The organism is Flavobacterium fluviale (assembly GCF_003312915.1).
Lineage (GTDB): Bacteria > Bacteroidota > Bacteroidia > Flavobacteriales > Flavobacteriaceae > Flavobacterium > Flavobacterium fluviale.
On sequence record NZ_CP030261.1, the window covers coordinates 1 to 57,671 of the forward strand.

The 57,671-nt window shown below is 34.2% G+C and carries 51 protein-coding genes, 6 tRNA genes and 3 rRNA genes (1 of these 60 running past the window's edge); 36 read left to right on the top strand and 24 right to left on the bottom strand.

The genetic code is table 11. The features are described 5' to 3' along the window. The 9 genes from dnaA (at nucleotide 1) to scpA (ending at nucleotide 9,909) form a co-directional block, all read left to right on the top strand. Nucleotides 1-1,428: a chromosomal replication initiator protein DnaA gene (gene dnaA / locus HYN86_RS00005; protein ID WP_057116951.1), complete on the top strand. Its 1,428-nt coding sequence runs from the start codon at nucleotides 1-3 to the stop codon at nucleotides 1,426-1,428. Between the two features lie 8 nt (nucleotides 1,429-1,436). Beyond that, nucleotides 1,437-1,904, top strand: coding sequence for a low molecular weight protein-tyrosine-phosphatase (locus HYN86_RS00010; protein ID WP_113676234.1), 468 nt, complete (start codon nucleotides 1,437-1,439; stop codon nucleotides 1,902-1,904). Nucleotides 1,905-1,963: 59 nt separating this feature from the next. Further along, on the top strand, nucleotides 1,964-2,677 hold the full coding sequence (locus HYN86_RS00015; RefSeq protein ID WP_113676235.1) for an SAM-dependent methyltransferase: 714 nt from the start codon (nucleotides 1,964-1,966) through the stop codon (nucleotides 2,675-2,677). Nucleotides 2,678-2,721: 44 nt separating this feature from the next. Next, nucleotides 2,722-3,849: a methionine aminotransferase gene (locus HYN86_RS00020; RefSeq protein WP_113676236.1), complete on the top strand. Its 1,128-nt coding sequence runs from the start codon at nucleotides 2,722-2,724 to the stop codon at nucleotides 3,847-3,849. 76 nt (nucleotides 3,850-3,925) lie between these two features. Further along, nucleotides 3,926-4,807 (top strand): SDR family oxidoreductase, encoded by an 882-nt coding sequence (locus HYN86_RS00025; protein WP_162789229.1) that lies wholly within the window; start codon nucleotides 3,926-3,928, stop codon nucleotides 4,805-4,807. Nucleotides 4,808-5,072: 265 nt separating this feature from the next. Beyond that, complete coding sequence (gene udk / locus HYN86_RS00030) at nucleotides 5,073-5,681, top strand: uridine kinase (protein WP_057116957.1); 609 nt, start codon at nucleotides 5,073-5,075, stop codon at nucleotides 5,679-5,681. 156 nt (nucleotides 5,682-5,837) lie between these two features. Further along, the gene (locus HYN86_RS00035) at nucleotides 5,838-6,170 is read left to right on the top strand and encodes an FtsB family cell division protein (RefSeq protein ID WP_113676237.1); all 333 of its coding nucleotides are present in this window, start codon (nucleotides 5,838-5,840) and stop codon (nucleotides 6,168-6,170) included. A 14-nt stretch (nucleotides 6,171-6,184) separates the two neighbouring features. Continuing rightward, nucleotides 6,185-7,549 (top strand): methylmalonyl-CoA mutase subunit beta, encoded by a 1,365-nt coding sequence (locus tag HYN86_RS00040; RefSeq protein ID WP_113676238.1) that lies wholly within the window; start codon nucleotides 6,185-6,187, stop codon nucleotides 7,547-7,549. Nucleotides 7,550-7,770: 221 nt separating this feature from the next. Further along, complete coding sequence (gene scpA, locus HYN86_RS00045) at nucleotides 7,771-9,909, top strand: methylmalonyl-CoA mutase (protein WP_113676239.1); 2,139 nt, start codon at nucleotides 7,771-7,773, stop codon at nucleotides 9,907-9,909. A 154-nt stretch (nucleotides 9,910-10,063) separates the two neighbouring features. On the opposite strand, the gene HYN86_RS00050 is transcribed toward scpA, so the two are convergent. From HYN86_RS00050 to dapF, 4 genes are all read right to left on the bottom strand, one after another. Next, the gene (locus tag HYN86_RS00050) at nucleotides 10,064-10,702 is read right to left on the bottom strand and encodes a peptidoglycan-binding protein LysM (RefSeq protein WP_113676240.1); all 639 of its coding nucleotides are present in this window, start codon (nucleotides 10,700-10,702) and stop codon (nucleotides 10,064-10,066) included. A gap of 483 nt (nucleotides 10,703-11,185) precedes the next feature. Further along, nucleotides 11,186-12,226, bottom strand: a complete 1,041-nt coding sequence (gene mltG, locus HYN86_RS00055) for an endolytic transglycosylase MltG (protein WP_113676241.1) — start codon at nucleotides 12,224-12,226, stop codon at nucleotides 11,186-11,188. Between the two features lie 10 nt (nucleotides 12,227-12,236). Next, nucleotides 12,237-12,770, bottom strand: a complete 534-nt coding sequence (locus HYN86_RS00060) for a GNAT family N-acetyltransferase (protein ID WP_113676242.1) — start codon at nucleotides 12,768-12,770, stop codon at nucleotides 12,237-12,239. 75 nt (nucleotides 12,771-12,845) lie between these two features. Further along, a complete protein-coding gene (gene dapF / locus HYN86_RS00065; protein ID WP_113676243.1) occupies nucleotides 12,846-13,628 on the bottom strand; it encodes a diaminopimelate epimerase in 783 nt (260 codons plus the stop codon). Between the two features lie 159 nt (nucleotides 13,629-13,787). On the opposite strand from dapF, the gene HYN86_RS00070 reads away from it, so the two are divergent. Both HYN86_RS00070 and HYN86_RS00075 read left to right on the top strand, forming a co-directional pair. Then, entirely contained in the window at nucleotides 13,788-15,188 is a 1,401-nt protein-coding gene (locus tag HYN86_RS00070) for a trypsin-like peptidase domain-containing protein (RefSeq protein WP_113676244.1), read from the top strand. A 208-nt stretch (nucleotides 15,189-15,396) separates the two neighbouring features. After that, complete coding sequence (locus tag HYN86_RS00075; RefSeq protein ID WP_113676245.1) at nucleotides 15,397-16,845, top strand: glyceraldehyde-3-phosphate dehydrogenase; 1,449 nt, start codon at nucleotides 15,397-15,399, stop codon at nucleotides 16,843-16,845. A 58-nt stretch (nucleotides 16,846-16,903) separates the two neighbouring features. Here HYN86_RS00075 and HYN86_RS00080 read toward each other — a convergent pair whose 3' ends face one another. Continuing rightward, complete coding sequence (locus HYN86_RS00080; protein WP_053474073.1) at nucleotides 16,904-17,362, bottom strand: Lrp/AsnC family transcriptional regulator; 459 nt, start codon at nucleotides 17,360-17,362, stop codon at nucleotides 16,904-16,906. A 200-nt stretch (nucleotides 17,363-17,562) separates the two neighbouring features. Between HYN86_RS00080 and ald the strand changes: the two genes are divergently transcribed. Next, on the top strand, nucleotides 17,563-18,681 hold the full coding sequence (gene ald, locus HYN86_RS00085) for an alanine dehydrogenase (protein ID WP_057116967.1): 1,119 nt from the start codon (nucleotides 17,563-17,565) through the stop codon (nucleotides 18,679-18,681). A gap of 131 nt (nucleotides 18,682-18,812) precedes the next feature. Here ald and pafA read toward each other — a convergent pair whose 3' ends face one another. From pafA to HYN86_RS00115, 7 genes are all read right to left on the bottom strand, one after another. Further along, on the bottom strand, nucleotides 18,813-20,432 hold the full coding sequence (gene pafA, locus HYN86_RS00090) for an alkaline phosphatase PafA (protein ID WP_113676246.1): 1,620 nt from the start codon (nucleotides 20,430-20,432) through the stop codon (nucleotides 18,813-18,815). Between the two features lie 181 nt (nucleotides 20,433-20,613). Then, nucleotides 20,614-20,723 (bottom strand): 5S ribosomal RNA (gene rrf, locus HYN86_RS00095). Between the two features lie 174 nt (nucleotides 20,724-20,897). After that, nucleotides 20,898-23,781: ribosomal RNA gene (locus HYN86_RS00100) — 23S ribosomal RNA — on the bottom strand. Between the two features lie 158 nt (nucleotides 23,782-23,939). Then, nucleotides 23,940-24,013 (bottom strand) — tRNA-Ala (locus HYN86_RS00105). A gap of 17 nt (nucleotides 24,014-24,030) precedes the next feature. Continuing rightward, nucleotides 24,031-24,153 (bottom strand): hypothetical protein, encoded by a 123-nt coding sequence (locus tag HYN86_RS21200; RefSeq protein WP_262512120.1) that lies wholly within the window; start codon nucleotides 24,151-24,153, stop codon nucleotides 24,031-24,033. A 25-nt stretch (nucleotides 24,154-24,178) separates the two neighbouring features. Continuing rightward, nucleotides 24,179-24,252, bottom strand: a tRNA-Ile gene (locus tag HYN86_RS00110). 124 nt (nucleotides 24,253-24,376) lie between these two features. Next, nucleotides 24,377-25,890: ribosomal RNA gene (locus HYN86_RS00115) — 16S ribosomal RNA — on the bottom strand. Together the 16S, 23S and 5S rRNA genes with 2 tRNA genes alongside form the textbook arrangement of a ribosomal RNA operon. 1,152 nt (nucleotides 25,891-27,042) lie before the next feature. On the opposite strand from HYN86_RS00115, the gene thrS reads away from it, so the two are divergent. The 11 genes from thrS (at nucleotide 27,043) to HYN86_RS00170 (ending at nucleotide 37,059) form a co-directional block, all read left to right on the top strand. Further along, on the top strand, nucleotides 27,043-28,989 hold the full coding sequence (gene thrS, locus HYN86_RS00120) for a threonine--tRNA ligase (RefSeq protein WP_113676247.1): 1,947 nt from the start codon (nucleotides 27,043-27,045) through the stop codon (nucleotides 28,987-28,989). A 22-nt stretch (nucleotides 28,990-29,011) separates the two neighbouring features. Then, nucleotides 29,012-29,563, top strand: a complete 552-nt coding sequence (infC, locus tag HYN86_RS00125; protein ID WP_113676248.1) for a translation initiation factor IF-3 — start codon at nucleotides 29,012-29,014, stop codon at nucleotides 29,561-29,563. A gap of 98 nt (nucleotides 29,564-29,661) precedes the next feature. Beyond that, nucleotides 29,662-29,859, top strand: coding sequence for a 50S ribosomal protein L35 (rpmI, locus tag HYN86_RS00130; RefSeq protein ID WP_007810722.1), 198 nt, complete (start codon nucleotides 29,662-29,664; stop codon nucleotides 29,857-29,859). A gap of 102 nt (nucleotides 29,860-29,961) precedes the next feature. Continuing rightward, on the top strand, nucleotides 29,962-30,306 hold the full coding sequence (gene rplT, locus HYN86_RS00135; RefSeq protein ID WP_008464948.1) for a 50S ribosomal protein L20: 345 nt from the start codon (nucleotides 29,962-29,964) through the stop codon (nucleotides 30,304-30,306). Between the two features lie 152 nt (nucleotides 30,307-30,458). Continuing rightward, nucleotides 30,459-31,031: a Crp/Fnr family transcriptional regulator gene (locus tag HYN86_RS00140; protein WP_113676249.1), complete on the top strand. Its 573-nt coding sequence runs from the start codon at nucleotides 30,459-30,461 to the stop codon at nucleotides 31,029-31,031. A gap of 79 nt (nucleotides 31,032-31,110) precedes the next feature. Continuing rightward, nucleotides 31,111-31,545, top strand: coding sequence for a carboxymuconolactone decarboxylase family protein (locus tag HYN86_RS00145; protein WP_113676250.1), 435 nt, complete (start codon nucleotides 31,111-31,113; stop codon nucleotides 31,543-31,545). A 167-nt stretch (nucleotides 31,546-31,712) separates the two neighbouring features. Further along, a complete protein-coding gene (locus HYN86_RS00150; RefSeq protein WP_230406403.1) occupies nucleotides 31,713-33,437 on the top strand; it encodes a tetratricopeptide repeat-containing sensor histidine kinase in 1,725 nt (574 codons plus the stop codon). 1 nt (nucleotide 33,438) lies between these two features. After that, nucleotides 33,439-35,205: an ATP-binding protein gene (locus tag HYN86_RS00155; RefSeq protein WP_113676251.1), complete on the top strand. Its 1,767-nt coding sequence runs from the start codon at nucleotides 33,439-33,441 to the stop codon at nucleotides 35,203-35,205. Nucleotides 35,206-35,213: 8 nt separating this feature from the next. Then, on the top strand, nucleotides 35,214-35,882 hold the full coding sequence (locus HYN86_RS00160; protein ID WP_113676252.1) for a response regulator: 669 nt from the start codon (nucleotides 35,214-35,216) through the stop codon (nucleotides 35,880-35,882). A gap of 136 nt (nucleotides 35,883-36,018) precedes the next feature. Next, entirely contained in the window at nucleotides 36,019-36,186 is a 168-nt protein-coding gene (locus HYN86_RS00165) for a hypothetical protein (RefSeq protein ID WP_162789231.1), read from the top strand. A gap of 69 nt (nucleotides 36,187-36,255) precedes the next feature. Next, complete coding sequence (locus HYN86_RS00170; RefSeq protein WP_113676254.1) at nucleotides 36,256-37,059, top strand: endonuclease/exonuclease/phosphatase family protein; 804 nt, start codon at nucleotides 36,256-36,258, stop codon at nucleotides 37,057-37,059. On the opposite strand, the gene HYN86_RS00175 is transcribed toward HYN86_RS00170, so the two are convergent. The 10 genes from HYN86_RS00175 to tgt form a co-directional block, all read right to left on the bottom strand. After that, nucleotides 37,056-38,315 (bottom strand): asparagine synthetase B, encoded by a 1,260-nt coding sequence (locus HYN86_RS00175; RefSeq protein ID WP_113676255.1) that lies wholly within the window; start codon nucleotides 38,313-38,315, stop codon nucleotides 37,056-37,058. The genes HYN86_RS00170 and HYN86_RS00175 overlap by 4 nt on opposite strands. Before the next feature lie 353 nt (nucleotides 38,316-38,668). After that, nucleotides 38,669-39,334, bottom strand: coding sequence for a response regulator transcription factor (locus HYN86_RS00180; RefSeq protein WP_113676256.1), 666 nt, complete (start codon nucleotides 39,332-39,334; stop codon nucleotides 38,669-38,671). A gap of 117 nt (nucleotides 39,335-39,451) precedes the next feature. Next, nucleotides 39,452-40,243 (bottom strand): sensor histidine kinase, encoded by a 792-nt coding sequence (locus tag HYN86_RS00185; RefSeq protein ID WP_113676257.1) that lies wholly within the window; start codon nucleotides 40,241-40,243, stop codon nucleotides 39,452-39,454. 18 nt (nucleotides 40,244-40,261) lie between these two features. Beyond that, nucleotides 40,262-40,756, bottom strand: a complete 495-nt coding sequence (locus HYN86_RS00190) for a hypothetical protein (protein ID WP_230406404.1) — start codon at nucleotides 40,754-40,756, stop codon at nucleotides 40,262-40,264. Nucleotides 40,757-40,899: 143 nt separating this feature from the next. Next, complete coding sequence (locus HYN86_RS00195) at nucleotides 40,900-41,280, bottom strand: hypothetical protein (RefSeq protein ID WP_113676259.1); 381 nt, start codon at nucleotides 41,278-41,280, stop codon at nucleotides 40,900-40,902. Nucleotides 41,281-41,416: 136 nt separating this feature from the next. After that, complete coding sequence (gene dnaB / locus HYN86_RS00200; RefSeq protein ID WP_057117818.1) at nucleotides 41,417-42,961, bottom strand: replicative DNA helicase; 1,545 nt, start codon at nucleotides 42,959-42,961, stop codon at nucleotides 41,417-41,419. 140 nt (nucleotides 42,962-43,101) lie between these two features. After that, complete coding sequence (locus HYN86_RS00205; protein ID WP_095952092.1) at nucleotides 43,102-44,055, bottom strand: acetyl-CoA carboxylase carboxyltransferase subunit alpha; 954 nt, start codon at nucleotides 44,053-44,055, stop codon at nucleotides 43,102-43,104. A 112-nt stretch (nucleotides 44,056-44,167) separates the two neighbouring features. Further along, a complete protein-coding gene (locus HYN86_RS00210; RefSeq protein WP_113676260.1) occupies nucleotides 44,168-45,058 on the bottom strand; it encodes a DMT family transporter in 891 nt (296 codons plus the stop codon). Beyond that, a complete protein-coding gene (locus HYN86_RS00215; RefSeq protein ID WP_113676261.1) occupies nucleotides 45,045-46,133 on the bottom strand; it encodes an LptF/LptG family permease in 1,089 nt (362 codons plus the stop codon). Before HYN86_RS00215 ends, HYN86_RS00210 begins: the two co-directional genes overlap by 14 nt. 84 nt (nucleotides 46,134-46,217) lie before the next feature. Continuing rightward, entirely contained in the window at nucleotides 46,218-47,348 is a 1,131-nt protein-coding gene (tgt, locus tag HYN86_RS00220) for a tRNA guanosine(34) transglycosylase Tgt (RefSeq protein WP_095931686.1), read from the bottom strand. Between the two features lie 415 nt (nucleotides 47,349-47,763). Between tgt and HYN86_RS00225 the strand changes: the two genes are divergently transcribed. The 3 genes from HYN86_RS00225 to HYN86_RS00235 all read left to right on the top strand — a co-directional run bounded on the left by HYN86_RS00225 (nucleotide 47,764) and on the right by HYN86_RS00235 (nucleotide 50,251). Further along, nucleotides 47,764-48,081 (top strand): hypothetical protein, encoded by a 318-nt coding sequence (locus HYN86_RS00225; RefSeq protein ID WP_113676262.1) that lies wholly within the window; start codon nucleotides 47,764-47,766, stop codon nucleotides 48,079-48,081. A gap of 291 nt (nucleotides 48,082-48,372) precedes the next feature. Then, nucleotides 48,373-49,224, top strand: a complete 852-nt coding sequence (locus HYN86_RS00230) for a transketolase (RefSeq protein WP_113676263.1) — start codon at nucleotides 48,373-48,375, stop codon at nucleotides 49,222-49,224. 73 nt (nucleotides 49,225-49,297) lie between these two features. Beyond that, the gene (locus tag HYN86_RS00235) at nucleotides 49,298-50,251 is read left to right on the top strand and encodes a transketolase family protein (protein WP_113676264.1); all 954 of its coding nucleotides are present in this window, start codon (nucleotides 49,298-49,300) and stop codon (nucleotides 50,249-50,251) included. 165 nt (nucleotides 50,252-50,416) lie between these two features. On the opposite strand, the gene HYN86_RS00240 is transcribed toward HYN86_RS00235, so the two are convergent. After that, nucleotides 50,417-51,517: an FKBP-type peptidyl-prolyl cis-trans isomerase gene (locus tag HYN86_RS00240; protein ID WP_113676265.1), complete on the bottom strand. Its 1,101-nt coding sequence runs from the start codon at nucleotides 51,515-51,517 to the stop codon at nucleotides 50,417-50,419. 79 nt (nucleotides 51,518-51,596) lie between these two features. Between HYN86_RS00240 and HYN86_RS00245 the strand changes: the two genes are divergently transcribed. Both HYN86_RS00245 and HYN86_RS00250 read left to right on the top strand, forming a co-directional pair. Next, a complete protein-coding gene (locus HYN86_RS00245) occupies nucleotides 51,597-51,989 on the top strand; it encodes an RNA-binding S4 domain-containing protein (RefSeq protein WP_057117844.1) in 393 nt (130 codons plus the stop codon). Nucleotides 51,990-52,119: 130 nt separating this feature from the next. Further along, nucleotides 52,120-52,620 carry a phosphoribosyltransferase domain-containing protein gene (locus HYN86_RS00250; protein ID WP_113676266.1) on the top strand — a complete coding sequence of 167 codons (501 nt, stop codon included), beginning with the start codon at nucleotides 52,120-52,122 and terminating at the stop codon, nucleotides 52,618-52,620. On the opposite strand, the gene HYN86_RS00255 is transcribed toward HYN86_RS00250, so the two are convergent. Beyond that, nucleotides 52,612-53,130 (bottom strand): shikimate kinase, encoded by a 519-nt coding sequence (locus HYN86_RS00255; protein ID WP_113676267.1) that lies wholly within the window; start codon nucleotides 53,128-53,130, stop codon nucleotides 52,612-52,614. The genes HYN86_RS00250 and HYN86_RS00255 overlap by 9 nt on opposite strands. Nucleotides 53,131-53,256: 126 nt before the next feature. On the opposite strand from HYN86_RS00255, the gene HYN86_RS00260 reads away from it, so the two are divergent. The 8 genes from HYN86_RS00260 to HYN86_RS00295 form a co-directional block, all read left to right on the top strand. Beyond that, a tRNA-Lys gene (locus tag HYN86_RS00260) sits at nucleotides 53,257-53,329 on the top strand. 40 nt (nucleotides 53,330-53,369) lie between these two features. Further along, nucleotides 53,370-53,442 (top strand) — tRNA-Lys (locus tag HYN86_RS00265). Nucleotides 53,443-53,485: 43 nt separating this feature from the next. Next, nucleotides 53,486-53,568, top strand: a tRNA-Leu gene (locus HYN86_RS00270). Nucleotides 53,569-53,697: 129 nt separating this feature from the next. Beyond that, nucleotides 53,698-53,770 (top strand) — tRNA-Lys (locus HYN86_RS00275). Between the two features lie 123 nt (nucleotides 53,771-53,893). Beyond that, nucleotides 53,894-54,610, top strand: a complete 717-nt coding sequence (locus HYN86_RS00280) for a hypothetical protein (protein WP_113676268.1) — start codon at nucleotides 53,894-53,896, stop codon at nucleotides 54,608-54,610. A gap of 131 nt (nucleotides 54,611-54,741) precedes the next feature. Next, entirely contained in the window at nucleotides 54,742-55,242 is a 501-nt protein-coding gene (locus tag HYN86_RS00285) for a tetratricopeptide repeat protein (protein ID WP_230406405.1), read from the top strand. A gap of 206 nt (nucleotides 55,243-55,448) precedes the next feature. Further along, complete coding sequence (locus HYN86_RS00290) at nucleotides 55,449-56,348, top strand: MerR family transcriptional regulator (protein ID WP_113676269.1); 900 nt, start codon at nucleotides 55,449-55,451, stop codon at nucleotides 56,346-56,348. Between the two features lie 39 nt (nucleotides 56,349-56,387). Next, on the top strand, nucleotides 56,388-57,671 hold the 5' portion of the coding sequence (locus HYN86_RS00295) for a phytoene desaturase family protein (RefSeq protein ID WP_113676270.1). It continues 183 nt past the right edge of the window; 1,284 of the gene's 1,467 nt are visible here — the first part of the coding sequence; its start codon is at nucleotides 56,388-56,390; the stop codon falls past the right edge of the window.

The window sequence follows — 57,671 nt, forward strand, 5'->3', positions numbered from 1 at the left end:
ATGACTAAAACTGCTCAATCGGTATGGGAAAACTGTTTGTCCTTCATAAAGGATAATATTCAAGATCAAGCATACAAAACTTGGTTTGAACCAATCAAATCAGTTGAGCTAACCGATAACGCATTATACATTCAAGTTCCAAGTAAATTTTTCTACGAGTGGCTCGAAGAGCACTATGTAAAATTATTGAAAGTTGCGCTTACCAAAGAACTGGGAAAAAACGCAAAGTTACTCTATAAAATTAAAATGGAGAACACTTATGGCAACAAACAGCCGTTTACCGAACAGCTGCCAAGTTCCAACAGAGTTCCTATGAAACCTCAAGAGGTTGACGCTCCGTTTAAAAACTTAAATCCCGAACTAAAGAATCCGTTTGTAATTCCTGGAATTAGAAATTTAAAAATTGAGTCTCAATTAAATCCGAACTACAGTTTTGATAATTTCTTAGAAGGAGATTCGAACCGTTTGGCTCGTTCTGCTGGTATGGCTGTTGCCAACAAACCTGGAGGAACTTCATTTAATCCGTTATTGATCTTTGGAGGAGTTGGTTTAGGAAAAACACACTTAGCACATGCTATAGGTGTAGAAGTAAAAGATAAATACCCTGAAAAAACAGTTTTATATATTTCAGCTGAGATTTTTACGCAGCAGTATATTGATTCGGTAAAAAAGAATAATCGTAATGATTTCATTCACTTTTATCAACTAATCGATGTTTTAATTATTGATGATGTTCAGTTCCTATCTGGAAAATCAGGAACACAAGATGTATTCTTCCATATTTTCAACTATTTGCATCAAAATGGAAAACAAGTAATCTTAACTTCAGATAAAGCTCCTGTTGATATGCAGGATATTGAACAAAGATTATTGTCTCGTTTCAAATGGGGATTGTCTGCAGAATTGCATCAGCCTGATTACGAAACTCGTATCTCGATCTTAAAAAACATCTTATATCGTGATGGTGTTGAAATGCCAGAAGATATTTTAGAATATGTGGCTCGAAACATTAAAACAAATGTTAGAGAATTAGAAGGCGCCATTATTTCGTTAATCGCTCAATCTTCTTTCAACAAAAAAGAAGTTACAATCGAATTAGCGAAAAGCGTTGTAGAGAAATTTGTTAAAAACGTAAAAAGAGAAATCTCAATCGATTATATCCAAAAAATCGTTTCAGATTATTTCCAGTTAGATATTGAAACACTTCAGTCGAAAACTCGAAAGAGGCATGTTGTGCAAGCAAGACAATTAGCAATGTTTTTTGCTAAAAAATTCACCAAAGCTTCTTTAGCCAATATCGGTTCACAAATTGGAGATCGTGATCACGCAACTGTTCTTCACGCTTGTAAAACAGTTGACAACTTAGTTTCTACAGACAAACAATTTAAAAAGTTTGTTGAAGACATCAATAAAAAACTAACGCTTTAAGACGCATCATGCCTGTAAAAATCCTAATGGTTTGTTTAGGGAACATCTGTAGATCTCCCTTGGCAGAAGGAATTTTAGCTTCTAAATTACCTAAAGATAAATTCTTTGTTGATTCAGCCGGAACAGGTTCTTGGCATGTAGGCCACTGTCCTGACAAACGATCGATCGAAGTTGCGAGAAAAAACGGTATCAATATCAGCGGACAAAAAGGCCGACAGTTTAAAACCAGTGATTTTGATGAATTTGATTACATCTTTGTAATGGACAATTCAAATTTTAATGATGTAAATCATCTTGCTGAAAATCCTGAACACAAAAACAAAGTTCATTTGATTCTAAATGAATTATTTCCTGACGAAAATGTAGACGTTCCAGATCCATACTTCGGTGCTACAAACGGATTTGAAAATGTTTATCAAATGCTGGACGAAGTAACAGACTTGATCGCCGAAAAACTAATCAAAAAACACGCTTAATTTAATTCAATTGTTTCAAAAATGAGATAATTGAATTTTTTAATTTTAAACATATACACATGAAACTTCTAGGAAAACTATATCTAATTCCAACTACAATGGGCGAAAGCGATCCGATGGATGTTTTACCTCAAACAGTTAAAAGAAGTATCGAACTTATAGACCACTATATTGTTGAAAACGATAAAACCGCTAGAAAATCAATCAAAGCCGTTTATCCTGAAAAAAAGCAATCCGAATTGGTGCTTTTTACTCTTAATAAACGTACTGAACCAAGCGAACATTTAGACTTTATCAAACCTTTACTTGAAGGGAAAAACATGGGTTTAATGAGTGAAGCAGGATGCCCAGGTGTCGCTGATCCGGGCGCTGTAATAGTAAAATTGGCACACGAAAAAGGAATTCAGGTTGTACCTTTAGTTGGTCCTTCTTCTATTTTATTAGCCATGATGGCTTCTGGAATGAATGGCCAGAGTTTTACCTTCAATGGATATTTACCAATTGACAAAGACGAGAAAAAATCGGCTTTGAGACATTTTGAAAAATTATCTTTTGATAAAAACCAATCACAGATTTTTATTGAAACTCCTTATAGAAACAATAAATTGGTTGAAGATATTCTGCAGATTGTAAGTCCGTCAACACATTTATGTATCGCCACAGATATTACACTGCCAACAGAGTTCATTAAAACAATGAAAATTGCTGACTGGAAGAAACTGAAAGTTGATTTACATAATAGACCAACGATTTTTATTATTCATAAAATGTAAACTTTAAAGGTATCCACTCAAGTTTCTCTAATCAAACTTAAAGTATGAGTAAACTCCCAAACGTGACCACAAGCATTTTCACGGTAATGTCAAAAATGGCAGCCGAATACAATGCGATAAATCTTTCGCAGGGATTTCCAAATTTTCCTGTAGATGAAAGATTAACAGATATAGTTGCAAGATTAGCGAATGAAAACGTTCACCAATATACTCCAATGGCAGGTTATCCTCCGTTGATGAATAAAATTGCCAAACTAATTCAAGATTCTTATAACAGAACAATTAATCCTGATTTAGAACTTTTAGTTACAGCTGGCGCTACACAGGGAATTTTTACTTCAATTTTAGCTTTAGTAAAAGAAAATGACGAAGTCATAATTCTTGATCCGAGTTACGATTCATACGAATCTCCTGTTTTACTCTGCAAAGCTAAACCCGTTCGTGTGGCTTTAAACGACGATTATACACCAAATTGGGAAACAATCGAAAAGGCGTGTTCAGCAAAAAGCCGAATGATTATCATCAATAATCCGCATAATCCGACTGGAAAAATATTAACTGAAGCTGATTTTCTTGAGTTAGAAAAAATCCTTTCCAAATATCCAGACCTTTTAGTTTTATCCGACGAAGTTTACGAATATATTACTTTTGAAGAAAAACATATTTCGGCACATACAAAAAATTTCCTTTCAGATCGATGTATTATGGTTTCCTCATTTGGGAAATCATTTCATATTACAGGCTGGAAAATTGGTTACACCATTGCACCAGAACATTTAATGAAAGAAATTAAGAAAGTCCATCAGTTTTTAGTTTTCAGCGTTAATAGTATTTCTCAATTTGCCATCAACGAATATTTAGACGTTGTCGATGTCAATCTTCTTGGGAAATTCTATCAGGAAAAAAGAGATTACTTTCAGAAACTGCTTCAAAACAGCCGATTTGAATTAAAGCCCTGCGAGGGAACTTATTTTCAAGTCGCTTCATATGCATATATTTCAAACGAAGATGATGTGACTTTCTGCAAAAACCTAATCATTAATTACGGTGTTGCAGCAATTCCGATTTCGACTTTCTACTCTGATCATAAAGATCAAAAATTAATTCGGTTTTGTTTCGCCAAAGACGACTTTACACTTGAATCTGCTGCGAAAAAATTATGCGGAATATAAAATTTTTCAAAATTTTATAACATTATTATGCATGCATCCTATTTTATTTAACTAATATTGCAAAAAAAGAAAAAGTATGAGCTATACAGACAAAATGTTACGTGATGATGCTTTACAAGGTAAAGTCATTGTCGTTACAGGCGGCGGAAGTGGTTTAGGTAAAGCTATGACCAAATATTTTCTCGAATTAGGAGCTCAAGTAGCGATAACTTCTAGAGATCTAGAAAAGTTAAAAACTACAGCTGCCGAACTGGAAAGCCAAACTGGCGGCAAATGTCTTCCTTTGCAATGCGATGTTCGTCATTATGAAGAAGTAGAAAACATGCTTCAAGAAGTTTTAAAGTCTTTTGGAAAAGTGGATGTTCTTTTAAATAATGCCGCAGGAAATTTTATTTCGCCAACAGAAAGATTGTCAGCCAATGCATTTGATACAGTTATAGATATTGTACTGAAAGGCTCTAAAAACTGTACACTTGCGTTTGGAAAACACTGGATCGACACGAAACAAACTTCGGCAACGATTTTAAATATAGTAACTACTTATGCTTGGACAGGATCTGCTTATGTTGTTCCTAGCGCTACGGCAAAAGCAGGAGTTTTGGCAATGACAAGAAGTCTTGCTGTAGAATGGGCAAAATACGGAATCCGTTCTAATGCAATTGCACCAGGGCCTTTCCCAACAAAAGGAGCCTGGGACAGATTATTGCCAGGTGATCTAGCTGAAAAATTTGATATGGCTAAAAAAGTGCCATTGAAAAGAGTTGGCGATCATCAGGAATTAGCCAATTTAGCAGCTTATTTAGTTTCTGATTTTTCAGCCTATATCAATGGAGATGTAATAACAATTGACGGAGGCGAATGGCTGAAAGGCGCAGGACAATTCAATTTATTAGAAGCAATTCCAGAAGAACTTTGGGATCAGCTTGAAATGATGATTAAAGCAAAAAAGAATAAATAATTACAAGTGCTTACTAAATTCAGAATATTTTTTTAAACTATACTGATTGCACGAAATCCCGAAGGTTTACTTTCGGGATTTTTTTTTACCATTAAAACAAGATTTTTAACCATATAAATGATATAAGTTCAATGAAGTAAAAAAATATTTAAAAATCTGACTGCTTAAATTTACATCCATTACTTTTATGGTTTAAAACACATAATATGTTTAGCAATTCAGTTAAATTATTATTTTTGCCAAACAAATATCAAACAAAAATTTTATGCTCATTATTGGAATTGCAGGAGGAACAGGAAGTGGAAAAACCACAGTAGTACACCAAATTATGAATGAATTGCCACATACAGAAGTTGGGGTAATTTCTCAGGATTCGTACTATAAAGAAACAACCAATTTGTCTTTTGATGAGAGAGCATTAATTAATTTTGATCATCCGCGTGCTATCGATTTTGAATTGTTAGAAAAACATTTAAAAGCTTTAAAAGCTGGAGAAACAATCGATCAGCCTGTTTATTCTTTTGTACAGCACAATAGAACAGATGACACGGTTTCAACTCATCCTCGAAAAGTAATGATCGTAGAAGGAATTCTAATATTAACAAATCCAGAATTACGTGAGATGTTCGATATTAAAATCTTCGTTCACGCAGATTCTGATGAAAGATTAATTCGTCGATTAAAAAGAGATATTTCTGAACGCGGACGCGATATTGATGAAGTTTTAAACCGTTACCAAACTACGTTAAAACCTATGCATGAGCAATTTATCGAGCCAAGTAAGGCTTTTGCAGACATCATTATTCCAAATGACAAATACAATACTGTAGCAATTGATGTAGTTCGCGCAGTAATTAATCAGCGAATTTCATAATTTTTATCGTAAATTTAAACCATAATAATTAGGAGCTGATTCCCGCTATTCGTTGCAATCTTTTGTGTCTCGTTAAAGAAACGAGACACAAAAGGATTTTCACTGCTATCGGGGCTAAAAAAGACCTATCGTATTCAAAACAATATTCGTTTAAAAATGAAATTAAAAAATCCATACAAAGACAAAAAATGGTTCAAATACCTAGGAAACAAATACGTTTGGGTGTTGCTGTTTTTTGTTGTTTGGATGTTATTTTTAGACAATTACTCTTATTTTGACCATCGCTTTTTAGATGAACAAATAAATGAGCTTCACGATAATAAGAAATATTATCAGGAAGAAATCAAAAAAGATCAGGAACAGATCAAACAATTAAAAAATCCAGAACAAATTGAGAAATACGCAAGAGAAAAGTATTTCATGAAAAAAGACAGCGAAGATATCTACATCATACAATTTGAAGGAGACACTATTCCAGAAAAAGAATAATCAAAAAAAATAAAATGGCCACTAACCTATTCGACGATTTTAATCCGATTTCATCCAAACAATGGAAACAAAAAATTCAGTTTGAATTAGATGGAGCCGATTATAATCAAACTGTTATTTGGAATTCTCCAGAAGATATTCAGGTAAAACCTTTTTATCACAGCGACGAATTCACCAAAGCCGCTAAAGTAAATACTGAGGCATCAGATTTTAAAATCTGCCAGAATATCTTTGTTTATGATGTCGATAAATCTATTGAACGAGCTTTAAACACCTTACAAAGAGGTGCCGAAAGTCTTCGTTTTACTGTAGAAAATGACAAAATTGATATTCAAAAATTACTAGAGATTCTTCCTTTAGAAAACAAAATCGTTTACTTTAATTTCAATTTTATCTCAATCGATTTCGTTAAAAAATTAGATACAATTTCAATCCAAAAAAAGGCATATTTTTATTGCAATTTTGATCCTATTGGACAATTAGCACGCGACGGAAATTGGTTTACAACTTCAGAGAAAAATAATTTTGAAACTTTAGATTTACTATTTAAAAGTACAACCAACTTAAATCTCCTAAGCGTAGATCTAGGTTTATATCAAAATTCGGGTGCAAATATTACCCAGCAGATTGCATACAGTCTAGCGCATGCTAACGAATACCTGAATCGTTTTTCTGAATTAACGAAAACAATTGTTTTTCAAATTTCTGTTGGAACCAATTATTTCTTCGAGATCGCAAAACTTCGTGCATTGCGAATGCTTTTCGATTTAATAGCCAAAGAATACAATTCTAAAATAAAATGCCATTTTTTGGTAACGCCGACAAAACGCAATAAAACGATTTACGATTATAATGTTAACATGCTTCGTACAACAACAGAATGCATGTCGGCAATTTTAGGCGGTGCAGATGCAATTGCTAATTTACCATACGATGCCTTGTACCATAAAGACAATGAATTTGGAGATCGTATTGCCAGAAACCAGCTTTTGATTTTAAAACACGAAAGCTATTTTGACAAAGTAAATAATCCAGCTGATGGAAGTTATTATATCGAAAGTTTAACGATGCAGCTCGCCGAAAAAGCTTTAACCTTGTTTAAAGACATTGAAGCCAATGGAGGTTTCTTGAAGCTTTTAAATGATGGAACAATCAAAAAGAAAATTCAGGAAAGTGCCAATAAAGAGCAGGAATTATTTGATTCTAAAAAGGAAATTCTTTTAGGAACAAATAAATATCCGAACAAAGAAGACAGAATGAAGCATGATTTAGAACTGTTTCCTTTTGTCAAAATCAAACCAAGAAAAACGTTAATTACGCCCATAATCGAAAAAAGACTGGCAGAAAAAATGGAGCAGGAAAGATTAGAGCAAGAATAAATGGGATTTTATTTCATTATTTTTTGGATATTATCATTAGTGATGGTAGTCACTTGTCTAATTTTTTTCATAATCGGAATTACATATAAAAACTATAAACAGATTTTGATAGCACTCACAACAATGCTTTTAGCTATATTATTTTACTTCTTACCATATTATTTGATAATGAAAGACGTAATTAAAGCTCTCAAAAGACTTCATTAGTCATACAATACAAAATGAGAAAAGACCTTAAACATATAAAGTTGGAAGTTAAAAGTGAAGAGCTAAGCGAACCAACGCATAACCCAGAAGACTTAGAACAAAACTTCACTACTGCGGAAGGAATTGAGATTAAAAAAACTTATTCTGAAAAGGATATCGAAGATTTAGAATTTCTTGATTTCGGAGCTGGTTTTGCTCCTAATTTACGTGGCCCGTATGCTACCATGTACGTAAGACGCCCGTGGACAATACGTCAATATGCTGGATTTTCTACTGCGGAAGAAAGCAACGCTTTTTATAGAAAGAATTTAGCTGCTGGTCAAAAAGGACTTTCCATAGCATTTGATCTGCCAACACACCGTGGTTACGATTCAGATCATGAACGAGTGGTTGGTGATGTTGGAAAAGCAGGCGTTGCAATAGATTCTGTCGAAGACATGAAAGTGCTTTTCGACCAAATTCCACTTGATGAAATGTCGGTTTCAATGACGATGAATGGAGCCGTTTTACCTATTATGGCTTTTTATATTGTCGCTGCAGAAGAACAAGGGGTTGCTCCAGAAAAATTGGCAGGAACAATTCAAAATGATATTTTGAAAGAGTTTATGGTACGAAACACCTATATCTACCCTCCTGCTCCTTCGATGAAAATAATTGCTGATATTTTTGAATTTACTAGCAAAAAAATGCCAAAATTCAATTCTATCTCTATTTCTGGCTATCACATGCAGGAAGCTGGAGCCACTGCCGATATTGAATTGGCTTATACTTTAGCAGATGGTTTAGAATACATTCGAACAGGATTATCAACCGGAATGACAATTGATGAATTTGCTCCACGCCTTTCTTTCTTTTGGGCAATTGGAATGAATCATTTTATGGAAATTGCCAAAATGAGAGCCGGCCGAATGATTTGGGCGAAATTGCTGCAGCAGTTTAACCCGAAAAGTGACAAATCTTTGGCTTTAAGAACACACTGTCAAACTAGCGGCTGGAGTTTAACGGAACAAGATCCGTTTAATAATGTTGCCAGAACTTGTATTGAAGCTGCTGCAGCCGTTTTTGGAGGCACACAATCGCTTCATACCAATGCCTTAGATGAGGCAATTGCGCTTCCAACAGATTTCTCCGCAAGAATTGCTCGTAACACTCAAATTTTTCTTCAGGAGGAAACTAAGATTACTAAAACAGTTGATCCGTGGGCAGGAAGTTATTATGTCGAAAGTTTAACCAATGACATCACAGAAAAAACTTGGAAATTAATTGAAGAAGTCGAAGAGTTAGGCGGCATGACTAAGGCAATTGAAGCTGGAATTCCAAAACTTAGAATCGAAGAAGCGGCCGCGAGAAAACAAGCGCGTATCGACAGTGGACAAGATATTATTGTCGGCGTTAACAAATATCGTTTAGAAAAAGAAGATCCTTTAGATATTTTGGATGTTGATAACCAATTGGTTCGAAAACAGCAGATTGAACGATTAGAAGAAATAAAAAGAACAAGGAATACAGAAAAAGTAAGTAATTCACTAGAAAAACTAATCCTTTGTGCACAAACAGGACAGGGAAACTTATTAGAAAATGCAATTGAAGCCGCTAGAAACAGAGCAACATTGGGCGAAATTAGTAATGCATTGGAAACTGTTTTTGGTCGTTTTAAAGCACAAATCAAATCTTTTAGCGGTGTGTATAGTGCAGCAATAAAAAATGACGAGAATTTTGAGCGGGCAAAACAACTAGCTGATGTTTTTGCTAAACAAGAAGGTAGACGTCCTAGAATTATGATTGCCAAAATGGGACAAGACGGCCACGACCGAGGTGCAAAAGTAGTCGCAACAGGTTATGCCGATGTTGGTTTTGACGTTGATATTGGTCCGTTATTTCAAACTCCAGCTGAAGCAGCGAAACAAGCTGTCGAAAATGATGTTCATATTTTAGGAGTTTCTTCACTTGCAGCCGGTCATAAAACATTGGTCCCGCAGGTTATCGAAGAATTAAAAAAACATGGACGCGATGATATTATGGTAATTGTGGGCGGCGTTATTCCGTCTCAAGACTATCAATTTTTGTTTGATGCCGGAGCATCAGCAGTTTTTGGTCCAGGAACAAAAATCAGTGAAGCAGCTATTAAAATTTTAGAAGCCTTGATTGAGTAAGCTTTTTAGTCTCAGTTACAGTCTCGGCTTTCAGTTATTACCAATGTGGATGAAAAAATCCTTAAGATTTTTATAGTAAGATTACTGGGTTTATTTGAAAAGATAAAAATAGAAAAAGAGGTTGTTGCACAATTTTGCAACAACCTCTTTCAATTTAGTCGTTTACTGTTGCGTTACTATCTGCTTCTATAAAAGAAAGATCGTAACCTGCAAAATCTCTCATATAACTTTTCAAAGAAGTTCCAAAAGCATCTCTAAAATGTCTGCTTCCTTTATTTTTGAAAAAATTCTTTACGGAACCTGCACCGCCTAAATGGGCTGCAGCTAAAATTCCAGATTCGGTAATTTCAATACCGCTGATGATTTTGCCTTCATACTTTTCGATTTCATTGCGTAAAATCCATTTGTTTTTGGCCAATAAAGCCATGAAAGCTTTTTCTTGTAGGGCAGGATCTTTTAAAAAGGCTTTATTATCTTTAATTCCGATTGCTCTTAAAGCTTTAGAACCAAATTGATATTTACCCATGTAGCCAAGAGAATTTACTAATCTGTATTTCCCTTGAGATTCTTTAAAAGCAACTGCTTCTTTAAAACCTATTAGATGATTTCCTGTGTATGGGACGTTGGTGTTTGGATAATCATCCTTTTCTTTTGATGGAAAAATGTATTCTGATCCATCTGTTTTTTCAATTGAAAACCAAGGTTTGGTCTCGTGGTTAGAGGGAATAAATCCCAAACTTAAAAATGTAATAATAACGACTAAACTCGCATAAAAATACCATTTCTTTATCATAAATTGTTTTTCTTCAAAACGCTGTCACCCTCTTGAAATTTCTACGGTGCAAAGATAAGACATTTTAAAAATATACTATAAATCAGTGTTTTACCGTTTTTATTAAAATAGTTGAAATTGCTTTCGTCCCAGTTATAATAATGGATTCCAAAAGATTTATCGAGTAATTTTTGGCCCCCTAAATTTGAATTTTACGCTTGAAAAAAATCAAATTTTATATTAATTTTAAGTAAAAAACGGCTAAAAGAAAGAAATAGATTACAATTATTTACTCGTTTTTATGCAAATTTTGAAAACCTCTTTTTGAATTTTATAAAATTTACCATTAAAAAATGTTTATTTTTTTATTAGGAAGAACAAAAAAATAGTCAAAATAATAATTTGATATTTTTAAGGTCAAAATCATTTTTTCAAGCAAAAATTACAAACAAAAAAACCGAAGTAAATTTACTTCGGTTTTGAATACTTTTTAAAAATGTAAAATTATCTTGTTACTCCCTGACTAGCGATCCAGTCAGAATATTTTTTTGCATTTACATTGTGTTCTGCTAATGTTGCCGCAAATTCATGATATCCGAAACGCTCGACACTTGCACAGAAATAAATATAATCGTTTTTCTCTGGATTTAAAACTGCTTCTAACGCTGTAATATCAGGCATCGCAATTGGCCCCGGTGGAAGTCCTTTATTTACATAAGTATTATATGGAGATCTCATTACCAAATCGTTATAAAAAACTCTTTTAATGACTTGATCAAAATTATTGTCTCTTAATTTTAAAGAATAAATAACAGTTGGATCTGCCTGCAATGGCATTTCTAGACGAAGGCGATTTAAATAAACACCAGCAATACGTGGTCTCTCATCCTTTTTAACTGATTCTTTATGTACGATTGAAGCCAAAATAGTCGCTTGAACAGGAGTTAATCCTTGCGCTTTTGCTTTAGCGATTCTATCAGCTGTCCAGAAATTATTGTATTCCTTAATCATTTTATCACGAAACTTCTCTGCCGATGTATTCCAATAGATTTCATAAGTATTTGGAATAAACATAGCAAAAACATTATCTTCATTAAAACCATTTGCTGCCATGAAAGTAGAATCTTTTATCGCTTTCATTAATGATAAACTATCAGCTTCGATTTCTTTTCCGATTCTTCCTGCAAAATTTTCTAAACGTTCTTGATTATTAAAAACCAATTTCACCGGAATATTAGAACGCATTGCACGAACTAGATCAATGTTGTTCATATCTTTCTTTAAAAGAAAACGTCCAGATTTTACATTTTGCGGATAATCTCTCTTCTCGGCAACCATTTCAAAATTGTCGAAGTTTTTAATGTAAGGCGATAATATCTTTTTTACATCTGCATAAGTTGCATCTGTAGGCACATACACGTACAATTCTTTTTCTTCAAACTTAGTATTAGAACTAAAAATTTTACTGATTAAAATAAAACCATAAATCATTAAAACTGAAATTACGGCTACGGCACTTATCGTGATAATTTTTTTTAGAGTCAAAGCTTAAAATTTAAATTTGTTTATTAATTAGCTGAAAAATTGCTTCATCATGATAGTGGTTATGAAACAAGATCCAATCTTTCTTTATTCCGATTTTCTTAAAACCAAATTTAGTAAAAAGTGCAAGACTAGCTACATTTTGCACACCAATATTTGCATACAATTGATGAAGATTTAAATTATAAAAAGAATACTTAATTAAAAGCTCTAAAGCCTCAGAACCAATGTTTTTACCTTGATTTTCTTCTTTCTGAATGACAATACCAATTCCTGCCCTATTATTTCTAGGATCAAAATCAAATAAATCAATTAATCCAACAGCGGGAAAATCTTCATCCTGACAGATTGCCAAGCGAAGTTGCTTTGCCTCATAAATATCTTGATGGGCATTTTCTAAATATTGTTTAATCAAAAAACGGCTGTAAGGAGTCTGCGTATTACTAACTTCCCAGATATTCTCATCATTTTCTATCGAATAGATAAACTCTAAATCTTGAGGTTCAAGTGCACGCAGATAAATGGAATCTCCTTTTAATGTTATCATTTACAATTTTAGATTTTAGATTGCAGTTTTTAGAATGTCAATTGAATTTGGAACTTAAAATATTGGAATTTAACATTAAATCTCGATTATTCCTTTAAAAACAAATTTTGCAGGTCCGGTTAAGAAAACATTAGTATAACCGTCATTTTTTTTATCAAAAGAAACGACAAGTTTTCCTCCTTCAACATTTAAGTTTATTGAGGTTTTATCTGTTTCTCCCATTGCATTCATAGCAATTGCTACGGCCGTTGCACCAGTTCCGCAGGCAAGAGTTTCATCTTCAACACCTCTTTCGTATGTTCTTAAAGAAAAAGTATCATTATCAACCTTCTTTACAAAATTAATATTGCTGCCTTTTTCGCCGTATAATTCTCCATAACGAATTGCTGCTCCATTTTCTTTTACATTATAATGTTCTAAATCATCAACAATTTGAACATGATGTGGCGAACCAGTGTTTAAGAACGTATAAGAATCTTTTTTCTGAATTTCATCAACATCAATCATTTGTAAAGAAACAATTGAATCATCATTTACAGAAGCATGATGTAATCCGTCGGTTGCAATAAAAGTAGTTTTGTCATCAATTACTCCCAACTGATTGGCAAAAGCAACCAAACAACGTCCGCCATTGCCGCACATTGAACTTTGGTTTCCATCAGAGTTATAATACACCATTCTAAAATCAGTTTCAGCATCATTTTCAAGCAGAATTAATCCGTCTGCTCCAATTCCGAAACGTCTATCACACAAGCGTTCAATAAGTTTAACATCTTCTTTTGGAAAGAAATTTGAACGATTATCAATCATTACAAAATCGTTCCCGGTTCCTTGATATTTGTAAAATTCTATTTGCATTTTTTAGTCATTAGAAATACAAAAGTACGAACTATTAATTAATGAAATGTTAATCATTGTTAAAGAGCGTTAAACCGTTTTTACAAATAATTTTTTGAAGTAATTTTACGTTAAATAACATGAACATAAAATTCTAATAACTTAATTACAAATTCTAATATGAAAAGATTTTCAGCCTTATTTTTAGTATCATTATTAAGTGGTGCTATTACTCTTGGTGCTTACAAGTTATTATTTGAAAGCAACAATTCTTTTTTTGGAAAAGGAAATTCTGTTGTTACTCTTGCCCCCAATTCATTTAGCAAAAATGTTGGTTTAGCAGCTGAAACAGTAGATTTTACCGAAGCAGCAGACAAAACTATCCATACCGTTGTTCACGTAAAAAATGTTTCGAGAAGAACTGTAAGTAACCCGATGCTTGAATTTTTCTATGGCTATGGAGGACAGCAGCAGCAAGAACAAGTTGGTACTGGTTCTGGTGTAATTATTTCCGAAGATGGATACATCGTTACTAACAATCACGTTATTAAAGATGCTACGGAAATTGAAATTACTTTAAACAATAAAAAATCATACAAAGCCAAGTTAATCGGTACCGATTCAAAAATGGATATAGCACTTTTGAAAATCAATGCTGATCAAAAACTTCCTTATACCGCTTTTGCAAATTCAGACAGCGTAAAAGTTGGTGAATGGGTATTGGCAGTTGGAAATCCGTATAACTTAACTTCTACTGTAACTGCTGGAATTGTTTCGGCGAAAGCCAGAAATTTAGATCAAAGTGGCATTCAATCATTTATCCAGACAGACGCGGCAGTTAATCCAGGAAATAGTGGTGGAGCGTTAGTTAATGCGAGAGGCGAATTAATTGGAATTAATACCATGATTTCCTCAATGACTGGTTCTTATGTTGGATACTCTTTTGCTGTTCCTTCTAATATTGCTCGAAAAATCATCGAGGATATTATGGAATATGGAAATGTGCAAAGAGGAATTTTAGGAGTTGAAGGCGGTGAACTAAACAGTACAGCTTCTAAAGAGTTAGGCATTACAGAAACTCAAGGATTCTACATTAATAGAGTAACTAAAAACTCTGGCGCAGAAAAAGCAGGTTTGGGTAAAGGTGATATTATTATAAAACTCGATGAGCAAAATATTTCTACATACGCAGATTTATCAGGTTACATTAATACCAAACGTCCAAATGATGTTGTAAAAGTGACGTATGTTAAGGACGGAAAAACGAAAACTGTTCCAGTAACTTTAAGTAAAAACGAATTTTACAGTGCTGAATTTAAAGGAATCGAATTAGAAAATATAGATGCTGCAGACAAGAAAAAATTCAGAATTGATTATGGTGTTAAGATCAAAAACATCACAAATGAGAATTTAATGCAGTATCAGAACGAATTACAAGGCAATATCATTTTAAGCATTGATAATGTTAAAGCAACAAATGTTGAAACCGTTTCAAAACTTTTAAGTAAAAAAGATGAAGGCCAAAGTGTTAGAATTGAAATGATAAACAGAAACGGAGAAATATTCAGAATTATAATTTAAGCCGCAGTATTCAGTCCCAGTTTACAGTTTTACAACTGAATGCTAGGAATGCGACTGAAAACTTTAAAAAGGCCATCTTAAGAAATTTAAGATGGCTTTTTTATTTTTAAAATAAATGATAAAATAGTTTACGAAATCGATTGAAATAGATACTTTTGCGCCAAATTATAAAATAAGTGAGCGTTTTATTATTTCAATTTAATCTATTATGAACAACAAATCTTTGTACCAAAAAGAGGTATCATTACAAGTCGACCGAAGAAGAGCTGGTGTCGAATTAATTAAAATCATAAGTGATTTATGGTATGACAAATCGATAGAAATGGTTTTATTTAAAAACCAATTGCTAGACAAAAATGTCAGCGATATCATCAACCTTCATCAATATGCCGGTGAATTTGTTGGAAAACCAATCACTATATTTGATTCTGTAGAAATTGCAAGAGTGGTTTTATCTTTAGATCTGCCACCGGCAAAAATAGATCTAGGAAAACTAACTTACGAATATCGTTTAGAGGATGAAAAATATCCAGATGCAAGATATTTTGTGATGGATAAATTGAAGAAAGCCAAATCGTCAAAAGAAATTCAGCCAAAAGATGTTGTTTTATATGGCTTCGGAAGAATCGGACGCTTATTGGCAAGAGAATTAATGTCTAAAACCGGGAAAGGAAACCAACTGCGTCTGCGAGCAATTGTAACTCGTGATAAAAATGATGCCACAAGTTTAGAGAAACGTGCTTCTTTACTCCGTTATGATTCTATCCATGGTGATTTTCACGGATCTGTAATTGCCGATCCAAAAAGTAATTCTCTAATTATCAACGGAACTACAGTTCATATCATAACGGCAAATTCTCCTGAAGAAATTGATTATACTCAATATGAAATTAATGATGCTTTACTAATTGACAATACTGGAGCCTTTACTACTGAAGAAGCTTTAAAAAGACATTTAAAATCAAATGGAGTTGAAAAAGTTTTACTAACGGCACCAGGAAAAGGAGTTCCAAACATTGTTTACGGAGTAAATCAAAATGAATACAATCCTGATGAAGTTGATATTTTTTCTGCTGCATCATGTACGACTAACGCCATTACTCCAGTTTTGAAAGTTATTGAAGAGACTTTGGGGGTTAATAAAGGCCATTTAGAAACGATTCATGCTTATACAAATGATCAGAATCTGGTTGATAATATGCACAAAAAATACCGTCGCGGAAGAGCTGCTGCGTTAAATATGGTTATTACTGAAACTGGTGCTGGTATTGCTGTTGCAAAAGCTTTGCCGTCCTTGGAAGGAAAATTAACTTCAAACGCTATTAGGGTTCCCGTTCCAAACGGATCTTTAGTTGTTTTGAATCTTGAAGTTAAAAAAGCGACATCAATAGCTGGTATTAATAAAATTATGAAGAAATATGCTCTTGAGGGAGAATTGGTAGAACAAATTAAATATTCTTTAAATAATGAATTAGTCTCATCTGACATTGTTGGAACTTCTGCCCCTTCCATTTATGACAGCAATGCAACCATTGTATCAAAGGATGGAAAAAATATTGTGTTATACATTTGGTATGATAACGAATATGGATACAGCCATCAAGTAATTCGTTTAGCAAAATATATTGCCAAAGTAAGACGTTATACGTATTATTAATTCAACCAACTAACTATTTGTTAAAGCCATCAAGATTTCTTGGTGGTTTTTTCATTAATCAAATTGGCAAAACTGTTGTGCTTTTTACTTCAGAAATTACAAAAACAGTATTAATCAAAGAAACTTCAGGCAAAACAGATAATTTCTTTTGATGGAAATGATGATAACTTTCCATATCTGGAATAATGATTTTAAGCATATAGTCGAAATTTCCAGAAACATAATTACACTCTACAACTTCGGGTAAATTTAAAATCGATTGATTAAACCCTTCAGAAGTATCATAAGTTTGTTTCGTAAGTGTAACCTGGCAGTAAACTGTTAAATTATTTCCCAACTTTTTCTTGTCCAAAATAGTAACATATTTTTCTATAATACCATCTTTTTCAAGACGTTTCACTCGATCATGGACAGGAGTTAGCGACAAGTTTATTTTGTTCGCAATGTCTTTTAAAGTGTAATGTGCATCTTCTTGAAGAAGTCGTAAGATTTTTTTGTCAATTTCATCTAAAGCCATAGCGAAAACGTTTTATTAGATTAATAGTTTTTAGTCATTTTTTCTTTTTAAAGAATAAAAATCAACATCAAACAGAATATTTTTCTGTAAAAGTAAAAAATAAAATAATATTTTCTTATTTAACAATCATTAAACCATAATTTCTTCTCTCGCTATAAATTTGTAAAACAATTTCAGTAAAAACAAAAAAATATAACAAAATGATAATAGGTGTTCCAAAAGAAATAAAAAACAACGAAAACAGAGTTGCTTTAACTCCTGCAGGTGTTTCAGAAATGAAAAAACATGGACATACAGTTTATGTTCAAGCAACTGCTGGTTTAGGAAGTGGTTTTAGCGATGATGAATATGCTCAAGCGGGTGCTGTAGTTTTACCAACTATTGAAGAAGTTTATGCAATTGCAGAAATGATCATTAAAGTTAAGGAACCAATCGCTTCTGAATATCCTTTAATTAAAAAAGATCAATTGCTTTTTACCTACTTTCACTTTGCTTCATCAGAAGAACTAACTCATGCTATGCTTGAGAAAGGAGCTGTTTGTTTAGCTTACGAAACTGTAGAAAAAACAGATCGCAGCTTACCTCTTTTAGTTCCAATGTCAGAAGTTGCAGGTCGTATGGCAATTCAACAAGGAGCAAAATATCTTGAGAAACCACTAAAAGGAAGAGGAATTCTTTTAGGAGGAGTACCAGGTGTACCGCCAGCAAAAGTTTTAGTTTTAGGTGGAGGAATTGTTGGAACTCAAGCGGCAAAAATGGCTGCTGGTTTAGGAGCTCAAGTTACTATCATGGATCTAAGTTTGCCACGTTTGCGTCAATTAGATGACATTATGCCTGCAAACGTAAATACAGAAATGTCTAACCACTATAATATCACAAGAGCAATTAAAGATGCTGACTTAGTTGTTGGAGCTGTTTTAATTCCAGGAGCAAAAGCACCTCACTTAATTACTCGTGATATGCTAAAATTAATGCGTCCAGGAGCAGTTGTTGTTGACGTAGCAGTTGATCAAGGTGGATGTATTGAAACTTGTACTCCTACAACACACGAAAACCCAACTTTTATTATAGACGATATTGTTCACTATTGTGTAGCTAATATGCCAGGTGCTGTACCATACACATCTACTTTAGCTTTAACTAATGCCACTTTACCATATGCTGTACAATTGGCAAACAAAGGATGGGAGAAGGCTTGTAACGAAAATGAAGAATTGAAAAAAGGATTAAATGTAGCAAATGGAAAAATCCTATACAAAGGAGTTGCTGAAGCTTGGAATCTTCCTTTTAACGAAGAAATAGTATTAGCAAACGCATAGTGCTAATACTTAAATAAGTGCTTACTAAGTCACTATTATAAAGGCTTTTCTTAATTGAAAAGCCTTTTTTTCTGCCATAAAAAAACCTGTCTCCATAAAAGACAGGTTTTCTATTTCTTATAAAGTTTTGGTTATTTCTTTTCATCTAAAACTTCTTGTAACACTTTTGCTTCAGTCCCGTTAGGAAAAGTAACTTTAATTTTTTGAGCAATTGTTGGAGCTATTTCAGTAATCGCTTTTTTATCATAAGACTCTCCTTTTTTGATATGCCATCCATAAAAAATAGCTGGTACATGAGTATCATAACTATAAATTGTTCCATGAGATGTACCTGTAGTACTATATTCGATATCTCCAGGTTTATCCACAATTACCAAATCGCCATTTTGAGTTACATCATATCCTTTAGCTACAAAATTAAGTGAGTAATCGTTTCCGCCATTTGCTAGAATTTCTTCTTCTGTATAAACCTCTTTAACTTGTGGTTGAGAAATCAAGAAATCTTTAAAAGCTTTTTTAACTTTCGATAATTCTAGACCTTTATCTTTAATTATCTTCTTATTCAAGAAAACATTAAAATTTGAATAATTTAAAACTAAATCTACCCCAAAAGTTTTTACTGAGAAATCCTGCATGCTTTTCTTAACCTCTTTTGATGGATAATTATCAACATTATATTTACGATCTTTTAAGTAAATTACATTCTCTGCTCCTGCGTGATCCGCAGTTAGGAACAACAAATAATTACCTTTACCAACAGTTTTATCCAAGTACGCTAAGAAATCAGCAATAGTTTGATCTAGTCTCAAGTAAGTATCCTGAAGTTCCATAGATCTTGGTCCAAGTAAATGACCTACGTAGTCAGTTGACGAAAAACTCACCGTTAGGAAGTCGGTAATATTATCTTTTCCTAATTCTTCTTTTTCAATTGCTCTTTTAGCAAAATCTGACAAAAGATCGTTTCCATAAGGAGTAGCACGAATAATTCCAGCATCATTTTTCTCATACATAGATTTTAAGTCGTATGGAAAAACTGGAGCAGCACTTCCGTACAACTTTCCTTCATATGGATTATTATCTGGGAGGCTTTCATTGTATACTGAAGCTGGTTTATATAAGTCCCAGCCTTTATCAATATATTTTAAGTAGTTTTTTTCATTGTTGAATTCAGACACCCATTCTGGTAATTTTTCTCCATAAAAACTGCTAGAAATAAATGAACCCGTTTTGCTGTACCAAAATGCCCAATTCGCAAAATGACCAGCTGGTAAAATTGCGCCACGATCTTTTAGACTCATTCCAATAACTTTTCCAGCAAAATTAGTTGCCATTCGAACTTCATCTGTTATTGTAGTACTTTGAAGATTTTTAGGCGACATTGCACCTTCTTCAGCAGTTCCTTCTCCTACAGTTTTCACACCTGCGTCATCTGTACAGTACATTTCTTTTCCAAGAGTTCTACTGAACCATTCGTTACCTACAATTCCGTGTGTAGCAGGAGTTGTACCAGTGTAAATAGAAGCATGTCCCGGTGCAGTATAGGTTGGCATATAATTATAATGCATATTCTGAAAAACATATCCATTATTCATTAACTTTTTAAAGCCATTCGGGGAAAAATCATCTGAAAAACGGTATAAATATTCCATTTTCATTTGATCAACTACTATACCTACAACTAACTTAGGACGTTGTTGTGCACTTAGATTTGTAATTATAAAAAGTGCCAACAGTAAAATACTTTTTCTCATGTTTAAATAATAATTTGAGCACAAAAATACTCATTCAAATTTAAAACTTCTAAAGTATCAATGTAGAAGAACAAACAATTGACTATAATTTAACAGTTTAATCTTTAATGTAACTTTTACAAAATCAAACAAATACAAAACGAAAAAATCCTCATCAAATAAATGATGAGGATTCTTTAAAGAAAGGCGACGACATACTCTCCCACAATACTGCAGTACCATCTGCGCAGGCGGGCTTAACTACTCTGTTCGGGATGGGAAGAGGTGAGCCCCGCCGCAATAACCACCTTAAGGTTTTTAGTAATTAGTGCTTAGTGCATAGTAATTAGTCCTTAGACTCTTTACCAGTTACTTTCACTAATTACTGCTCTGCGTCGAGCAAATATTTTAACATACTGAGATAAAGAAAAGTAAATATATTTTAGAAAGTTTCCTCCTCCCGTCTTTCGGCGGGAGGAAAAGGGTGTACATAAGCTTACGGATTATTAGTACTACTCGACTATGACATTACTGCCTTTACATCTATAGCCTATCAACGTGGTCATCTTCCACGATCCTTAAAAGAAATCTCATCTTGTGGTGGGTTTCGCGCTTATATGCTTTCAGCGCTTATCCCTTCCAAACGTAGCTACTCTGCGGTGCCCCTGGCGGGACAACAGATACACTAGAGGTTTGTCCAATTCGGTCCTCTCGTACTAGAATCAGATCCACTCAAATTTCTAACGCCCGCAGTAGATAGAGACCGAACTGTCTCACGACGTTCTGAACCCAGCTCGCGTGCCACTTTAATGGGCGAACAGCCCAACCCTTGGGACCTTCTCCAGCCCCAGGATGTGACGAGCCGACATCGAGGTGCCAAACCCCCCCGTCGATATGAGCTCTTGGGGGAGATCAGCCTGTTATCCCCGGCGTACCTTTTATCCTTTGAGCGATGGCCCTTCCATGCGGAACCACCGGATCACTATGCTCTACTTTCGTACCTGATCGACCTGTATGTCTCTCAGTCAAGCTCCCTTATGCCATTGCACTCTACGCACGGTTACCAAGCGTACTGAGGGAACCTTTAGAAGCCTCCGTTACTCTTTTGGAGGCGACCACCCCAGTCAAACTACCCACCAAGCAATGTCCCCCGCAAAACGGGGTTAGGCCTCAGATAAACAAAGGGTTGTATTTCAACAATGACTCCACAACGCCTGGCGACGCCGCTTCATAGTCTCCAACCTATCCTACACATCATTTATCCAAGGTCAATACTAAGCTATAGTAAAGGTGCACAGGGTCTTTTCGTCCCACTGCGGGTAAACGGCATCTTCACCGTTACTACAATTTCACCGAGCTCATGGCTGAGACAGTGTCCAGATCGTTACACCATTCGTGCAGGTCGGAACTTACCCGACAAGGAATTTCGCTACCTTAGGACCGTTATAGTTACGGCCGCCGTTTACTGGGGCTTCAATTCAATGCTTCTCCGAAGATAACATCTCCTCTTAACCTTCCAGCACCGGGCAGGTGTCAGGCCCTATACTTCATCTTACGATTTTGCAGAGCCCTGTGTTTTTGATAAACAGTCGCCTGGACCTCTTCACTGCGGCCCCGATTGCTCGGGGCGACCTTTCTCCCGAAGTTACAGGTCTATTTTGCCTAATTCCTTAGCCATGAATCTCTCGAGCACCTTAGGATTCTCTCCTCAACTACCTGTGTCGGTTTACGGTACTGGTTCTTACTGCCTGAAGTTTAGAGGTTTTTCTTGGAAGCCCTTAGGCGCACTATCTCTTTGTCCGAAGACTCCGAGTACTATCGTATTTCACCAAGCTCTACGGATTTGCCTATAGAGCCTATAGCTAGGTACTTTAACGAACTATTCCGTCAGTTCGCGGCGCTTTCATCACTCCGTCACCCCATCACAGCAATAAGAAGTACGGGAATATTAACCCGTTAGCCATCGACTGTCCCTTTCGGGTTCGCCTTAGGACCAGACTAACCCACAGCTGATTAGCATAGCTGTGGAAACCTTAGTTTTTCGGTGTGCGGGTTTCTCGCCCGCATTATCGTTACTTATGCCTACATTTTCTTTTCTGACCGGTCCAGCATACCTTACGATACACCTTCTGCCCTGTCAGAATGCTCCCCTACCACTTACAGTAAACTGTAAATCCATAGCTTCGGTAATATGCTTATGCCCGATTATTATCCATGCTCGTCCGCTCGACTAGTGAGCTGTTACGCACTCTTTAAATGAATGGCTGCTTCCAAGCCAACATCCTAGCTGTCTGGGCAGACAAACCTCGTTCTTTCAACTTAGCATATATTTGGGGACCTTAGCTGATGGTCTGGGTTCTTTCCCTCTCGGACTTGGACCTTAGCACCCAAGCCCTCACTGTTAGTGAACATTATACAGCATTCGGAGTTTGTCAGGAATTGGTAGGCGGTGAAGCCCCCGCATCCAATCAGTAGCTCTACCTCTGTATAACTTTATAACTAACGCTGCACCTAAATGCATTTCGGGGAGTACGAGCTATTTCCGAGTTTGATTGGCCTTTCACCCCTACCCACAGGTCATCCGAAGACTTTTCAACGTCAACCGGTTCGGTCCTCCACTGTGTGTTACCACAGCTTCAACCTGCCCATGGGTAGATCACACGGTTTCGCGTCTAACACTACTGACTAAAGCGCCCTATTCAGACTCGCTTTCGCTGCGGATCCATGTCTTAAACACTTATCCTTGCCAGCAACGTTAACTCGTAGGCTCATTATGCAAAAGGCACGCCGTCACCCCACGAAAGGGCTCCGACCGCTTGTAAGCGTATGGTTTCAGGATCTATTTCACTCCGTTATTCACGGTTCTTTTCACCTTTCCCTCACGGTACTGGTTCACTATCGGTCTCTCAGGAGTATTTAGCCTTAGCGGATGGTCCCGCCAAATTCAGACAGGGTTTCACGTGCCCCGCCCTACTCAGGATACCACTATCTATTATACTTGTTACCCATACGGGGCTCTCACCCTCTATGGCGTTACTTTCCAGCAACTTCCGGTTCCTTGTACATAAAATATCGTGGTCCTACAACCCCAGCACTGCCGTAACAGCACTGGTTTGGGCTAATCCGCGTTCGCTCGCCACTACTTACGGAATCACTTTTGTTTTCTTCTCCTCCGCCTACTTAGATGTTTCAGTTCAGCGGGTTTGCCCACCTATCGGTGTGTTATGCCTTCAGCATAACGGGTTGCCCCATTCAGGTATCTGCGGATCAATCGGTGTGTGCCCGTCCCCGCAGCTTTTCGCAGCTTATCACGCCTTTCATCGCCTCTGAGAGCCTAGGCATCCCCCATACGCCCTTATTTTGCTTATTGTACCAATCTTGTTTCTTAAAACAAGACCGTTTTTTTTGTTCTTTGTTATTGCTAACAAAAAACGCTTTCTACTTTCTTATTATTTTCTTATCTCAATATGTCAATGAACTTTGTTTCGCTTTAAGCCATAGGCTGTAAGCTGTAAGCTTTCGCTTTTGTGGAGAATAACGGAGTCGAACCGTTGACCTCCTGCGTGCAAGGCAGGCGCTCTAGCCAGCTGAGCTAATCCCCCATTTTAAATCTTAGATTTTAGAATTCAGATTTTAGATTTCTTAATTCTTCTCTAATTTCCTTTGGTGAATCCCAGCTTCCAGAATTTCCTTTAATCAAGCTTACAGTCTTTTTTTTCTGCTTTTGTAATTTACAATTCATAATTTACAAGCATCATTTTAAAAAGTAGTCCCGGGCAGACTCGAACTGCCGACCCCTACATTATCAGTGTAGTACTCTAACCAGCTGAGCTACGAGACTCTGTTTTACTTAATTTTCATTTCTTTTAAATTAACAGCAAGAGTAATACAATCTCCAATTCAGATTCCTTTAAATAAAAACCTTTTTTCCTAAGCGTGTGCAGGCACTAACACTCAGGCTCTAGAAAGGAGGTGTTCCAGCCGCACCTTCCGGTACGGCTACCTTGTTACGACTTAGCCCTAGTTACCAGTTTTACCCTAGGCAGCTCCTTGCGGTCACCGACTTCAGGCACCCCCAGCTTCCATGGCTTGACGGGCGGTGTGTACAAGGCCCGGGAACGTATTCACCGGATCATGGCTGATATCCGATTACTAGCGATTCCAGCTTCACGGAGTCGAGTTGCAGACTCCGATCCGAACTGTGACCGGCTTTGTAGATTCGCTCCTGGTCACCCAGTGGCTGCTCTCTGTACCGGCCATTGTAGCACGTGTGTAGCCCAAGGCGTAAGGGCCGTGATGATTTGACGTCATCCCCACCTTCCTCACAGTTTGCACTGGCAGTCTTGTTAGAGTTCCCGACTTGACTCGCTGGCAACTAACAACAGGGGTTGCGCTCGTTATAGGACTTAACCTGACACCTCACGGCACGAGCTGACGACAACCATGCAGCACCTTGTAAATTGTCTTGCGAAAGTTCTGTTTCCAAAACGGTCAATCTACATTTAAGCCTTGGTAAGGTTCCTCGCGTATCATCGAATTAAACCACATGCTCCACCGCTTGTGCGGGCCCCCGTCAATTCCTTTGAGTTTCATTCTTGCGAACGTACTCCCCAGGTGGGATACTTATCACTTTCGCTTAGCCACTGAGATTGCTCCCAACAGCTAGTATCCATCGTTTACGGCGTGGACTACCAGGGTATCTAATCCTGTTCGCTACCCACGCTTTCGTCCATCAGCGTCAATCCATTAGTAGTAACCTGCCTTCGCAATTGGTATTCCATGTAATCTCTAAGCATTTCACCGCTACACTACATATTCTAGTTACTTCCTAATAATTCAAGTTCAGCAGTATCAATGGCCGTTCCACCGTTGAGCGATGGGCTTTCACCACTGACTTACTAAACCGCCTACGGACCCTTTAAACCCAATGATTCCGGATAACGCTTGGATCCTCCGTATTACCGCGGCTGCTGGCACGGAGTTAGCCGATCCTTATTCTTACGATACCGTCAAGCTCCTATACATAGGAGTGTTTCTTCTCGTACAAAAGCAGTTTACAATCCATAGGACCGTCATCCTGCACGCGGCATGGCTGGATCAGGCTTGCGCCCATTGTCCAATATTCCTCACTGCTGCCTCCCGTAGGAGTCTGGTCCGTGTCTCAGTACCAGTGTGGGGGATCTCCCTCTCAGGACCCCTACCCATCGTTGCCTTGGTAAGCCGTTACCTTACCAACAAGCTAATGGGACGCATGCTCATCTTTCACCGTTGTGACTTTAATAATTAAACCATGCGGTTTGATTATACTATGAGGTATTAATCCAAATTTCTCTGGGCTATCCCTCTGTGAAAGGCAGATTGCATACGCGTTACGCACCCGTGCGCCGGTCTCTATCTCCGAAGAAATATACCCCTCGACTTGCATGTGTTAAGCCTGCCGCTAGCGTTCATCCTGAGCCAGGATCAAACTCTTCATCGTATATTGTAATATTATATATCGGTGAATATCTATCGGTTCTTTTCGAATCTTGCAATTCTATTACTCTTATTCTTTTGTCCTAACATCTCTGTTAAAACGGCTGTCAATTCAATATGTCTACGAACGTGTCTTCTTTTCTCTTTTCGCTTGTTTCTCAAAGCGGGTGCAAAACTAAAAATTATTTTTGTTTCCTGCAAGAAAAAATTAAAAAAATTTGAAACTTTTTTTTCGTCTCTTTTTCTTCATTTTCTCTCTCAGTATCTCAAGGAACATTCCGTGTTTTGCGGGGTGCAAATGTAATATCCGTTTTCCATTCTCACAAGCTTTTTCTAATCTTTTTTGAAAATTTCTTTTCAGCTTTAATCAGCTTTTCTTGCCAGTCTTTCAGGGAACGTGTATCGCTTCTGCGGGTGCAAAAGTAACACCTTTATTTACATTTACAAGACTTTCTTTTATATTTTTTCCATCTTTTTAACTACTTTTTTCTTAACAGACTGATAACATCACGTTTGCATCTAAAACTTTTTTAAATCATTGTCAGTTTTTTCTTCTTTCTTTGGTCATTTCCTCCGTTTAAGCCCGATTTCTCATCCCATTTTTGCAGGGTTTTTAGTTTTCGACACCCTTTTTTAATACTTTTTATTTAAATATTCTCTTTAAAACAGATATCATAGCCCCGATAGTGCCGTGGATTAGAGAGGAAATCCTTTTGTGCCGGTGTTTGGCAAAAAAGAATGAAGCAGATAGCGGATTAGCTCCTCATTAAAATTAAATTTACAATTTTTCAAAACCAAAATTCCACTTCTCCTGGATTGTGGAACATTGCATGCGGCTTCGACTTCGCTCAGCCCGAAATGACTTTACATTTTTTTCTTACTAAGTCAGATTAACAAATCAGATTTTAAATAATACCTGTGTTACGAATAAGACGCACTGCTGTGCGTCTCTACAGAAAATTGGATTTTAATTCATTTTATACATATATATATGTATCGAAAAAGAAATCCGACAGGTCTTGGCAACCTGTCGTGTTGGGATCTGTCCCTGTATAATAGCAACTTTGAGCACTTAGATAATAAAATAATCTTCTACATATATATATTGTATGTATTTTAGTAATCATGTATATTTGCATTCACAAAATTATAAACAATGATCAAGATTACTTTACCCGATGGGTCAATTAGAGAGTTCGCTTCAGGCGTAACTCCAATGGAGGTCGCTAAAAACATTAGCGAAGGTTTTGCAAGAAATGTTATTTCTGCATCTTTTAATGGTACAACTATTGAAACCGAAACTCCATTAACGACCGACGGTAATCTTATATTATATACTTGGAATGATGCTGAAGGTAAAAAAGCTTTCTGGCATTCAACTTCGCACGTAATGGCTCAGGCTCTTGAGGAATTGTACCCTGGAATTAAATTAACTCTTGGACCTGCAATTGCTAATGGGTTTTATTATGACGTGGATTTTGGTGATCAGAAAATTTCTGAGGCTGACTTTAAAAAGATCGAGGATCGTGTTCTTGAAATTTCAAGAGGGAAACATGAATTCAAAATGCGCCCTGTGAGCAAAGCAGATGCATTAGAAATGTACAAAGACAACGTTTACAAGACTGAATTAATCTCTAATCTTGAAGACGGAACTATTACATTTTGCGACCATTCTACTTTTACAGATTTATGCCGTGGAGGCCATATTCCGAATACTGGAATCATCAAGGCTATGAAAGTGATGAGCGTTGCTGGTGCTTACTGGAGAGGAGACGAAAAGAATAAACAGCTGACTCGTGTTTACGGAACTTCTTTTCCTAAACAAAAAGATTTAACTGAATACCTTGAACTTCTTGAAGAAGCTAAGCGTCGTGATCACCGTAAATTAGGAAAGGAACTTGAATTGTTTGCTTTCTCACAAAAAGTTGGTCAAGGTCTGCCTTTATGGCTGCCAAAGGGAGCCGCATTGAGAGATCGATTGGAGCAGTTTTTAAAAAGAGCACAAAAGAAAGCAGGTTACGAGCAAGTTGTAACTCCACATATTGGCCAGAAAGAACTATATGTAACTTCTGGACATTATGCAAAATATGGGGCAGACAGCTTTCAGCCAATCCATACTCCTGCAGAAGGTGAAGAATTTTTATTAAAACCAATGAATTGTCCTCACCACTGTGAAATTTACAATGTAAGACCTTGGTCATATAAAGATTTACCAAAACGTTATGCTGAATTTGGTACTGTATATAGATATGAGCAATCAGGAGAATTACATGGTTTAACCCGTGTAAGAGGATTTACTCAGGATGATGCGCATATTTTCTGTACTCCAGAACAATTGGATGAAGAGTTCAAAAAAGTAATTGACCTTGTATTATATGTATTTGGTTCATTAGGTTTTGAAAACTTTACTGCTCAAATTTCGTTAAGAGACCAAGAAGACAAAGAAAAATACATCGGAACAGATGAGAACTGGGAGAAAGCTGAAAACGCTATTATTAATGCAGCAAGAGACAAAGGCCTAAACACTGTTGTAGAATATGGCGAAGCTGCATTTTATGGCCCGAAACTTGATTTCATGGTTAAGGATGCACTAGGAAGACAATGGCAATTAGGAACAATTCAGGTAGATTACAATTTACCAGAACGTTTTGAGTTAACATACAAAGGTGCTGATAATGAATTACATCGACCAGTTATGATTCACAGAGCTCCTTTTGGATCGATGGAACGTTTTATAGCAATTCTTCTAGAACATACAGCAGGAAATTTCCCACTTTGGCTAATGCCAGAACAGGCTATAATCTTGTCTTTGAGTGAGAAATACGAAAATTATGCTAAAAAAGTTTTAGATTTGCTAGAAAATCACGAAATTCGCGCCCTAATTGATAACCGAAACGAAACTATCGGTAAGAAAATTAGAGATGCAGAGATGCAGAAAATTCCATTTATGCTTATCGTGGGTGAGGAAGAAGAGAAAAACGGTACTATTTCTATTCGTCGTCACGGACAAGAAGGAAAAGGTAATATTACAGTTTCAATCGAGGAATTTGCTTCGATTGTAGACGAAGAAATAAAAAAGACATTAAAAGTATTTACAGTTTAACTTAAATTAGAAAGTCATAGCAATAAGAAGCAACAGAGGTTTTCAACCTCGAGTAGAAAAAAAAGATGCACACAGAATAAATAACAATATTCGTGGCGTACAAGAAGTAAGGTTAGTAGGCGAGAACATCGAACCAGGTGTATTTAAGCTTGCAGAGGCTTTGCGTCTAGCAGATCAGTTTGAATTGGATTTGGTTGAGATTTCACCAAATGCTGAGCCGCCGGTTTGTAAAATAATGGACTATAAGAAATTTGTTTACGAACAAAAGAAAAGAGATAAAGCATTAAAAGCTAAATCTTCTCAAGTAGTTGTAAAAGAAATTAGATTCGGTCCACAAACTGACGAGCATGATTATGAGTTCAAAAGAAAGAACGCTGAAAAGTTCTTAAAAGAAGGAGCCAAATTAAAAGCATTCGTTTTCTTTAAAGGACGTTCTATTATTTACAAAGATCAAGGTCAGATTTTATTATTACGTCTTGCTCAAGATTTAGAAGAACATGGTAAAGTGGAAGCTATGCCTGTTTTGGAAGGAAAGAGAATGATTATGTTCATTGCTCCGAAGAAGAAGAAATAGTTCTCAGTTTTTAGTCTCAGTGTTCAGTTCTGAACTTGAAACCTTAAACTTGAAACAAAAAAATAAGTAAGTAAGAATAAATTAAAACACTAGGAAAAATGCCTAAAATGAAAACAAAATCTAGCGCTAAGAAACGTTTTAAAGTTACTGGCTCTGGAAAGATTAAAAGAAAGCATGCTTTTAAAAGTCACATCTTGACTAAAAAATCTAAAAAACGTAAATTAGCTTTGACACACTCAGCGCTAGTTCACTCTACAGATATGAAAAGCATCAAACAACAATTAAGAATTATCTAATAATTCTTTAGGTTAAAAAATTATTTATATAACCTTGGAGTATGGCTTTCAAGTTCCTTCGATTCAATTCAGGACGCCTGCTACAAAAACACATTTAAAATTATGCCAAGATCGGTAAATTCAGTTGCTAAAAGAGCAAGAAGAAAAAAAATAATGAAGCAAGCCAAAGGTTTCTTTGGTAGACGTAAAAACGTTTGGACAGTTGCTAAGAACGCGGTAGAGAAAGCAATGAGCTATGCTTACCGTGACAGAAAACAGAATAAAAGAAATTTCCGTTCATTATGGATTCAACGTATCAACGCTGGAGCTAGATTAGAAGGAATGTCTTATTCTCAATTCATGGGTAAAGTTAAAGCTAACGGAATCGAATTGAACCGTAAAGTTCTTGCAGATTTAGCTATGAACCACCCAGAAGCTTTCAAAGCAATTCTTAATAAAGTAAAATAAACGTTTTATAAACTCAATTTAGATTACTTACTTATCATAAAAAAACCATTCGTTTATTCGAATGGTTTTTTGTTTTTATGCATCTGCTGTAAAATTTATCGGCTTACGAATTAAAATAATTAGAGTAAATTTACTTAAAACTATAATCTCAAATGTACAATACAATTTTAGATCATATCCAGAAATTTGTTCCACTTGAGCCATCAGAAATTGACATACTTCAATCAAGCTTAACTTTAACACAGATTAAGAAAAAGAATTTGGTTTTAAAAGAAGGTCAAATTTGCAATACAATGTATTTTATTGTAAAGGGCTGCATGCGTCAGTATATTATCAATTCTAAAGGAACGGAGCAAACCTTACAATTTGCCATTGAGAACTGGTGGATAACAGATTATTTAAGTTACCATAATCATATACCTTCTCATTTTTATATTCAAGCAGTTGAAACTACTGAAGTTATTGCAATTGATAAATCAGTTTTAGAGTCACTATTGGTCCAAATTCCTAACCTTGAAAGATACTTTCGAATTGTCGCACAAAAGGCTTTTGGAGCAGCACAAATGAGAATTAAATTCTTATTTACGATGTCTGCAGAGGAAAGATACAATCATTTCAAAAATCAACAGCCTGATTTCGTACAACGTGTTCCACAATACATGCTTGCCTCCTACTTAGATTTTTCGGCTGAATTTATGAGTAAAATAAGAGCTGGAAAAGTGTGATATCAATTTCTTGAAGTAGTTCAAGTTTTTAAAAGTATACATTACTGACCTTTGTAATGAACTTTTAAAACATATAAAAATGAAACCAAGAATTCTTATCCCAAATGTTGCTCCAGAAGCGTATCAAGCTTTAATGAATTTAGAAAAATATATTTCTTCAACTTCATTAACACCTGTTCATAAAGAATTAATTAAAATTCGTGCATCGCAAATCAACGGCTGTGCATTTTGTATAAATATGCATACGGCTGACGCAAGAAAGCATGGAATTTCTGAACAGAGAATCTATCTAATAAGTGCATGGCGTGAAGCTGATGTTTATACTGAAGAGGAAAAAGCAATTTTAGCTTTGACCGAACAAGTAACCCAAATTAGCAATCATGTTTCTGATGAAGTTTATCAAAATGCAGCACAATTTTTTGACGAAAAATATCTTGCTGAAATCATACTTGCCATTATTACAATTAATTCTTGGAACAGACTTGCAATTACAACTGGATTGAGAGCCGTATAATTTTATAAGGATAAATTTACAAGTCCAAAACTCTGCAAAGCCCTTTGTTTAAAAGGGCTTTTTGTATTTATCTCAAAATGAGAATTAAAAAAATCGTGATTTGAAAATAATTGAAAATACCGTATTTATACTCTTTTGAGATTTTCAGAAATATTTATTTTTGGCGCATGATACCAAAAAAAGCAAATATATTATCCTCTGTAATTATCACATTACTAATGCTTTTATCTTGTCAAAAACAAACTTCTATTAACAAAAAAGATATTTACAACAAACTTAAAGTAGAAAAATTAATCACTATCGCCGATTCTTTATTTGAGAGCAACAAATTTGATAGTGCCTTCTATTATTATAATGAAGCTATCTTTAACTGCTCTCCAGTTAAAGATGCCGAAAGTTACATAAGCACATTAAATCGAATGGCGATTATTCAGCAGACTCATGGAGATTATGCAGGAAGCGAAGCTACAATTACAAAGGCATTACCTTATGCAAAATATGTCAAAAACCAACTTCACACTTGGAACTTATATGTTACGCTAAGCGTTAACTACCTAGACACGTACGATTACAAAAATGCTATACTATATAATGAAAAAGCTCTACAATTAAATACAAAAAACTGGAGAAAACTGGCAGCTAAAAACAATATTGGAGTTGTACTTATTCAAGAAAAAAAATATTACGAAGCGCTTACTATTTTTCTTCCTTTAGAAACAAAAGAGGAGATAATTAAAGACAAGGAAATTCACGCTTCTTTATTAGATAACATTGGTTTTTGTTATTTTAAAATAGATGATTATAAAAAAGGACTGGATTACATGAATAGAGCTTTAGAAATAAGGCAAAGTGTCAATAATCCTTTCGGCTTGGCAAAAAGCTATATGCACCTCGCCCAATTCTATGAAAAAAGAGATCTTTCCTTATCTAAAAAATATATCCTCTTAAGCTACACGGAGTATAGCAAAATAAAACATGTCGACGGCAGACTTTCAGCACTAAAAATGATAATTAAAAACAGTAGTAATCAGGAATTAAAAGATTACTCTAACATTTATGTTACTTTATCGGACAGTATTGAAGAAGTAAGGCAGAAAGCTAAAAATCAATTTGCAAAAATCAGATACGATTCTAAGCGTGAAAAAGAAGAAAATTTAAAACTAAAAAACCACAAAGCAGAAAATGAGTTAAAACTTGAGATACAAAAAAATAGAAATATTATCTCCTACATCATTATTGTTCTAAGCTTATGCCTGATTTTAATTCTATATTACTATTTAACTTCAAAGGCTAATCGAGAAAAAATTGAAGCCGCTTATAACAGCGAAACAAGAATTTCTAAAAAACTGCATGACGAATTAGCAAATGATATTTACCACACAATCGCTTTTGCTGAAAATAAAAACTTGTCTTTACTCGAAAACAAGGAACAGCTATTAAATAATTTAGACACTATTTATTCGAGAACAAGAGATATTTCCAGAGAGAATTGTACAATTTGTACTGATGGAAATTATGTTTTATCTCTTAAAGAAATGATTTCTGGATTTAATACTCCTAATATAAATATTTTAATTAATGGCTTAGATACAATCTCATGGGATGAAATTGGCAAAGCTAAAAAAACAGCAATTTATAGATCTCTACAGGAACTACTGGTAAACATGAAGAAACACAGTGAAGCCAGTTTAGTTGCTATCATTTTTAAAGAGACAAACAAAGATATTACAATCAGTTACACTGATAACGGTAAAGGCATTGACACGACCAAAATGGTTTTAAAAAATGGACTGCATAATATCGAGAATAGGATTCTTGCCATAAAAGGTAAAATCAATATCGAATCTGATTTTGGAAAAGGATTTAAGGTATACATTAAATTTCCATTATAAGATGAAAAGTATATTTTCTTATTTTGAAACCAATCGTATTCTTAGCTTTGTATTCTTAGCTTTGATTTTGCTACTATTATCCTGCGATAAGAAAAAACAAATTCATTATAAAAAAACAGATAATACAACTGCTATCTATAAATTAGTAAAAAAAGGCGAAAGCCTCCAAAACTCTTTGGACGATGACAGTGCAATTTTTTACTTTCATAAAGCCCAGCAGCTTTGCGATCCAAAAAAAGATTATGCAAATCAATATGTCTATATATCATCAAAGATAGCTGGCAGTCTGCAAAGAGAAGGTGATTATTTCACCAGCGAAACTGTTCTTGTAAAAGCGCTTCCTTACTTAAAATACACCACAAGACCGAGATTCGCTCAAATGATCTACACTTCTTTAGCAACTAATTATTACAGCATTTACGATTATGAAAATGCTTTAATTTATTATAAAGAAGCATTGAAAATTGCAATATCGCAATTTAGAAAGGCACAGATCAAATCTGATATTGGTTTTATTTATCTACAGCAAAAAAAATATTTAGAGGCGATAAAAATATTAGAGCCATTAGCGAAGAAAAAAGTCGAGAATAAAATAGATCCGGCTAATACGGAAATCCAGCATTCTTATGTACTGTATAATCTGGGCCTTTGTTATCTCCGTTTAGGAAATCATAAAAAACAAGCTTTTGAAAATCTTACTAAAAGCATGGAAATAGCGATTAAATCTAAAGATGATTCTGAACTCATTGGAAATAGTCACGCCCTTTATTTGTATTACAAAAAATACAATAATCCAGAACTAAAGAAATATTACGCAATGAAGGGATACATTGCCGCGAGTAAAGAAAAATTAGTAGTATATCAAATAAATGCTTTAGGAGAAGTTATTGAAGCAGAAGATGGAAAAGATTTAAAAAAATATATTGAGCTTTATATTAAACTTACTGACAGTATGAATGATGTTAGAAAAATGACCCGAAATCAATTTTCTAATATAAAATTTAATTTTAAAAAACATAAAGATGAAAATCTTGAGCTTAAAACTCAAAAAGCAGAAAATGAGCTACAATTGCAAAGACAAAAAAATAGAAGTTTCATTTCTTATATAGTAATCTGTCTAAGTCTACTAATATTACTTTTTTTAATATTCTACATCACCTCTAAAGGTAAACGGGAAAAAGATGATGCCATTTTTAAAAGTGAAACGAGAATATCGAATAAACTTGACAATGAGCTTAACTTAAACATCTATGAAACTTTATTATTTATTCAGGATCATGATTTAGAAAATAAAGAAAACAAAGAAAAATTATTGACTAGTTTAAATGATATTTATTCTAAAGCCAGAAATATTTCCAGAGAAAACAGCCGAATTCCAACAGACGACAGATATGTATCTGCTTTAAAAGAAATGATTTCAGAATATAAAACTGAGGATGTAAATATCATATTAAATGGTTTTGATACAGTTTCATGGGAGGCAATTGAAAAAAATAAAAAAATAATACTTTTTAGGGTTTTACAAGAATTATTATATAACATGAAAAAATCTAACAGCTCGACCTTAGTAAGTATTATAGTAAAAGTAACGCATAAAAATCTTGGAGTTTCGTACACTGATAACAGTAATGAAATGAACTCAAAAAATATAATTTTAGAAAAAAGACTACAAAATGTGGAAAACCGTATTAAAACAATAAAAGGAACTATTAATTTTGACAAAAATACAGAAAGAGGTTTTAAAATAAGTTTCACATTTCCTATATAAAATTAAATATGTTTAAGAAAGTTTTAGTTGCCGAAGATTTAGACAGTATCAGTATTGCTGTGGTTCAAGTACTTGAAGAGCTAAATGTCTCAGTAATTGATCATGTAAAATACTGTGATGAAGGTTTGCTTAAAGTAAAAAAAGCACTGCTTGAAAAAGAGCCTTACGATCTTTTAATTACTGATCTATCGTTTAAACTAGATCATCGAAAAGCAAACTTAACTAGTGGAGATGAATTAATTGAAGCCATAAACACTGTTCAGCCTGAATTAAAAAAGATTGTTTTTTCTATAGAAGATAAAAGCTATCGAATCAAAACTCTTTTTAATGAATTGGGTATTAACGCATATGTTTCTAAAGGAAGAAATAGCATTACAGAATTAAAAAATGCTATTGAAAGCACCTTTAAGAACGAAGAAAAAATACTTTCATCTGACTTGTCTTTCAGCTTTAACGATAAAGCTTTAATAGAAATTGAATCGTATGATATTTCTATTTTAAAACTGCTTTCTCAAGGTTATATTTTAGAAAGTATTTCAAAAGAATTTAAAGATATGTCTATTACTCCTAACGGAACCAGCAGTATCGAAAAAAGAATTAATAAATTAAAAATATATTTTAAAGCTAATAACAATGTCCATTTAATTGCTATAGCAAAAGATTTTGGTCTAGTGTAATTACTCCTTTACGGATTCCCGTAAGGATTACATTTTTGATCCATTTAAATTTGTAAAAACCTATTAACTAATGAAACCAAAAAATAAAGCAACTCTTGTATTCACAAAAATTAACACAACCCAAAATAAAATTATTATGAAAACAATGTTTCTATGTCTTTTTTTATCAATAAGCTTTGCATTCGTTTCTGAGAAAACGGGCTGGCTTGAAATCGATTGGAAAATAATTTTTATTCCAGCATTACTAGTTTTACAAATCATAATTATTGGCACAGCCTTAAAAAACAGATACAAAAAACACTAAATAATTCAAGAAAGGCCTGAAACTATTAATATAGGAAATACCTATATTTGATTTCATTTTAAATTTTACATGAAAAACGTTCTCAGCCCGCTCCTACTATTATTTACATTTTTATCTTTTGCCCAAACCAAGGTTTTATCTTGGAATATTGAGAATTTTGGCCAATCAAAATCTACTATTGAATTAAATTATATCGCTAAAAAAACTTCCAATTACGATATAATTGCAGTTCAAGAAGTTGTTGCTGGATACGGCGGAGCTCAAACTGTGGCTAAACTAGTAGAACTACTTAATGAAAAAGGATCAAAATGGGAGTACAGCATTAGTGATCCAACGTCAAGCAGCAGTTATAAAAGAGAACGATATGCCTTTATTTGGAAAACAAATAAAGTAAAATTGAAAAACAAACCTTGGCTGGAGAAAAAATATAATTTAGAAATTGATCGTGAGCCCTATTTTGCTACTTTCGAAATCAATAAAAAAACTATAACTCTAGTTAATTTTCATGCTATAACCAAAAAGAAACAGCCTGAAACTGAAATTAAGTATTTTAAATTTTTACCAAACGAGTATCCAAATTTGAATTTGGTTTTCCTAGGTGATTTCAATTGTCCAGAAAAACATTCTGTTTTTAATCCATTAAAAGGAATGGGCTACTTAGCTGTATTAAAAAATCAAAAAACTACATTAAAACAAAAGTGTAATAATAATGTTTGTCTTGCATCTGAGTTTGACAATATATTTTACAAATCTTCTAATTTAAAAATTATTAATTCGGGAGTAATTAAATTCTACGAAGATTTTGACTCTCTTCAACAAGCAAGAAAAGTTTCAGATCATATTCCGATTTGGTTTGAATTCTCTCTCAATTAGGTTTTAAGTTTCTTTTTTCTTGCAGCGGGAAACAGTACATTATTCAGAATTAATCTGTAACCAGGAGAATTTGGATGTAAATCTAAAACTGTAGGCGGATCTCCTACCTGATGTTGGAAATCTTCTGGATCATGTCCTCCAAAAAAAGTAAACATTCCTTTTCCTTTTTCACCATGAATATATCTGGATTCACCATTTAATTCACAAGTTCCCATAATTAATACGTTCGATTTTATTAGTGAAGTATCAAAAGAAGTGGTTTGTCCCATAAACCCCTTTACTAATTGTGTATGGTTTTGACAAAGCATACTAGGAATCGGATCCCATTTGGCAGAAAATTCCATTAACGTAAAATAATCTTTATCCATCATTATACGTCTTTTGTTTGTCATATCAATATCTGAAAATTCGTAAACTTCCGGCTTTCTTTCCAATGTAAAGTTTTTAAACGCAAACGAATTATTATAATTTAATTTTGACTGGTAATTTAATTCACTCGGATCGCCATCAAACATAGTTTCGCAAATATCAACTCCATCTGCCGCAAGAGCAATATCAAAGCTGTCTGTTGCAGAACACATGGCAAACATAAAACCGCCGCCTATAACAAAGTCTCTAATTTTCTTTGCTACAGCACCCTTTTCCTGAGCTACTTTATCGTATCCTAATTTTGCAGCCAAAGCTTCGGCATCCTTTTTTTGATCAATATACCAAGGTGTATTTTTATATGCCGCGTAAAATTTTCCATACTGACCTGTAAAATCTTCGTGATGAAGATGCAGCCAATCATATAATAACAGCTGATCGCTTAAAACTTCTTCATCGTAGATTGGCGTAAACGGAATTTCAGCATAAGTTAAAACTAGTGTAACTGCATCGTCCCAAGGTTGTTTTCCTTTTGGAGTGTACACTGCAATTTTTGGTGCTTTTTCCAAAATTACCGATTCCATATTTTGAGAAGGACTTGAAATTTCGTTTAAAATCGAATTTTGTTCCGCATCTGAAATAACTTCAAAGCTAACTCCTCTAATTTTGCATTCTTTTCTAATTTCCTCAGCATCTGGCAATAGGAAAGAACCGCCACGGTAATTTAAGAGCCAGCTAGCCTTATAATCTCTGCTTAAACACCAATATGTTATACCGTAAGCTTTTAAATGATTTTGCTGCGTTGATTCGTCCATCGGAAGTAAGATAAACGATGCTCGAGCATTAAATGTAATTAATAGTATAAAAATGTAGAATAAACTCCTATTCATCCGAAAATTATTTTAGTAAAGATATAAAGGAAGTGTCAAAAAAAAGAACGCAGGGAATCTTTTATAACATAATAGAATGTTAAATAAAAAAACAGGGGTAAATACCTGATTTACAACATTCAAAAAAAACAGGTATTTACCCCTATAGTACCACAAGATATTCTATATACATTTGCTATCCCAGGTCATAAAACTAATCCAATGAATAAAAAAACAACCACCATGAAGTTTAATGATAGTAATAATCAAGAAAAGGGTATGAATGTAATTCAAAAAATAGGTTTATGCGTTTTAGTGATCACAATCATCTTATATTATGTCTTATCCATTCAATTTTTGACAGCATAATTATATTAGATTGTTAAAACCGCTAAATCATTTTGAATCGCGTATACCACTAAACCAGCGATGTTTCGTGATTCTGTTTTAAGAAGCAAATTATTTCTGTGTCCTTCTATAGTTCTCGGACTTAAGAAAAGGAGGTCTGCAATTTCTGCAGTAGTTTTCTGCTGGCAGATTAATTGAAGTATTTCGACTTCGCGAGGCGAAAGAAAATTAGTTTCTAAACCACCTTTTGAATTTTTAGGAGAAACTACTGTATCTTGAATTGTTTTCAAAACACTTTCATTGTAATAAAACCCTTTGGATGCCACCTCGTTAATAGTGAGAATTAGATCTTTTGGTGTCGTATTTTTTATTAAATAAGCAACTGCACCTACCTGAATCATATTGGCTATGAAGGATTTAGTATCATAACTAGTCAAAGCAATGATCTTAATCTCCGGAAATGATTTTCTAATAATTTTTGTGGCTTCAACACCGTTCAAAACCGGCATTTTAAGGTCCATTATAATGATATCTGGTTTTATTTCGTTTTTTTCTAACTGAGAAATAAGTTCGTCTCCGTTTGAAGCTTCAAAAATAATATCGATGTTTTCTTCCCTTTGAAGTAAAAAAGAAATGCCTTTTCGAAACAAAATTTCATCATCGACTAAGGCAATTTTAATAGCAGCATTCATCTTACTTTGATTTTGGTCGTTTGGTTTGGTGTGCCGAATTTACGAAATATCCTTTACAAAAAGCTTAAAACACTTTAATTTATTGGGTAAAAATCTTATTTTAATGTAAAATCTAAATTAAAATGTAAAATTTACTACGATTCCGTTATTTACTTCAGATGTAATATTTATTGATCCTCCCAAAAACGAGATACGGCTGTCAATATTTTTCATTCCCAAGCCTTTTTGATTGTCTGCATTCGAGTTGTCAAAACCAATTCCGTTATCTTCATAATTACAAATATTAACCCCTTCTTCTTTGACAAAAGAGATCCATATTTCTGTCGCTTTTCCATGTCGAAGAGAATTATTCATCAGTTCTTGCAGAATTCTAAACACATGAAGATGTCTATCGATGTCATTCTCATCAAAATCAATCTCGTTTTTATAATGCGTTTTTACAGATTTACTGCTTTCAAATTCTTCACATAATTCTTCTACCCCCGCATTCAAACCAAACTTTTCGAAAACTGGAGGCAGCAAATTATGGGCAATTTTTCTAGAATTTTCTAATGCCTTAGTAGTTAAATTGATAATATTTTCTGTTATTTCCGCAGTTTCTGCTTCTGTAAGGTTTGGAGCCGTTAGTAAGTGACTATTTAAGGAAACAATGTTTAATTTTGAACTAATATCATCATGAAGATCCTGCGCAATTCTCTTTCGTTCTTCTTCTTGTGTAAAAATCACAGCATGTAACTGCTCTTTTTGATATTGCAGTATTAAATCTTTTTTCTCTAACTCTTTTTGAATGATTTTTTTTCTAGAAAAGTAAAAAAACACGATTAAAATAACCGCTACAATCATGAAGAAAAGAGATGTATATAAAATTATAGCAACAATTTCTTTTTCTGGAAGTGAATTTAATTTCATAGTAGCCGTAAGATAACTTTAATTTATCTTTCTTTTTTTGGGTGCAAAACTAAATTTCCATTCATATAAAATGATTGAATAATAAAAAATAAGCAGAACAGCATTAAGCTCCCAGCTCAAAAATTTAAACTCTTTACTTAGATTGTGAGTTAAATTTCCAATGAGAAATAATACTGTACTCGTTAGTAAGTAAAATACAACACCTATATTGAAGTAATAATATTTTCTAGTTTCTGTAAGCATATTATAAAAATGAATCAATGCAAAGATTACAACTAAAACAGAAGTTAGCGTTATTTCAAACAAATTGAAACGTAAAAACTGATTCCAATCCATTACAAACTGAATTCCTAATATTAATAATGCCACAAGGAGACTTATTTTTACAAACTTTTTTTGACTTTTTAAAGAAAATAATGAATCATAAAACAGCCCTAATATTATCATTTGTCCAATAATAAAAATATTGACCAGAAATAAATTATTCATGCGATAATGATACATTACTTCCATTGAAAACTGCATTAGACAAGAAAAGCCGAGATAGCAGACAAAAAAAACATTAGCTTTTTTCTCTCGAAAAAAGCTATATGTGTATAAAATAAAGTCTGCCAATAAAATGCAATAAGTTAAGTATATGATAAAATCAAACATTGTTATGGATTTAATGGACTATCAGGATCTCCATAAGGAGGAACAGGGCGAGCGCCATCATAAACAACAGGTACGCCTTCTACCCCTTCTTCAGATCCTTCAGTTTTAAAAACATCAACATAAATTTGTTTTGCAGCATCCCATTTTGCTCCAACAAATATTAAAGTTTGTTCTCCAGCTTTGTTAATTCCCTTATAAGCGCGTACTGCTTCAATATCTTGATCCAATACTAATTTTAAGGTTTCTAGAGGAATCAAGTAACCATCTACTTTCTTTCTTCTTCTTCCTTCTTCCGTTTCTGCGTCTCGGCGATATTTGTCTGCCCATACTATACCTTCTGATAATGGTATTTCAACACTTCCAAGATTTAATTCTTCACTCATAATTTAATTTGCTATTGGTTAATAATTTCAAAAAAATTGATAGTTTATAATTGGTTTGGCTAAACTACTGATTTTAATTAAAAAAATTAACATCCAAACATAAAAAAAGCCTTAAAAACAAGGCTTTTATAATTTATTAGAATGGAACATCGCTGTCATCATCGTCATCGTTCAAATTACTACCAAATGCTTCATTAGCTGAAGGTAAATTTTTGGTTATAAAAGGGTTATCATCATGATTCATTTTTGAAGGTAAATCGTCATAACCTCCCGTAAAGTCTTCAAGATTATCGAACTTACCAAGATGCCCTAAGAACTTTAAACGGATATTTTCCAAACCACCATTACGGTGCTTGGCTATAATAAATTCTGCCTGACCCGCTGTAGAAGATTGTTCGTCATCATCCCATTCTTCAATTTTATAATATTCCGGACGATAAATAAACGATACAATATCGGCATCCTGCTCAATCGCTCCAGATTCACGAAGATCCGAAAGTAAAGGTCTTTTACTAGATCCACGGGTTTCAACGGCACGCGATAACTGAGAAAGTGCAATAACCGGTACGTTTAGCTCTTTTGCCAAAGCCTTTAAGTTTCGGGAGATTGTCGAAATCTCCTGCTCACGGTTTCCTCCTCCTTTACCACTACCTCCTGCAGTCATTAACTGCAAGTAGTCAATAATAATTAATTTAATTCCGTGCTGCGAAGCCAGACGACGGCATTTTGCACGTAAATCGAATATAGAAAGCGAAGGTGTATCATCAATAAACAATGGGGCTTTTTCTAAGTTTTTAACCTTAGTACTTAATTGTTCCCACTCGTGTTTTTCTAATTTTCCTGTTCTTAATTTTTCTGAAGACAATCCCGTTTCAGAAGAAATAAGCCTGGTAATTAACTGAACCGACGCCATCTCCAGAGAGAAAATCGCTACTGCGTGACCGAACTGAATACTCACGTTTCTTGCCATCGAAAGTACGAAAGCCGTTTTACCCATACCAGGACGAGCCGCAATAATAATTAAATCGGAAGGCTGCCATCCGGAAGTTACTTCATCTAACTTTTCAAAACCAGTTGCAACACCACTCAAACCTTCTTTTCCAGCAATTTCTTCAATACGTTTTTTCGCCTGAAGAACTAAACTCTGAGCAGTTTCAGAACTACGTTTGATATTTCCCTGAGTTACTTCATATAATTTAGATTCTGCTTTATCCAGCAAATCAAATACGTCTGTAGTTTCATCATAAGATTCTTCGATAATTTCAGAAGAAATTCTAATCAAACTTCTTTGAATAAATTTTTGAAGAATAATACGAGAGTGAAATTCGATATGCGCAGACGAAGCAATTTTCTGCGTAAGCTGAATTAAATAAAAATCTCCTCCTGCTAAATCTAATTTTCCATTTTTCTTTAATTGAGTCGAAACTGTCAATATATCAATTGGCTGTGTTTCGGTAAAGAGCTGTAAAATCGCTTCAAAAATGTGTTTGTGTGCATCTTTGTAAAAAGCATCGGGCTGTAAAATATCAATTACATCATCTACCCCTTTTTTGTCAATCATCATAGCGCCAAGCACAGCCTCTTCCAAATCAATTACTTGTGGAGGAAGCTTACCTTTTTCTAAGTTAATAATTGTGGTTTTATCTACCTTTACAGGGTTTAAGTTTTTGAAATTTTCCATATAGCGAAAGTAGCGAAATTTAAAAAAAATCTGCTATCGAGTTATAACTAATAATTGTTTATAAATAATATTGTTTTGTTCATAACCAAAAAAAAATCCGAAACGGTAAGGCTTCGGATTTTAAGTCTCTTTTTATGAATTTACTCTTTATACTCGCCCATATTACTGTATTTGTCCATTCTTTGGGCAATTAAGTCGGCTGTTGATAAGTCTTTTAATTCATTATATCCTTTAGTGATGTATTCTGCAACCGTTTTGAAAGTTGTTTCACGGTCGTAGTGCGCTCCGCCTAGTGGTTCTGGAATCACATCATCAACTAATTTTTGTTTTTTCATGTCAGAAGAAGTTAATTTCAAAGCTTCAGCTGCGCGCTCTTTGTATTCCCAGCTCTTCCATAATATAGAAGAACAAGATTCTGGAGAAATTACAGAATACCAAGTATTTTCTAACATATAAACTTTATCTCCCACACCAATTCCTAAAGCTCCTCCAGAAGCACCTTCACCAACAATGATAGTGATAATTGGCACCTGCAGACGAACCATTTCGAAAATATTTCTTGCGATAGCTTCTCCTTGTCCTCTTTCTTCAGCTTCAAGTCCTGGATATGCACCCGGAGTATCTACTAAAGTTAAAACTGGAATTCCGAATTTCTCTGCCATTTTCATCAAACGCAAAGCTTTACGGTATCCTTCTGGATTAGCCATACCAAAATTACGATATTGACGTGTTTTAGTATTAAAACCTTTTTGCTGACCAATAATCATAAACGATTGCCCGTTTACTTTTCCAAGTCCGCCAACCATAGCTTTATCATCTTTAAAACCTCTGTCTCCATGAAGTTCTAAAAAAGTATCTCCACAGATTGCTTTGATATAATCTAAAGTGTAAGGTCTATTTGGGTGTCTTGACAATTGTACACGCTGCCAAGCGGTAAGGTTTTTATATATTTCTTTTTTAGTCTCGACTAATTTTTTGTTGATTTCCTTGCAAGTCGGCGTTACATCAACGTCAGATTCTTTTCCAATAATAACGCACTTTTCTAACTGTTCTTCAAGTTCTTTAATTGGAAGCTCAAAATCTAAATATTCCATGGATTTTTGAATTTTGTTTGTAAATCGAACCGCAAATATAAAAATATTATATCATTGGCGAAGTTAATTGTTATTTAAAGTGTAAAAATGCAATTTAAAAATAAGTAAACTATTACAAGTTTTGTTTCTTATTCTGATAATGTTTAAAAACACCATTTAGAATAACTGTTATGATAATTATGACAGCTCCAATATAAAATTCGACACTCATTTTTTCTTTTCCGCCTAAAATAAAATACGCTAAAACGATACCATAAACAGGCTCTAAGTTAGTCGTTAACATTACTGTATATGGGGTTAAACGCTGCATAACTTTTACTGAAGCAGTAAAAGCGTAAGCTGTACATATTGACGACAAAATCAATAATAAGACCCAGTTATTCAAAGACATAGTAAAAAAGTCTGCAGTAAATTTTCCTTGAAATAAAAAATAAATTGTAATAAAGAAAACCCCAGCGCCAAACTCATAAAATGTGATTACCGAAGGTTCATGATCAGCTATTAATTTTCCATTCATTAGCGTAAATAAAACTCCCAATATTATAGAAGCCAAAGCAAAATAAACACCTTGAAGATATTTTATTTCTACCTGAAGAATCAATCCTAAACCTGCAATAATTATGAGTCCAAAAAAAACTTCGTACCATAATACTTTTCTTCCGTAGAATAATGGCTCTAATAAAGAGGCAAAAAATGCTCCTAAGGAAAAAATAGAAAGTGTAATAGAAACATTTGAAACATGAATAGCTTTGAAAAAGAAAATCCAATGAAGTGCAATCAGTAATCCAACAAAGATTAACTTAAAAAATTCTTTTATCGGAACTTGAAAAGATTGTTTTTTAAAAGCAATAAAACCGCCAAGAAAAATCCCAGCCAGCAGCATTCTAAACCAAACCAGATTTTCGGCATCAATAGTAATTAAAGCGCCCAAAATGGCTGTAAACCCCCAGATAAAAACAATTAAATGAAGATTTAAATAACTTTTTAAATTATCGTTTCGCATTACGTAGTAAGTAAACTGCTAAAATTCCGAAAACAATATTCGGGAACCAGACAGCTAATAAAGGTGAGAAAGTAGATTTTTCGGCAAGTGTACCAAATATTTTATCAAAAAACACAAATGAGAAAGCAATTGCAATACCAATTGCTAAGTTTGTTCCCATTCCGCCTCGACGCTTCATAGATGAAACCGAAACAGCTATAATCGTTAAAATAAATGCTGATACAGGCACACTGTATTTTTTGTAAAGAACAACCAAATAGGTATTGATATTTCCTGAACCTCTTTTTCTCTCTTTTTCAATAAAATCATATAATTTACCTAAGGTCAAAGTTTCTGCGATATAAACAACAGGTGTTAAATCCGCTAATTCGAACTTAAAGGCAACATTTTTTTCTGGAGTTTTTTCAATAACATCATTTAGTTCTCCAATTGTTCTTTTGGTGTAATCGTATAAAATATAAACCTTCTTTTTCGGATCCCATTTAATACGGCTCGCTGTAATTTTATACGTTAGTTTTTCTTTTTCAAAATGTTCAAGCGAAAAATTAAAAGCTGTTTTAGTTTCTTCATTAAAGCTGTTTACGAATATAAAATCATGATCGTTAAGCTGTCGGTAAACATTTGTATTTTCGCCCCGCATGAGCTCTTTTCCATTTCCTTTTAAATAAGTATATCGAAAATTATTATAGCCTTCACTTGCCGCGGGCACAATAAAAAATCCCATTAACAATACAAAAAGCGAAACAATTGTTGCTCCAATAATATAAGGACGCAGGAAACGCGTAAAAGAAATTCCCGAACTTAAAATTGCAATAATCTCTGTATTATTGGCTAGTTTTGAAGTAAACCAAATTACCGATAAAAACAAAAATATCGGGAAAAGTGAATTGATAAAATAGATTGTAAAATTGTAGTAATAGAATGCAATATCCGGAAATGGAATCTTGTTTTCCAACATTTTATTTACCTTCTCAGAAACGTCAATAACAATTCCGATTGGTGCAAACAAAAGCAGCATTACAGAGAAAGTTCCCAGATATCTTTTTAAAATGTATCTATCTATTATTGTTAACATATATATTTTGTTTATTTCGTTTCAGGTTTCAAGTTTCACGGCCTGCAGAGAACCTAAAACTTGAAACCTGAAACTTAAAACTTTTTAAAGTCTTTGACTCATATTTTTAACCATCATTTCTTTCCATGGTCTAAAATCTCCTGCTAAGATATGTTTTCTAGCTTCACGAACCAACCACATATAAAATCCAAGATTATGAATTGTTGCGATTTGTTTTCCTAAATATTCGTTTGCTGCAAACAAATGACGTAAATATGCTTTTGTATATTCTGTATCTACAAAAGTGTGCCCCATTTCATCAATTGGAGAAAAATCTGCTTCCCACTTTTTGTTTTTAATATTGATCGTTCCGTTTGCCGTAAACAACATTCCATTTCTGGCATTACGCGTTGGCATTACACAGTCGAACATATCAATTCCTAACGCAATATTTTCTAAAATATTTATCGGAGTTCCAACTCCCATTAAATAACGAGGTTTATCTTCTGGAAGAATTTCGCAGACAACTTCGGTCATAGCATACATTTCTTCCGCCGGTTCACCAACAGAAAGTCCGCCGATTGCATTTCCCTGCTGACCTGCATTAGCAATATATTCAGCCGACTGGCGACGTAAATCTTTATAAGTACTTCCTTGAACTATTGGAAAAAATGTTTGTTCATAGCCATATTTATAAGGCACTTTCTCCAAATGATTGATACAACGGTCCAGCCATCTGTGTGTCATATGCATAGATCTTTGTGCATATCTGTAATCGCAAGGATATGGCGTACACTCATCAAATGCCATAATAATATCAGCCCCAATGGTGCGCTGAATTTCCATTACATTTTCTGGTGTAAAAAAGTGGTAAGATCCATCAATATGCGATTTAAACTTCACCCCTTCTTCCTTAATTTTTCTGTTTGAAGAAAGAGAATACACTTGATAACCTCCAGAATCAGTTAAAATATTACGATCCCAATTCATAAACTTATGCAGTCCTCCAGCTTTTTCAAGAATTTCAGTCTGCGGACGCAAATACAAGTGGTATGTATTTCCAAGAATAATATCAGGATTTATATCGTCTTTTAGTTCACGCTGATGCACTCCTTTTACAGAAGCAACCGTTCCAACAGGCATAAAAATAGGAGTTTCTATAACTCCGTGATCTGTAGTAATACTTCCCGCTCTAGCTTTAGACTGCGGATCTTTTTGTAATAAATCAAACTTCATCTGTTTCTTTTTTCTCCCGACCTTTCGGGACGGCAAAGATAGTTTAATTTCAGAGAAAATTAATTACATAATTTGTCAATTAGAAAATTTGAGAATCACGTAAATAAATTGAAAACCTCAAGCCTTAAACTTCTCAATAATTTGGGCGTTTCCTTCGGCCGGGTCATCCGCTGTATCTTTTGCTCCATAAGGAATCGTTTTTAATCAAGACCTAAGTTTTGTCACAAAAGGATGCCGCTTCTACCCCTAACGCAAAGACCTGACATTTTTTCAAAAGATGCAGATTTTCAAAATAATTTAATGTAAAAATTACAACAATCGCATTACTAATGTGTAACAAAAACTAAAGCTTCATTTAGTAATTTTAAGTTTCTACAAAAAAGGAAATTACTATCAATTTTAAATTATAGAAATCATGATAAATTCAGAAGAAAGAGATCCAGCAGAACGTTTAGACCAAATTAGGGATGAGCAAATTGAAAGAAACTTGGAAAATTTAGATTATCCAGCAAATGAAGATATTTACAATCAAGAAAATAAATTAGAAGATATTGACCCTGAAGAAATCTCTGGCGAAAGAATCATCAATCAAGACAATCACGAATGGAAACAAAACAGTGATAAAATAGGAAATGATTTAGATGTTCCGGGTTCTGAATTAGATGACGAACAAGAAGATATAGGTTCAGAAGACGAAGAAAATAATTTTTACAGCGAAAGCGATACCAATTAAATTGCTTTACCTTTTGACTGCAGAATATTTTAGATTCTGTCAAAACTTAAAAATATCTGCAAACTTATTTTTTGCCGTAAATTACACAAATTAGCACAGATTTTTAATCAAGTTAATTCGTGAAATTTGTGGCAAATTTTTTATGCACAAACTATATTTGATACTTTTTTTCTAAAATCTATAAAAAAAGACTACAAAAATTTAACAATTGAAACAAACTAAAGCAGAAAATCATTTGTCTCCCCGCAAAATAACAATTACTTTTGCTACAGTTTAAAATTTTACATATAAATGAAGCCTAACACACAACAATTAAGCGATTTAACGATCCAAGTAAGAAGAGACATTCTTAGAATGGTACATGCTGTCAACTCAGGTCACCCAGGTGGTTCTTTAGGTTGTACTGAATTTTTGGTAACTCTTTACCAAAACATTATGGAGCGTAAAGAAGGTTTTGATATGAACGGAATTGGAGAAGACATCTTTTTCCTTTCAAACGGACATATCTCTCCAGTGTTTTACAGCGTTTTAGCTCGCAGCGGTTATTTTCCAATTTCAGAACTTGCTACTTTCAGATTATTAGATTCTCGTTTGCAAGGGCATCCAACAACTCACGAAGGTTTACCTGGAGTTCGTATTGCATCTGGTTCATTAGGACAAGGTTTATCTGTAGCTCTTGGAGCAGCGCAGGCTAAAAAATTAAACGGAGACAATCACTTAATTTATACTTTACACGGAGACGGAGAGTTGCAGGAAGGTCAAAACTGGGAAGCAATTATGTACGCATCTGCTAAAAAAGTAGACAACATAATCGCAACTGTAGACCTTAACGGAAAACAAATTGACGGAACTACTGACGAAGTTTTACCAATGGGAAGTCTTCGCGCTAAATTCGAAGCTTTTGACTGGGACGTTTTAGAAATTGCAGAAGGAAATAATATCGACGCAATCCTTGCAGGATTAAATGATGCAAAATCAAGAACAGGAAAAGGAAAACCTGTTTGTATTTTATTACATACAGAAATGGGTAATGGAGTTGACTTTATGATGCACACACACGCTTGGCATGGTAAAGCTCCAAACGATGAGCAATTGAAAAATGCTTTAGCTCAAAACTATTCTGCAGATCAAATCGATTATTAAAAAGCTTTAAGCTGCATGCAGTAAGCCATAAGCCTATTGCCTGAGCCTATTGCCCTAAGCAAAAAAAACAAAAATGAAAAAATACGAAAATACAGGAAGCAAAGATACTCGTTCAGGTTTTGGAGCGGGAATGACAGAACTAGGTCAAAAAAATGAAAATGTAGTAGCATTATGTGCTGATTTAATTGGATCATTAAAATTTGATGATTTTAAGAAAAACCACCCAGAACGTTTTTTCCAAATCGGAATTGCAGAAGCAAACATGATTGGAATTGCTGCAGGTTTAACTATTGGAGGAAAAATTCCTTTTACAGGAACTTTCGCTAACTTCTCTACAGGAAGAGTTTACGATCAAATTCGTCAATCTGTTGCTTATTCAGATAAAAATGTAAAAATTTGTGCTTCGCACGCTGGTTTAACTCTAGGAGAAGACGGAGCAACACACCAAATCTTAGAAGATATTGGTTTAATGAAAATGTTACCAGGGATGACTGTAATCAATACTTGCGATTACAATCAGACTAAAGCAGCTACAATTGCATTGGCAGATCACCATGGCCCAGCTTATTTACGTTTCGGACGTCCAGTTGTTCCTAACTTTACTCCTGTTGATGAGCCATTCGTAATTGGAAAAGCAATTTTATTAAACGAAGGTACTGACGTGACAATTGTTGCTACAGGACATTTAGTTTGGGAGGCGCTTATCGCTGCTGAAGCTCTTGAAGCAAAAGGAATTTCTGCTGAAGTAATCAACATCCACACGATCAAACCACTTGATGAAGAGGCAATTTTAAAATCAGTTGCAAAAACGAGATGTATTGTAACTGCAGAAGAGCACAATTACCTTGGAGGTCTTGGAGAAAGCGTTTCAGGAGTATTAGCTTTAAACAATCCAACTCCACAAGAATTTGTTGCCGTACAAGATAGTTTTGGCGAGTCTGGAACTCCAGAGCAGTTAATGAACAAATACAAACTAAACAATCAAGCAATTGTTGAAGCTGTAGAAAGAGTAATCAAAAGAAAATAATTTTAGATTTTCTTACTTATAAAAAAACCTCGAAATTTAGATTTCGAGGTTTTTTGTTTATTTGTACAACCTAATTAAAACTTCAAACTAAATCAACAAATAATATTTACAAAAAAACCTCGAAATCTAAATTTCGAGGTTTTTTAATATCTTAATCTTCAATTCTTATTTAGCAGAATGATGATCTTTATCAACATGTATTCTTAATCTGCCAGGCGAAGTGTAATCTGGCTCACCTGTTGCCGAGAAAGCTGGGATTCCCCATAATTCACTTTCATCTACATTTGGCGTAGCAGGATTATCAGGAATAGGATCATAAGGATAATACAAACTAATTCCAGTTACTGGTGCACCAGCTGGTTTTGTAATTTCGAATCTAGTTGTGTAACCATCTCCATCATCATCAAAATCGTAAAAATCAGGAATTCCATCTCCATCTGTATCATCAATCAGCTCTTTTGGAAGATTAGGAAACCTAACCGTATCTCTTTGATCATATAAATAACCATCACCATTAATATCTTCTAAATACGTTGGAACGCCATCTCCTAAAACCACTTTAGCTCCACCTGAAACAATATACTCACTGTCAGTTCGACTCAATGCGAACAATTTAAAAGTAAAAACTAAAGGAGAATAAGACGGGATACCTGACGGAGAACTAGCATAATAAGCCAATCCTGAAGGCAAAAACATAGCTCCTACACCATAATTATCATAAGTTATAGCACCATCCGAGCCTGGAGTGTTTGGTGTACCCACATTAAACTTAGGCATAATCTCTCCCCATCCATCTATCACACCACCGTTTACTGCATAGACATCCAAATCAAAATTACGTGCTAAACCATAAGAGCTGTCAAATTGGGTGCCATTTAAAAGAGTTCCTCTGTAAGAAACAGTAACACTATCAAAATTGCAAGGCGATTCGCCAGTACCCTTCCTCACTGTTAAGTAATAAACTCTATAAGTAACATCACGATTGTAAACATCTCTATGTTCTAAAGGATAAACTGTCTGATCCCAAATAGAAGTTTGTGTTGTTGGATCTGTAATTTTCTCAAACGTGATGTCAAAATTTACAGAGACCTCCTTAATATAATTGTTTTTTAAATATTTTACAATCGAATCATTATCCGCTTTGTATTGTTCAGCATAATCTCTTACAGGAGTAACTACCACATCATCATCATCATCTTTTTTATTACAAGAAACGATGGCAATACCAGCTAGTAATAAAACAAAATAATATTTAAATTTATTCATTATTATGATTTTTTTAGGTGCGCAAGATACAATATTGATTTATTTTTGTAAAGAATTTAACTTGGATTTTAGAAAAATTATGAGAATAGATAAATACTTGTGGTGCGTGCGATATTACAAGACTAGAAACATGGTTACTGAAGCTTGTAAAAAGAATCATATCACTGTAAATGGGCAGGTTGCAAAACCTTCAAAAGAAGTTTTTCCTACAGACCGAATTACTTTTAGAAAGGATCAAATTACACAAATTATAACTGTTCTAGACATACCAGAAAGTCGTGTCGGAGCAAAATTGGTTGATATTTACCGCAAAAACGAAACACCTCCCGAAGCTTACGCACATTTAGAGTTACTAAAACTTTCTAAAGAACATTACAGAAAGAGCGGCACAGGACGTCCAACTAAAAAAGACCGAAGAGATATTGACGAGTACGGAAATGAAATATTTGACGAAGAAGAAGAAACGGAATAAATTTTAAACTTTGAAAAATCCAAAAAACTAAATACCAAATTCCAATTTAGAATTCTTTTCAAAAAAATTTGAAATTTTGATTTTCTAAATTGGAATTTAAATTAATTATATTAGCAAAAAAAAATACATTATGAGCAGTAACATTATCTTAACCAACCAAGAAGTCGAGCATAAAATAAAACGTATCGCTTATCAAATCTACGAAACATTTGTAAACGAAGAAGAAGTTGTTATTGCTGGAATCGCTTCTAATGGATATGTTTTTGCCGAAAAAATTGCCACAGCATTAAGCAGTATTTCTACATTAAAGGTTTCTATCTGCGAAGTTAAAGTGAACAAACAAAATCCGCAGGAAGCCATTCAAACTTCTTTAAGTCCTGATGAGTATAAAAATAAAGGATTAGTTCTTGTTGATGATGTTCTAAATTCAGGAACAACATTAATTTATGCTGTCCGTCATTTCTTAGACGTGCCGCTTAAAAAATTCAAGACAGCTGTACTTGTAGACAGAAACCATAAAAAATACCCTGTAAAGGCAGACTTTAAGGGCATTTCACTTTCAACTTCATTATTAGAGCACGTTCAAGTTGTTTTCGACTCAGAAAACGGCGACTATGCTTCTTTAAGCTAGAATATCTAAAATATCCTGAACCGTTTCTTCGACAGACTTATCATCTACCGAAACTTTATGCTGCGCATGGTTGTAGTAAAAACTTCTGTCGAATAAATGTTTCGCGATGAATTCTTTCATCTCTTCTTCATTCATATTCGCTATTAAAGGGCGTTTGCTCTTATTATAGACTAATCTATTATACAAAGTGTCTATTGATGCTTTCAAATATATAGAAACTACATCATCTCCTTTTAACAATTCATGATTATTAGCATAACACGGAGTTCCTCCTCCTAAACCGATAATGTTATTTTCGGCAGATTGCAGTAATTCGACAAAAATTTGGTGCTCTAATTTTCGGAAATAGATCTCTCCGTGCTTCTCAAAAATCTCATTTATTGACATTTTTGCTCTCTCCTCGATAATTTTATCCAAATCTAAGAACGGAATATTCGTGATTTTTGACAAATTTTGGGCGATTGTCGACTTTCCGCAACCCATATAACCTAACAATACAATTTTCTTCATACTAATAAAACCTTATAAACTAAGCAATTGGAAATTTTTCCAAAAAAAAGACAAATTTATAATAAATTTGCTTGGAAACTTCAAAATAAACTCCTTATATTTGCACCCGCATTCAAGAAATTAAATGACTCGATAGCTCAGTCGGTAGAGCACATCACTTTTAATGATGGGGTCCTGGGTTCGAGCCCCAGTCGGGTCACAGATTTTGTGATTAACACATTAAATTTCTTGAAAGCAATGACTCGATAGCTCAGTCGGTAGAGCACATCACTTTTAATGATGGGGTCCTGGGTTCGAGCCCCAGTCGGGTCACAAAAGGTCGAGTAATTTATTTTACTTGACCTTTTTTATTTTAGGCCACGTGGAGAAACGGTAGACTTGCCATCTTGAGGGGGTGGTGCTCGTAAGGGCGTGTGGGTTCAAATCCCACCGTGGTCACTAGAAAAAAAATAGAAACCTATTTAATTGTAGAATAGGCTTTTATAAATTATTCTTAAAAACATTCAAAAAAAAGGTGCGAATAGCTAAATAAAGTACTTATATTTGCACCCTCATTGAAGAAATGAAGACTCGATAGCTCAGTCGGTAGAGCACATCACTTTTAATGATGGGGTCCTGGGTTCGAGCCCCAGTCGGGTCACAAAAGGTCAAGTATTAATTTACTTGGCCTTTTTTATTTTAGAATTATTCTTATTAGAATTTATATCTACATAATCAATGATAAAATAAACTACATTAGCTTAATTGCATTAATTAAGCATCTATGAAAAACAAAGCAATACTAATTTCTACATTTTGCCTTCTTTTTTTCTACTGCCAAGAAAAGACAAAAAGCCACAAAAAAAAAGTAATAAATATTATTACTGATAAAAGCAATTCTCAACCAGACAAGGAAAGGGCTATCCAAGAAAGAGATACAATAACTATTGAATATCTTAACAAATACAATCCATATGATTACGAAACCAAACTAAGCAATGGATACAGTATAGAATTTAAATATTTTCAGAAAGATAAAAACAGCCCCACTGAAATGTGTTTAAATTTAAAAAAAGGAGACAAAACTATCGACACATTAAACATTATGGGATATGGAGCGCCTCATAAAAATCTAGGATACATTGGCGCAGACTACAATAAATATTTCGCTTTTGTAAATTCATTTGGAAGCGGAAATCCACATGACTTTAAACTAATCGAAAAACAAAGTGGCAAAATAATAAAATCAGGATTTATTGTAGACAGTTTTAAAAACCCAGAGCTTCTTTTATACGCAAAAGGCTACGATTCTTTGATGCTATATGATCTAGAAAAGAAGAAAGACAATTTAATAGAGAATCTAAATCAATCAAAAGTAATTGACTGCATGGTTAGCGAACTAAATCAAGTTGTAAAAATAAAAAAAGCCACTCAAAAATATGTTTTTATAGAAATTGAAAATCATGAAAACAAAGTAGTCAGTAAAAAATACTATCGCTAAACAACCTTTAATACCCGAAATCTCAAAGTACATTTTTTTCTAACCAATATTTAAAAAAGAAATTTTCTCACAACATAAAAACTTTCTTATTTTCGTTGGAAATAATTAATCACTAATCCCAAATTAGTTTTATGAAAAACCTACTATTAGCATCATTTATGATGATTACATGCTCCATCTGGGCACAATCTGCAACTGGTTATTTTGACAAAGCCATGAAAAAAGCAGAAGCTGGAAACACAAAAGGTGCAATCGCCGATTACACGAAAGCCATCAGTATGAATTCGAAATTTGTAGAAGCTTATCAGAATCGCGGTGTTGCTAAGTTCAAACTAAACGATCTTAAAGGTGCGCAGGCAGATTTTAGCAAAACAATTGATCTAGACAGCATGAATTCAGATGCATTTACAGGCCGAGCTAACGTAAATTACAAATTGCAAAACTACCAAGGAGCAATAGAGGACTGTACATCTTCTCTAGGTCTAAATCCAAAAGATTATATTGCCTACAACTTAAGAGCTTTGGCTTATTATAAAGTTGGCGATAGTAAAAATGCTTGTAAAGATTTTACAAAAGCAATTGAATTAGGAAGCCAAAGTGCCATAAAAAACAAAGCTGCTTTCTGTAAATAATAAAATCAAACAAAAACAGTCTGCACATTATCTGTCAGACTGTTTTTACTTTTTGTCAAAGTAATACATTTCTTAAGAAAATAACAGCATATATTATACAAAAAATATATTTTTAATACCTAAACCTCTAATCTTCTATCTTTTTAATGTAGTTTTAAGGTTGCATATGAGATTTTGTTTTACATTTGTTGACCTAATCGCGAAAAATGATAAACAACATTAAAACTGTTTTCAGTATTAAAGATCTTGAGAACTTATCTGGAATAAAAGCGCATACCATACGCATCTGGGAAAAGAGATACAACATCCTTGAACCAATGCGAACCGATACTAATATTAGATTTTACAACCTTCATAATCTGCAGAAACTTTTAAACATCACCTTATTACACGAATACGGTTATAAAATTTCAAAAATTGCAACTTATCCAGAAGAGAAAATCCCACAGTTGGTGCGTGAAATAATTTCAAAGAAAAACTCTCAAAACTACGCCATTACTTCTTTCAAAATGGCAATGATGAACTTTGACCAAGAATTATTCTTTAATACTTTCGATTGGCTTATTTCTGAAAAGACTTTTAAAGAAGTTTTTAAAGAACATTTTTTACCTCTTTTAAAAGAGCTTGGATTGTTATGGCAGTCCGAAACCATTACGCCTGCCAACGAACACTTCATGAGTCATTTGATTAAGCAGAAAATATTAATTTACACAGAAGCACTTCAGATAAGAAAACCAACCAAAACGGATAGAATATTTGTCTTATCGCTTCCGCTGAATGAAATTCACCAAATCGGATTATTATATCTGCAATATGAAATTCTCGACAAAGGCTACAAGACCATTTATTTAGGAGAAAGTATGCCAATTGAAAACCTACAGGATTTAACCCGACATTTTGAAAACATTACATTTGTTTCTTTCATGACCGTTCAGCCTGACAGAAATGTAATTAATCAGTATGTTAAGACCATGGGACAGAAATTGCTGCAAAAAAACAACGAAATCTGGCTTATGGGAAAAATGGTTGAACATATCGATCAGAAAGTTTTAACAGATCGAATTCGAATTTTTGATTCGATGGAAGAAACTATTAACATGATCTAATTTTATTTTGTTTAAGTTTTTCTTATATTTGTTAAACAAATGAGAAAAACAATAGCAATAATAGGATCTGGCTTCTCCTCCCTAGCCGCCGCTTGTTACCTTGCACAGCAAGGAAACGATGTAACTATTTATGAAAAAAACGCAACAATTGGAGGTCGTGCCAGACAGTTTCAAAAAGAAGGTTTTACATTTGACATGGGACCAAGCTGGTACTGGATGCCTGATGTATTTGAACGTTTTTTTCAAGACTTCAGTAAAAAACCATCTGATTACTACGAACTTGTAAAACTTAATCCTGCTTATCGGGTTTATTTTGGAATAAATGATTTTATCAGCATTTATGACAATTTAGAAGACATCAAAGCTTCATTTGAAGAAATTGAAAAAGGAAGTGCTCAAGAACTTCAAAAATTTATCGACAAGGCTAAAAGTAATTATGACATTGCCATAAAAGACTTAGTATATCGTCCCGGCGTTTCTCCGTTAGAACTAATTACAAAGGAAACGGCTTTAAAACTCAATCAGTTTTTGGGTAATGTAAGCGCTGATATTCGCAAGAAATTCAAAAACGAAAGACTCGTCCAAATATTGGAGTTTCCTGTTTTATTTCTTGGTGCAAAACCAAGCAAAACGCCGTCATTTTACAATTTCATGAATTATGCCGATTTCGGATTGGGAACCTGGCACCCGAAAACTGGAATGTTTGATGTTATACGCGGTATCGAAAAGTTAGCTTTAGAACTTGGCGTTACTATTAAAACCAATTCTTCAATCGAAAAAATAATCGTCGAAAATAAAACAGCGACAGCGATTATTATAAATGGAGAAAAAATAGAAACTGATATTATTTTAAGCGGCGCCGATTATCAGCATACCGAAACTTTATTAGAAAAAGAACATCGCGCTTATTCTGAAAAATATTGGGAAAGCAGAATTTTTGCTCCTTCCTCTCTCCTATTTTTTATTGGGTTCAATAAAAAAATAGAAAATATTTCACATCACGCATTATTTTTTGATACCGATTTTAATCAGCATGCTGTTGATATTTACGATCATCCGAAATGGCCGGATTCTCCTTTATTCTATGCCAATTTCCCATCCAAAACTGATCTTACAGCTGCACCAGACGGAATGGAAAGTGGTTTTTTCCTAATTCCGCTTGCGCCCGGAATTGAAGATAACGAGAAACTCCGAGAAGAGTATTTCGAAAAGATAATCACTCGTTTTGAGCAGATTACGCAACAACAAATCAGAAATAATATTATCTTTAAGATGTCATTCTGTAAAAATGACTTTGTAGCAGACTATAATGCCTACAAAGGA

Bases quoted from the DNA above. Each gene is read 5' to 3' on its own strand.
- HYN86_RS00255 (WP_113676267.1), bottom strand. From the start codon at position 53,130: ATGAAGAAAATTGTATTGTTAGGTTATATGGGTTGCGGAAAGTCGACA.
- HYN86_RS00215 (WP_113676261.1), bottom strand. From the start codon at position 46,133: ATGTTAACAATAATAGATAGATACATTTTAAAAAGATATCTGGGAACT.
- HYN86_RS00070 (WP_113676244.1), top strand. From the start codon at position 13,788: ATGAAAAGATTTTCAGCCTTATTTTTAGTATCATTATTAAGTGGTGCT.
- HYN86_RS00180 (WP_113676256.1), bottom strand. From the start codon at position 39,334: ATGAATGCTGCTATTAAAATTGCCTTAGTCGATGATGAAATTTTGTTT.
- HYN86_RS00185 (WP_113676257.1), bottom strand. From the start codon at position 40,243: ATGAAATTAAATTCACTTCCAGAAAAAGAAATTGTTGCTATAATTTTA.
- HYN86_RS00285 (WP_230406405.1), top strand. From the start codon at position 54,742: ATGAAAAACCTACTATTAGCATCATTTATGATGATTACATGCTCCATC.
- HYN86_RS00035 (WP_113676237.1), top strand. From the start codon at position 5,838: ATGAAATTAAAAAATCCATACAAAGACAAAAAATGGTTCAAATACCTA.
- dnaA (WP_057116951.1), top strand. From the start codon at position 1: ATGACTAAAACTGCTCAATCGGTATGGGAAAACTGTTTGTCCTTCATA.
- HYN86_RS00235 (WP_113676264.1), top strand. From the start codon at position 49,298: ATGAAAAAATACGAAAATACAGGAAGCAAAGATACTCGTTCAGGTTTT.
- HYN86_RS00060 (WP_113676242.1), bottom strand. From the start codon at position 12,770: ATGATAACATTAAAAGGAGATTCCATTTATCTGCGTGCACTTGAACCT.
- HYN86_RS00290 (WP_113676269.1), top strand. From the start codon at position 55,449: ATGATAAACAACATTAAAACTGTTTTCAGTATTAAAGATCTTGAGAAC.
- HYN86_RS00170 (WP_113676254.1), top strand. From the start codon at position 36,256: ATGAAAAACGTTCTCAGCCCGCTCCTACTATTATTTACATTTTTATCT.
- rpmI (WP_007810722.1), top strand. From the start codon at position 29,662: ATGCCTAAAATGAAAACAAAATCTAGCGCTAAGAAACGTTTTAAAGTT.
- HYN86_RS00195 (WP_113676259.1), bottom strand. From the start codon at position 41,280: ATGAGTGAAGAATTAAATCTTGGAAGTGTTGAAATACCATTATCAGAA.
- HYN86_RS00245 (WP_057117844.1), top strand. From the start codon at position 51,597: ATGAGAATAGATAAATACTTGTGGTGCGTGCGATATTACAAGACTAGA.
- HYN86_RS00240 (WP_113676265.1), bottom strand. From the start codon at position 51,517: ATGAATAAATTTAAATATTATTTTGTTTTATTACTAGCTGGTATTGCC.
- HYN86_RS00140 (WP_113676249.1), top strand. From the start codon at position 30,459: ATGTACAATACAATTTTAGATCATATCCAGAAATTTGTTCCACTTGAG.
- HYN86_RS00280 (WP_113676268.1), top strand. From the start codon at position 53,894: ATGAAAAACAAAGCAATACTAATTTCTACATTTTGCCTTCTTTTTTTC.
- rplT (WP_008464948.1), top strand. From the start codon at position 29,962: ATGCCAAGATCGGTAAATTCAGTTGCTAAAAGAGCAAGAAGAAAAAAA.
- scpA (WP_113676239.1), top strand. From the start codon at position 7,771: ATGAGAAAAGACCTTAAACATATAAAGTTGGAAGTTAAAAGTGAAGAG.
- tgt (WP_095931686.1), bottom strand. From the start codon at position 47,348: ATGAAGTTTGATTTATTACAAAAAGATCCGCAGTCTAAAGCTAGAGCG.
- HYN86_RS00160 (WP_113676252.1), top strand. From the start codon at position 35,214: ATGTTTAAGAAAGTTTTAGTTGCCGAAGATTTAGACAGTATCAGTATT.
- udk (WP_057116957.1), top strand. From the start codon at position 5,073: ATGCTCATTATTGGAATTGCAGGAGGAACAGGAAGTGGAAAAACCACA.
- dnaB (WP_057117818.1), bottom strand. From the start codon at position 42,961: ATGGAAAATTTCAAAAACTTAAACCCTGTAAAGGTAGATAAAACCACA.
- HYN86_RS00190 (WP_230406404.1), bottom strand. From the start codon at position 40,756: ATGGAAGTAATGTATCATTATCGCATGAATAATTTATTTCTGGTCAAT.
- HYN86_RS00225 (WP_113676262.1), top strand. From the start codon at position 47,764: ATGATAAATTCAGAAGAAAGAGATCCAGCAGAACGTTTAGACCAAATT.
- dapF (WP_113676243.1), bottom strand. From the start codon at position 13,628: ATGCAAATAGAATTTTACAAATATCAAGGAACCGGGAACGATTTTGTA.
- HYN86_RS00050 (WP_113676240.1), bottom strand. From the start codon at position 10,702: ATGATAAAGAAATGGTATTTTTATGCGAGTTTAGTCGTTATTATTACA.
- HYN86_RS00165 (WP_162789231.1), top strand. From the start codon at position 36,019: ATGAAAACAATGTTTCTATGTCTTTTTTTATCAATAAGCTTTGCATTC.
- HYN86_RS21200 (WP_262512120.1), bottom strand. From the start codon at position 24,153: ATGAATTGTAAATTACAAAAGCAGAAAAAAAAGACTGTAAGCTTGATT.
- HYN86_RS00015 (WP_113676235.1), top strand. From the start codon at position 1,964: ATGAAACTTCTAGGAAAACTATATCTAATTCCAACTACAATGGGCGAA.
- HYN86_RS00020 (WP_113676236.1), top strand. From the start codon at position 2,722: ATGAGTAAACTCCCAAACGTGACCACAAGCATTTTCACGGTAATGTCA.
- HYN86_RS00150 (WP_230406403.1), top strand. From the start codon at position 31,713: ATGATACCAAAAAAAGCAAATATATTATCCTCTGTAATTATCACATTA.
- ald (WP_057116967.1), top strand. From the start codon at position 17,563: ATGATAATAGGTGTTCCAAAAGAAATAAAAAACAACGAAAACAGAGTT.
- HYN86_RS00230 (WP_113676263.1), top strand. From the start codon at position 48,373: ATGAAGCCTAACACACAACAATTAAGCGATTTAACGATCCAAGTAAGA.
- HYN86_RS00205 (WP_095952092.1), bottom strand. From the start codon at position 44,055: ATGGAATATTTAGATTTTGAGCTTCCAATTAAAGAACTTGAAGAACAG.
- HYN86_RS00025 (WP_162789229.1), top strand. From the start codon at position 3,926: ATGAGCTATACAGACAAAATGTTACGTGATGATGCTTTACAAGGTAAA.
- HYN86_RS00250 (WP_113676266.1), top strand. From the start codon at position 52,120: ATGAGCAGTAACATTATCTTAACCAACCAAGAAGTCGAGCATAAAATA.
- HYN86_RS00175 (WP_113676255.1), bottom strand. From the start codon at position 38,315: ATGAATAGGAGTTTATTCTACATTTTTATACTATTAATTACATTTAAT.
- thrS (WP_113676247.1), top strand. From the start codon at position 27,043: ATGATCAAGATTACTTTACCCGATGGGTCAATTAGAGAGTTCGCTTCA.
- HYN86_RS00080 (WP_053474073.1), bottom strand. From the start codon at position 17,362: ATGGCTTTAGATGAAATTGACAAAAAAATCTTACGACTTCTTCAAGAA.
- pafA (WP_113676246.1), bottom strand. From the start codon at position 20,432: ATGAGAAAAAGTATTTTACTGTTGGCACTTTTTATAATTACAAATCTA.
- HYN86_RS00210 (WP_113676260.1), bottom strand. From the start codon at position 45,058: ATGCGAAACGATAATTTAAAAAGTTATTTAAATCTTCATTTAATTGTT.
- HYN86_RS00075 (WP_113676245.1), top strand. From the start codon at position 15,397: ATGAACAACAAATCTTTGTACCAAAAAGAGGTATCATTACAAGTCGAC.
- HYN86_RS00155 (WP_113676251.1), top strand. From the start codon at position 33,439: ATGAAAAGTATATTTTCTTATTTTGAAACCAATCGTATTCTTAGCTTT.
- HYN86_RS00040 (WP_113676238.1), top strand. From the start codon at position 6,185: ATGGCCACTAACCTATTCGACGATTTTAATCCGATTTCATCCAAACAA.
- HYN86_RS00010 (WP_113676234.1), top strand. From the start codon at position 1,437: ATGCCTGTAAAAATCCTAATGGTTTGTTTAGGGAACATCTGTAGATCT.
- HYN86_RS00145 (WP_113676250.1), top strand. From the start codon at position 31,111: ATGAAACCAAGAATTCTTATCCCAAATGTTGCTCCAGAAGCGTATCAA.